General features: G+C 62.8%; 50 protein-coding genes and 2 riboswitches (1 of these 52 only partly in view). Of the genes, 27 read left to right on the top strand and 23 right to left on the bottom strand.

Translation table 11 applies throughout. The features are described 5' to 3' along the window. Together AD659_RS12280 and AD659_RS12275 are read right to left on the bottom strand one after the other, a co-directional pair. Positions 1–108, bottom strand: the 5' end (the start) of a protein-coding gene (locus AD659_RS12280) for a GNAT family N-acetyltransferase (RefSeq protein ID WP_053121552.1). Its footprint begins 327 nt before the window's first position; the window shows 108 of its 435 coding nt (coding positions 1–108); its start codon is at positions 106–108; its stop codon lies off the left edge, out of view. Between the two features lie 10 nt (positions 109–118). Further along, positions 119–877, bottom strand: a complete 759-nt coding sequence (locus AD659_RS12275; protein ID WP_053121549.1) for a carbon-nitrogen hydrolase family protein — start codon at positions 875–877, stop codon at positions 119–121. Positions 878–1,292: 415 nt separating this feature from the next. On the opposite strand from AD659_RS12275, the gene AD659_RS29965 reads away from it, so the two are divergent. Both AD659_RS29965 and AD659_RS12270 read left to right on the top strand, forming a co-directional pair. Continuing rightward, positions 1,293–1,445, top strand: coding sequence for a hypothetical protein (locus AD659_RS29965; RefSeq protein ID WP_167352868.1), 153 nt, complete (start codon positions 1,293–1,295; stop codon positions 1,443–1,445). A 48-nt stretch (positions 1,446–1,493) separates the two neighbouring features. Beyond that, complete coding sequence (locus tag AD659_RS12270; protein WP_053121547.1) at positions 1,494–2,564, top strand: 3-deoxy-7-phosphoheptulonate synthase; 1,071 nt, start codon at positions 1,494–1,496, stop codon at positions 2,562–2,564. Positions 2,565–2,721: 157 nt separating this feature from the next. Here AD659_RS12270 and AD659_RS12265 read toward each other — a convergent pair whose 3' ends face one another. Further along, the gene (locus AD659_RS12265; protein WP_053121546.1) at positions 2,722–3,696 is read right to left on the bottom strand and encodes a hypothetical protein; all 975 of its coding nucleotides are present in this window, start codon (positions 3,694–3,696) and stop codon (positions 2,722–2,724) included. Positions 3,697–4,107: 411 nt separating this feature from the next. Between AD659_RS12265 and AD659_RS12260 the strand changes: the two genes are divergently transcribed. The 10 genes from AD659_RS12260 (at position 4,108) to AD659_RS12215 (ending at position 17,346) form a co-directional block, all read left to right on the top strand. Continuing rightward, a complete protein-coding gene (locus tag AD659_RS12260) occupies positions 4,108–4,992 on the top strand; it encodes an esterase/lipase family protein (protein WP_053121544.1) in 885 nt (294 codons plus the stop codon). A gap of 96 nt (positions 4,993–5,088) precedes the next feature. Continuing rightward, positions 5,089–5,370, top strand: coding sequence for a peptidylprolyl isomerase (locus AD659_RS12255; RefSeq protein ID WP_053121542.1), 282 nt, complete (start codon positions 5,089–5,091; stop codon positions 5,368–5,370). A 242-nt stretch (positions 5,371–5,612) separates the two neighbouring features. Further along, the gene (locus AD659_RS12250) at positions 5,613–7,481 is read left to right on the top strand and encodes an extracellular solute-binding protein (RefSeq protein WP_053121540.1); all 1,869 of its coding nucleotides are present in this window, start codon (positions 5,613–5,615) and stop codon (positions 7,479–7,481) included. Next, positions 7,481–8,539, top strand: a complete 1,059-nt coding sequence (locus AD659_RS12245) for a microcin C ABC transporter permease YejB (RefSeq protein WP_053121538.1) — start codon at positions 7,481–7,483, stop codon at positions 8,537–8,539. The genes AD659_RS12250 and AD659_RS12245 overlap by 1 nt, the downstream gene beginning before the upstream one ends. Further along, complete coding sequence (locus AD659_RS12240) at positions 8,539–9,561, top strand: ABC transporter permease (RefSeq protein WP_053121536.1); 1,023 nt, start codon at positions 8,539–8,541, stop codon at positions 9,559–9,561. The genes AD659_RS12245 and AD659_RS12240 overlap by 1 nt, the downstream gene beginning before the upstream one ends. A gap of 26 nt (positions 9,562–9,587) precedes the next feature. Then, positions 9,588–11,168, top strand: coding sequence for an ABC transporter ATP-binding protein (locus AD659_RS12235; protein WP_053121584.1), 1,581 nt, complete (start codon positions 9,588–9,590; stop codon positions 11,166–11,168). Positions 11,169–11,314: 146 nt separating this feature from the next. Next, positions 11,315–12,718 carry a sigma-54 interaction domain-containing protein gene (locus tag AD659_RS12230; protein WP_053121534.1) on the top strand — a complete coding sequence of 468 codons (1,404 nt, stop codon included), beginning with the start codon at positions 11,315–11,317 and terminating at the stop codon, positions 12,716–12,718. 303 nt (positions 12,719–13,021) lie between these two features. Continuing rightward, entirely contained in the window at positions 13,022–14,413 is a 1,392-nt protein-coding gene (locus tag AD659_RS12225) for a GntP family permease (RefSeq protein WP_053121532.1), read from the top strand. 8 nt (positions 14,414–14,421) lie between these two features. Further along, positions 14,422–15,198 (top strand): 3-hydroxybutyrate dehydrogenase, encoded by a 777-nt coding sequence (locus AD659_RS12220; protein WP_053121530.1) that lies wholly within the window; start codon positions 14,422–14,424, stop codon positions 15,196–15,198. 192 nt (positions 15,199–15,390) lie between these two features. After that, positions 15,391–17,346: an acetoacetate--CoA ligase gene (locus AD659_RS12215; RefSeq protein WP_053121528.1), complete on the top strand. Its 1,956-nt coding sequence runs from the start codon at positions 15,391–15,393 to the stop codon at positions 17,344–17,346. A gap of 164 nt (positions 17,347–17,510) precedes the next feature. Here AD659_RS12215 and AD659_RS12210 read toward each other — a convergent pair whose 3' ends face one another. Continuing rightward, a complete protein-coding gene (locus AD659_RS12210) occupies positions 17,511–18,629 on the bottom strand; it encodes a PilT/PilU family type 4a pilus ATPase (RefSeq protein ID WP_053121582.1) in 1,119 nt (372 codons plus the stop codon). A 132-nt stretch (positions 18,630–18,761) separates the two neighbouring features. Between AD659_RS12210 and AD659_RS12205 the strand changes: the two genes are divergently transcribed. Together AD659_RS12205 and AD659_RS12200 are read left to right on the top strand one after the other, a co-directional pair. Beyond that, positions 18,762–21,299, top strand: a complete 2,538-nt coding sequence (locus tag AD659_RS12205; RefSeq protein ID WP_053121526.1) for a hybrid sensor histidine kinase/response regulator — start codon at positions 18,762–18,764, stop codon at positions 21,297–21,299. Positions 21,300–21,347: 48 nt separating this feature from the next. Further along, positions 21,348–21,623 (top strand): peptidylprolyl isomerase, encoded by a 276-nt coding sequence (locus AD659_RS12200; protein ID WP_019690952.1) that lies wholly within the window; start codon positions 21,348–21,350, stop codon positions 21,621–21,623. Between the two features lie 147 nt (positions 21,624–21,770). On the opposite strand, the gene AD659_RS12195 is transcribed toward AD659_RS12200, so the two are convergent. The 8 genes from AD659_RS12195 to AD659_RS12160 form a co-directional block, all read right to left on the bottom strand. Next, positions 21,771–22,688, bottom strand: a complete 918-nt coding sequence (locus AD659_RS12195; protein ID WP_053121524.1) for a sugar kinase — start codon at positions 22,686–22,688, stop codon at positions 21,771–21,773. 153 nt (positions 22,689–22,841) lie between these two features. Continuing rightward, a complete protein-coding gene (locus tag AD659_RS12190; RefSeq protein ID WP_053121522.1) occupies positions 22,842–24,059 on the bottom strand; it encodes an amino acid deaminase in 1,218 nt (405 codons plus the stop codon). 40 nt (positions 24,060–24,099) lie between these two features. After that, positions 24,100–24,864 carry an IclR family transcriptional regulator gene (locus AD659_RS12185; RefSeq protein ID WP_053121520.1) on the bottom strand — a complete coding sequence of 255 codons (765 nt, stop codon included), beginning with the start codon at positions 24,862–24,864 and terminating at the stop codon, positions 24,100–24,102. Between the two features lie 160 nt (positions 24,865–25,024). Further along, on the bottom strand, positions 25,025–25,414 hold the full coding sequence (locus AD659_RS12180; protein ID WP_053121518.1) for a RidA family protein: 390 nt from the start codon (positions 25,412–25,414) through the stop codon (positions 25,025–25,027). Positions 25,415–25,439: 25 nt separating this feature from the next. Beyond that, complete coding sequence (locus tag AD659_RS12175; RefSeq protein WP_053121516.1) at positions 25,440–26,246, bottom strand: amino acid ABC transporter ATP-binding protein; 807 nt, start codon at positions 26,244–26,246, stop codon at positions 25,440–25,442. Then, on the bottom strand, positions 26,243–26,905 hold the full coding sequence (locus AD659_RS12170) for an amino acid ABC transporter permease (RefSeq protein ID WP_053121514.1): 663 nt from the start codon (positions 26,903–26,905) through the stop codon (positions 26,243–26,245). The genes AD659_RS12175 and AD659_RS12170 overlap by 4 nt, the downstream gene beginning before the upstream one ends. Positions 26,906–26,914: 9 nt before the next feature. Continuing rightward, positions 26,915–27,577 carry an amino acid ABC transporter permease gene (locus AD659_RS12165; RefSeq protein WP_014338685.1) on the bottom strand — a complete coding sequence of 221 codons (663 nt, stop codon included), beginning with the start codon at positions 27,575–27,577 and terminating at the stop codon, positions 26,915–26,917. 53 nt (positions 27,578–27,630) lie between these two features. Beyond that, positions 27,631–28,479 carry a transporter substrate-binding protein gene (locus AD659_RS12160; protein WP_053121512.1) on the bottom strand — a complete coding sequence of 283 codons (849 nt, stop codon included), beginning with the start codon at positions 28,477–28,479 and terminating at the stop codon, positions 27,631–27,633. Between the two features lie 344 nt (positions 28,480–28,823). Here AD659_RS12160 and AD659_RS12155 point away from each other — a divergent pair, with 344 nt between their 5' ends. Further along, on the top strand, positions 28,824–29,270 hold the full coding sequence (locus tag AD659_RS12155) for a thioredoxin family protein (protein WP_053121510.1): 447 nt from the start codon (positions 28,824–28,826) through the stop codon (positions 29,268–29,270). Positions 29,271–29,283: 13 nt separating this feature from the next. Here AD659_RS12155 and AD659_RS12150 read toward each other — a convergent pair whose 3' ends face one another. The 7 genes from AD659_RS12150 to cobW all read right to left on the bottom strand — a co-directional run bounded on the left by AD659_RS12150 (position 29,284) and on the right by cobW (position 38,425). After that, on the bottom strand, positions 29,284–29,565 hold the full coding sequence (locus AD659_RS12150) for a type II toxin-antitoxin system RelE family toxin (protein WP_053121508.1): 282 nt from the start codon (positions 29,563–29,565) through the stop codon (positions 29,284–29,286). Next, complete coding sequence (locus AD659_RS12145; RefSeq protein WP_024616638.1) at positions 29,555–29,803, bottom strand: type II toxin-antitoxin system Phd/YefM family antitoxin; 249 nt, start codon at positions 29,801–29,803, stop codon at positions 29,555–29,557. Before AD659_RS12145 ends, AD659_RS12150 begins: the two co-directional genes overlap by 11 nt. Positions 29,804–29,869: 66 nt before the next feature. Further along, positions 29,870–31,516 (bottom strand): phospholipase D-like domain-containing protein, encoded by a 1,647-nt coding sequence (locus AD659_RS12140; RefSeq protein WP_053121506.1) that lies wholly within the window; start codon positions 31,514–31,516, stop codon positions 29,870–29,872. Positions 31,517–31,716: 200 nt separating this feature from the next. Continuing rightward, on the bottom strand, positions 31,717–32,280 hold the full coding sequence (locus tag AD659_RS12135) for a vWA domain-containing protein (protein ID WP_082343546.1): 564 nt from the start codon (positions 32,278–32,280) through the stop codon (positions 31,717–31,719). Between the two features lie 101 nt (positions 32,281–32,381). Beyond that, complete coding sequence (locus AD659_RS12130) at positions 32,382–33,380, bottom strand: magnesium chelatase ATPase subunit I (protein WP_053121504.1); 999 nt, start codon at positions 33,378–33,380, stop codon at positions 32,382–32,384. A 203-nt stretch (positions 33,381–33,583) separates the two neighbouring features. Then, complete coding sequence (gene cobN, locus AD659_RS12125) at positions 33,584–37,357, bottom strand: cobaltochelatase subunit CobN (RefSeq protein WP_053121501.1); 3,774 nt, start codon at positions 37,355–37,357, stop codon at positions 33,584–33,586. A gap of 3 nt (positions 37,358–37,360) precedes the next feature. Continuing rightward, a complete protein-coding gene (gene cobW / locus AD659_RS12120; RefSeq protein ID WP_053121499.1) occupies positions 37,361–38,425 on the bottom strand; it encodes a cobalamin biosynthesis protein CobW in 1,065 nt (354 codons plus the stop codon). Positions 38,426–38,523: 98 nt separating this feature from the next. Further along, positions 38,524–38,738: riboswitch (cobalamin riboswitch) on the bottom strand. Between the two features lie 199 nt (positions 38,739–38,937). Further along, positions 38,938–39,161: riboswitch (cobalamin riboswitch) on the top strand. 100 nt (positions 39,162–39,261) lie between these two features. On the opposite strand from cobW, the gene AD659_RS12115 reads away from it, so the two are divergent. The 4 genes from AD659_RS12115 (at position 39,262) to cobM (ending at position 41,382) form a co-directional block, all read left to right on the top strand. Beyond that, the gene (locus tag AD659_RS12115) at positions 39,262–39,450 is read left to right on the top strand and encodes a CbtB domain-containing protein (protein WP_053121497.1); all 189 of its coding nucleotides are present in this window, start codon (positions 39,262–39,264) and stop codon (positions 39,448–39,450) included. Between the two features lie 11 nt (positions 39,451–39,461). Further along, positions 39,462–40,157, top strand: coding sequence for a CbtA family protein (locus AD659_RS12110; protein ID WP_053121495.1), 696 nt, complete (start codon positions 39,462–39,464; stop codon positions 40,155–40,157). Beyond that, positions 40,154–40,558: a cobalamin biosynthesis protein gene (locus AD659_RS12105; protein ID WP_053121493.1), complete on the top strand. Its 405-nt coding sequence runs from the start codon at positions 40,154–40,156 to the stop codon at positions 40,556–40,558. Before AD659_RS12110 ends, AD659_RS12105 begins: the two co-directional genes overlap by 4 nt. A 77-nt stretch (positions 40,559–40,635) precedes the next feature. Then, positions 40,636–41,382 (top strand): precorrin-4 C(11)-methyltransferase, encoded by a 747-nt coding sequence (gene cobM, locus AD659_RS12100; protein ID WP_053121491.1) that lies wholly within the window; start codon positions 40,636–40,638, stop codon positions 41,380–41,382. A gap of 312 nt (positions 41,383–41,694) precedes the next feature. On the opposite strand, the gene nfuA is transcribed toward cobM, so the two are convergent. Both nfuA and AD659_RS12090 read right to left on the bottom strand, forming a co-directional pair. After that, complete coding sequence (nfuA, locus tag AD659_RS12095; protein WP_003182850.1) at positions 41,695–42,279, bottom strand: Fe-S biogenesis protein NfuA; 585 nt, start codon at positions 42,277–42,279, stop codon at positions 41,695–41,697. 115 nt (positions 42,280–42,394) lie between these two features. Next, positions 42,395–44,686: a fatty acid cis/trans isomerase gene (locus AD659_RS12090; RefSeq protein ID WP_053121489.1), complete on the bottom strand. Its 2,292-nt coding sequence runs from the start codon at positions 44,684–44,686 to the stop codon at positions 42,395–42,397. Positions 44,687–44,842: 156 nt separating this feature from the next. On the opposite strand from AD659_RS12090, the gene metH reads away from it, so the two are divergent. The 4 genes from metH (at position 44,843) to AD659_RS12070 (ending at position 51,595) form a co-directional block, all read left to right on the top strand. Beyond that, positions 44,843–48,553: a methionine synthase gene (gene metH, locus AD659_RS12085; RefSeq protein WP_053121488.1), complete on the top strand. Its 3,711-nt coding sequence runs from the start codon at positions 44,843–44,845 to the stop codon at positions 48,551–48,553. A 139-nt stretch (positions 48,554–48,692) separates the two neighbouring features. After that, the gene (locus AD659_RS12080) at positions 48,693–48,911 is read left to right on the top strand and encodes a DUF2970 domain-containing protein (protein ID WP_024781254.1); all 219 of its coding nucleotides are present in this window, start codon (positions 48,693–48,695) and stop codon (positions 48,909–48,911) included. Between the two features lie 547 nt (positions 48,912–49,458). Further along, on the top strand, positions 49,459–51,117 hold the full coding sequence (locus AD659_RS12075) for a nitrite/sulfite reductase (protein ID WP_053121486.1): 1,659 nt from the start codon (positions 49,459–49,461) through the stop codon (positions 51,115–51,117). Further along, positions 51,101–51,595, top strand: a complete 495-nt coding sequence (locus AD659_RS12070; RefSeq protein WP_053121484.1) for a DUF934 domain-containing protein — start codon at positions 51,101–51,103, stop codon at positions 51,593–51,595. The genes AD659_RS12075 and AD659_RS12070 overlap by 17 nt, the downstream gene beginning before the upstream one ends. A 207-nt stretch (positions 51,596–51,802) precedes the next feature. On the opposite strand, the gene sohB is transcribed toward AD659_RS12070, so the two are convergent. After that, complete coding sequence (gene sohB / locus AD659_RS12065) at positions 51,803–52,834, bottom strand: protease SohB (RefSeq protein ID WP_053121482.1); 1,032 nt, start codon at positions 52,832–52,834, stop codon at positions 51,803–51,805. 226 nt (positions 52,835–53,060) lie between these two features. On the opposite strand from sohB, the gene AD659_RS12060 reads away from it, so the two are divergent. The 4 genes from AD659_RS12060 (at position 53,061) to AD659_RS12045 (ending at position 57,184) form a co-directional block, all read left to right on the top strand. Beyond that, positions 53,061–53,771, top strand: coding sequence for a histidine phosphatase family protein (locus tag AD659_RS12060; RefSeq protein ID WP_053121480.1), 711 nt, complete (start codon positions 53,061–53,063; stop codon positions 53,769–53,771). A gap of 51 nt (positions 53,772–53,822) precedes the next feature. Beyond that, positions 53,823–54,137, top strand: coding sequence for an SCP2 sterol-binding domain-containing protein (locus tag AD659_RS12055; RefSeq protein ID WP_008015934.1), 315 nt, complete (start codon positions 53,823–53,825; stop codon positions 54,135–54,137). Between the two features lie 216 nt (positions 54,138–54,353). Next, a complete protein-coding gene (locus AD659_RS12050; RefSeq protein WP_053121479.1) occupies positions 54,354–56,072 on the top strand; it encodes a hydrogenase maturation protein in 1,719 nt (572 codons plus the stop codon). Positions 56,073–56,320: 248 nt separating this feature from the next. Next, positions 56,321–57,184: a LysR family transcriptional regulator gene (locus AD659_RS12045; RefSeq protein WP_053121578.1), complete on the top strand. Its 864-nt coding sequence runs from the start codon at positions 56,321–56,323 to the stop codon at positions 57,182–57,184. Between the two features lie 182 nt (positions 57,185–57,366). Here AD659_RS12045 and AD659_RS12040 read toward each other — a convergent pair whose 3' ends face one another. Beyond that, positions 57,367–57,609 (bottom strand): HP1242/YdcH family protein, encoded by a 243-nt coding sequence (locus tag AD659_RS12040; protein WP_053121478.1) that lies wholly within the window; start codon positions 57,607–57,609, stop codon positions 57,367–57,369. Positions 57,610–57,671 lie beyond the last annotated feature (62 nt).

The following is a 57,671-nucleotide window of genomic DNA, read 5'->3' as shown; positions in this document are numbered from 1 at the left end:
CTGCCAGAGCAAATCATGCCTGAGGTAATAGGCAAGCATGTTGTCGCAGGTCAGTTGCCGGGCAAAGTCAATATCCCCGTTCGTTGCGGCACGCCATTCGAAGCTCATGAATACCTCATTAAAGCACTGCTACCGGCACGACTTGCCCGGCCCAGCCGTTGACGTCGCGGCGAACAATTACCAACAGCTCGCCAGTGCCCGGTGCTGCCGCGAGCAGCGAACCGTCCGGGCCCCAAATGGCACTGCGGCCCGCCGACTCCCAACCTCCGGTGGCGCCGCCATGATTAGCCATCAGCACGGTCATGGCGTGCTGCCGGGCATAACCTTGCAATAACGTTGTATCGGGTAAATAGCCGCCCTCGGTGATCAACACCCCTGCGGCATAGTGCGTAGCGCCCTGCCCGGCTGCCGCGGCAGCATGGCCGGCGTGGGAAAAATCCGCACACACCGCCAGCGCGATGCGAGCCTGCCCCATCGTCAGCATGGAGCCGCCGTGGCCCGGGGCAAAGGCAATTTCTTCCCCTGGGTGCAGGTGCTGCTTGCTGTACACCCCGAGGGAGCCATCAGCACAGAGGACCAACGCGCCGATCAACACCGGGCCGTCTGCCGTCAGCCGAATCGGCATACCCACCACGGCAGTCAAGCCGAGCGCTTGCGCCAAGTCACGCAGCGGTTGCAGTACGACATCCTCCGGCAGGATCGCCAGCTCCGCCGCCAGGCCACGTTCGTAACCGGTGAGCGACAATTCCGGAAAGACCAGCAATTGCACGCCTTGTCCAGCGGCAGCCCGCATGAAGCGCTGATGGTGCGAGAGGTTGGCGCGAACGTCCCCCGCAATGGAAATCGACTGGGCGGCGGCGAAGACTGAAACGGTCATGGTTCATCCCTGGAAGTCGGTGCAAACCTGAAGTGTGTCATAAAGCCCTGCGGACTCAAGCCAGGGCGAACACTTGCATGGCCTCGATAGAATTTTCTGATTGAACCGGCGCCCCGCCCTCTAGTAAGCTCAGGCCATTCATCGGAGACAGACCATGCTCAACGCCCTCTCACCGCTTAATACCGTCAGCGCCCCGCGCTCGGTTGCGGCTGCCTGGGCGAACAGTGTTCAAACTCCGGTCAGCTTTTATTTTGGGTATTGGTTTAGCCACTGGCGCGCCTGATACCCAACCGGCGCCCACTTTAAACGGGTCGCCTTCCAGAGTTTTCCAAAACCCCCGGTCGGCCTCCCGACCGGGGGTTTTGTTTTTCCGGCCCCAAACATTTGCAGCACCCGACAACTTGAGGATCGAGCCATGAACTACGCCACTTATTACCGTTACGACAGTTTTACCGCCTGGCGATTTACCAGCCACCGCTCGGGACAGCCTGCCGCCTCCGATCGGTCACCTACCGGTGGCAAGCCTCAATTGCGGGCCCATCCGGCCAATTGTCGAACACCCCACTAGGACCGGCGCGCGGGAACGAACCCGCCGCCCGTCCAGGAAGCCAAAATCATGAATTCGTCCGTTTCCGCTTTGCCGCTGTCCACGCTCAACCCTGCCAACGAAGCCCTGACCCTGCGTCTGCCGAGCTCGTTGCAACTCAAGCACCAATTGCCGCTCAGTACCGCGCTGAGCCACCAAGTGGACGCCCATCGTCAGGCCATCCGCGCGATCCTCGACGGTAAAGACTCCCGCCTGCTGGTCATCGTCGGCCCCTGCTCGATCCATGACCCGAAATCCGCCCTCGAATACGCCGCCAACCTGGCTCGTGTGGCCCATGACGTGAGCGACAGCATGCTGCTGGTCATGCGCGCCTACGTGGAAAAGCCCCGCACGACCGTGGGTTGGAAAGGCCTGGCCTACGATCCTGGCCTGGATGGCAGCGATGACATGGCCGCCGGCCTGACCTTGTCCCGGGAGCTGATGCGCGAAATGCTGCAGTTGGGCCTGCCCGTCGCCACCGAGCTGCTGCAACCCATGGCCGCCAATTACTTCGATGACCTGCTCAGCTGGGTCGCCATTGGCGCTCGCACCACCGAATCGCAGATCCACCGGGAAATGGCCAGCGGCCTGGGCATGCCGGTAGGGTTCAAGAACGGCACGGACGGCGGGGTCGGCATTGCCTGCGACGCCATGCGCTCTGCCGCCCACCCCCATCGGCATTTCGGCGTCGACAGCCAGGGGCATCCGGCGATCATCCAGACGCCGGGCAACCCCGACACCCACCTGGTGCTGCGCGGCGGCCATCGTGGGCCGAACTATGACCGCCAGAGCATCACACAGATACACGACGACCTGACCCGCCTCAAGATACCGGCCCGGATCATGGTGGACTGCAGCCACGCCAACAGCGGCAAAGACCCGTTGCGCCAGCCGCAGGTGTTCAATGATGTGCTGGAACAACGGCTGCAAGGGAACCGTTCCCTGATCGGCATGATGCTCGAAAGCCATCTGTTCGAAGGCTGCCAACCGCTGGGCCCGTCGATGCGCTACGGCGTCTCGGTCACCGACGGTTGCCTGGGCTGGGAGTCTACCGAGCAATTGTTGCGCGAGGCTCATCGCAGGCTGCGATTGCCAGCCTGAGTCCCTAGCCCACCGCCTCCTGGAACCCGGGCTCGGCGTGGCCCCCTTGTGGGAGCGAGCTTGCTCGCGATAGCGGTGTACCAGTCAATATTGATGCTGGCTGACCTGACGCCATCGCGAGCAAGCTCGCTCCCACAAGGGCTGCGCACGCCTTGGATCAGTCCGGCGTCCTGGAACGAACCTGGACCGTCACCCACTCGGAACGCTGGCTGACGTCATCCAGGCGCTCGACCTGATAGAACATCCTCACCGATCTGTCGCGCTGCTCCTGCCAGTACCGAGCAGGCACCACGAAAACCAGCGGTTGGCCTGCCGTGGCCTCGGTGATTTCACGCTCGAGGACATAGGCCGAGTTGCCATTGCACTGCAGCCAGACCAACTCACCCGCCTCAAGCCCGGGCTCGTCGATGACAATCGTCACGCCCTCTTGCAGGTCATCGACATCCAGCCATCCATCATTCATCCCCCGAACCTGAAGCGCCTTCAGCGCAGGTCGCTGCAGCGGACCGATGGGCAACGACAAGGGCTCGGCACGACGCACCGAATGTCCACGCCTGACGACATAGGCCAAGGCCAGCTCGTGCCCCACATGGGGAGCGATCAGTGCATGATCGATCCAGAGCGACACCTCGCGGCCCACCGCATGAGCTTCTATGTCCAGTACATCGCGCCACAGTGCCTCTGAATCCTTACTGGCCGTCAGGATCAGCCGATCGCCGACCGCCATCCTGGCGTAGGGCCGAATGCTCACCCACGTTCCTTCAGGCACCCGGTTTGGATCAAGGCTGCCACCGATCGCATCGCGGGCAATGGCGGGCAGCAGACGCGGCGATACATCGCCGATGTCCAGTTGCAGGAGCTCCGAAAGCAGGGTGGCCGGCAGTCGTTTGCCCGTCACCTGGTAGGAGATCTCCAGCGAACCGCCGTCCAGCTCGGCGATATGCGGTTCGCGTATAACGAACACAACGTCTCGTCCTACATGCCGCTCGGTGACGAACCCGGCCACTTCGTGTCGGTAGGGTTCGCCATCATTGTTGAGGCCGTGCCAACGCAGCAGCACCTCATCCCCACACGTCATCATCGGGTACGGTTTGACGGCAATCACGGTCTTGGGCCAGGCGGGGTTGATCACCCCTTTCCTGGCTGCGGCCAGTACCGGTGGCGGCAGCCTTGTTCCTGAGGGTGAACGGGATCGTTGAATGGGTGGGTAGTTGATCATGTATAGACTCCAGTCCTTGGATAAAGGCAGCGTTCGCATAACGGCGCCCGGGTGGTGCCATTAAAACCCGCTCGCGCCAAATCCTCAGCCAGACAAGACGACAGCGAGAGTGGTCCTTGGCATTCGAACCTGTAGCTGCAAACGACAACGCTTATAGGAGACCTCCTACATACTTAAGCACCGCCGGGTCATATTTCATTCTTCCCACTTTTTCTATTCCGGTTTCCTTGGCTCAGGGCGGTTTCTTCCTACACCGCCCACGACAAGCCTGCATTAGAGTGAGGTCGCAAATTCAAGGTGAACCTCTTCGAAAAGGGTACGAACATGCAAAGGAATGCAACCACTCAATTTCCCATCCTGCTGGTCCATGGGTTGTTCGGGTTTGACAGGATCGGCGGCTTCGAACTTTTCCATGACATCAAACAGGCTCTACGCAAAGGCGGGGCCCGGGTGTTCATCCCGTACTTGTCGGCCACCCACTCCAACGAGGCCAGGGGTGAACAACTGCTGGCCCAGATCGATCGGGTCCTGGCCGGCACCGGTACCGCCCGGGTCAACCTGATCGGCCATAGCCAAGGTGCGCTAGCCGCCCGGTATGCCGCCGCGCTCGCACCTGAGAGGGTCGCCTCGGTCACGTCGATCAGCGGCCCCAACCATGGTTCCGAACTGGCCGACTTCCTGGCCAAGGCCTTTACGCCCGGACGGCTGCCTGGGCATGTGGCAAGGAATGTCGCCACGCTGTTTGCCAACTTCATCTCATTGCTGAGCGGCCAGCCAGCATTACCTTCGGCCGCCGTCGCTGCTCTGGCGACGCTGACCACTGAAGGCGTGGGCGCCTTCAATGACAAATACCCCCAGGGCCTGCCGAAGAATTGGGGCGGGAGCGGCCCGGGCAGGGTCAATGGCGTGCGCTACTACTCATGGAGCGGCACCGTGCGAGAGACGAACGGGGAAGCATTGGAGCCCTTGCAGGTTTTCTGCCGCGCCTTTTCCGAATACTTCATCACCGAAGCCGGGCAGAACGACGGCCTGGTCGGGCGCTTCAGTTCGCACCTGGGCAAGGTCATTCGCTCCGACTATCCAATGGACCATATGGAGGCCATCAACCCTGGGGGCGGCAGGGCATGCAAGGGCACAGACCCCACGATGCCTTATCCCATAGAGCTTTACTTGCGCCACGCCGAGCGCCTGCGCAAAGCCGGCCTTTGATCGCCGGGCCCAAGGTTTTGACGCAATTTTGACAACACCCCGTCAATGAATCCGGTAGGCTCAACGCTTTTAAATACATCGAAAGGAATTTACCCCATGGCCAAAGCCACTGCCCGTCACATCCTGGTTGCCACCGAAGACAAGTGCAACGAACTCAAGGCCCAGATCGAAGCCGGTGCCGATTTCGCCGAAATCGCCAAGGCCAACTCGTCCTGCCCGTCCAGCCGCCAGGGCGGCGACCTGGGTTCGTTCGGCCCGGGCCAGATGGTCAAGGAATTCGACACCGTGGTATTCAGCGCACCGATCAATGTGGTCCAGGGCCCGGTCAAGACCCAGTTCGGCTACCACCTGCTGGAAGTCACCAGCCGTCAGGATTGATCCAAGCCCAGAGACCACTCACTCAAGGGTGATGTGATCCAAGTGTGGCGAGGGAGCTTGCTCCCGCTGGGCTGCGAAGCTGTCCCCAGGCAATTCACGCATCCATAACGGAGAATGCGCCGGTTGCCTTGCGATTGCTTCGCAATCGAGCGGGAGCAAGCTCCCTCGCCACAAGGGCTGGCGATTCAGGCGCAGCTCGCGTACAAATCGTGTCATCGATCACCCGGCTTTTAAGGCTGACAATGCGACTGGCGTTTCCCTCACTGCTATTGACTGCCATGGTCCTGCTCACAGGCACCTCCGGCGTCGAGGCAGCACCGCAACATGCCCTGACCGTCTATGGCGAACCCGCCAAATATGCCGAAGGCTTCGGCCACTTCGCCTACGCCAATCCCCAGGCCCCAAAAGGTGGGACCATGCGCCGCTCGGCCGTGGAAATTGGCCACTTCGACCACATCCTGCCCTACATCGACAAAGGCATCGGCGTCAGTCAGATCGACGGGATGCTGTATTCGCCGCTGGCCCAGCGCTCACTGGATGAGCCCTATACCGTCTATGGCCTGGTGGCGCAGAAGATGGAGCGGGCCGACGATGGCCTCTCCCTGCGTTTCTACCTGAACCCCAAGGCCCGTTTCGCCGATGGCAAGCCCATCACCGCCCAGGACGTGCGCTACAGCTTCGAGCTATTGATGACCCAAGGCAGCCTGCGCTATCGCACTCAGTTCGCGGCAGTCAAGGACGTCGTGGTGGAGGACGAGCGCATCGTTCGCTTCAACTTCAAGAACAACGAAAGCCGCACCCTGCCCCTGGACATCGCCACCCTGCCGGTTTTTCCCGAACATTGGTGGAAGACCCGCGACTTTGCCAACGGCGGCGGCTACGAAGCGCCACTGGGCAGTGGCCCGTACCGGGTGAGCAAGGTCGATTCCGGGCGCAGCATCACCTTCGAACGCAATGCCGATTGGTGGGGCAAGGACTTGCCGGTCAGTCGCGGGCTCTACAATTTCGACCATTTCAGCATCGAGTATTTTGGCGACACCGACGTCGCCCGCCAGGTGCTGCGCGGCGGCGCCTATGACTACAACCGCGAGTTCTCCGCCACGGGCTATTCCATCGGCTATGACGGCCCGGCGCTGCAGGACGGGCGCCTGCAAAAGGCCCACCTGGCCAAAGAGGCGCCCCAGACCGCCCAGGGCTTTGTCTTCAACCTGCAAAAACCGCAGTTCCAGGACCGCCGCGTGCGCCAGGCCCTGGCCATGCTCTGGGATTTCGAATGGAGCAACCGCCAGATGATGCGCAACCTCTATGTGCGTCAGCAGAGTTTCTTTTCCAATACTGACCTCGCCGCCCGCCAGCTACCGGATGCCGGCGAGCTGGCGATTCTCGAGCCGTTGCGCGGGCAGATTCCCGACGAAGTCTTCACCCAGGTTTTCCAGGCGCCGAAAACCGATGGCAGCGGCGTGATCCGCGACAAACAACTGCAAGCCCTGGCCTTGCTGGAACAGGCCGGCTGGAAACCTGACGGCGATCGCCTGGTGAATGCCGAGGGCGAACCGCTGAGTTTCACGTTCTTGAACAGCCAGAACGGCATCGACCGCCTGCTGCTGCCCTACAAGCGAACCCTGGCGCAAATCGGCATCGACATGAACATCCGCCGCATCGACGCGTCCCAGTACGTCAATCGCCTGATGAGTCGCGACTACGACATGATCATCACCGGCTACCCCGTCAGCACCTCGCCGGGCATGGAACTCTACAATTACTTCGGTTCGGCGGCCGCCAACGATCCGGGGGCCAACAACTACATGGTCTTGAAGAACCCGGCGGTGGACGCGCTGATCGACGGGCTGGTCAAGGCCAGCACCCAGGCCGATATGCTGCGCCATGCCCATGCCCTGGATCGGGTGCTGCAATGGAATTACTACTGGATCCCCAACTATTACCCGCCGGGCAGCTCGACCGTGTGGTGGAACCGCTTCGGCATTCCGAAGGTCCAGGCCAGCAATGACGAAGCCATCGAAAGCTGGTGGGAAGTGAGCACCACTCCGTTGACCAACGAGCAGATGCGCGCCGAACGCCTCAAGCGCGGCACACCCGGAGGACCGCACTGATGTGGGCATATATCGCGCGGCGCCTGCTGCTGATCATTCCCACGCTGGTGATCATCCTGCTGGTGAATTTCGTCATCGTGCAGGCCGCACCCGGCGGGCCGGTGGAACAGGCCATCGCCCACCTGCAAGGCATCGGCGGAGGCAGTGTCGGCAGCTCGGGCGGCGAGATGACCGGCAGCTCCCGCGCCAGTCGCGGCCTCGACCCACAGTTGATCAAGGATATCGAAAAACAATACGGCTTCGATAAACCGGCCCATGAGCGCCTGTGGCTGATGCTCAGCAGCTACGCCCGCCTCGACTTCGGCAAGAGCTTCTTTCGCGGCGCCACGGTCACCGACCTGATCCTGGAAAAAATGCCGGTGACCATCTCCCTCGGGCTCTGGGCGACCTTGATCACCTACCTGGTGTCGATCCCCCTGGGCATTCGCAAGGCCGTGCGTCACGGTTCGGCATTCGACGTGTGGAGCAGCACCGCGATCATCATCGGCTACGCCATGCCGGCGTTTCTTTTCGCGATGTTCCTGATCGTGGTGTTCGCCGGCGGCACCTCGCTGAACTGGTTCCCGGTGCGCGGGCTGGTGTCGGACAACTTCGAGTCGCTGTCGACGCTGGGCAAGATCGCCGATTATTTCTGGCACCTGGTGCTGCCGGTCACCTCGCTGGTGATCGGCGGCTTCGCCACCCTGACGATCCTGACCAAGAACTCGTTCCTCAATGAAATCACCCGCCAGTACGTGGTCACCGCGCGGGCCAAGGGCATGAGCGAACGCCGGGTGCTGTATGGCCACGTGTTCCGCAATGCGATGCTGCTGGTGGTCTCGGGCATTCCCCAGGCGTTCATCAGCGTGTTTTTTGCCGGTTCCCTGCTGATCGAGGTGATTTTCTCCCTCGACGGCCTGGGACGCATGAGCTATGAGGCCGCCGTTTCGCGGGATTATCCGGTGGTGTTCGGCTCGCTGTTCATCTTCACGCTGTTCGGCCTGCTGATCAAACTCATCGGTGACCTCTGCTACACCCTGGTGGACCCGCGCATCGACTTCGCCGCGAGGAACGCCTGATGTTCAAGCTTTCCCCGTTGGGCCGTCGACGCTTCGAGCGTTTCAAGAAAAACCGCCGGGGCTGGTGGTCGTTGTGGCTGTTCATCGGTCTGTTCGTCCTGAGCCTCGGTGGCGAGTTGATCGCCAATGACAAGCCGCTGGTGGTCAGCTACCAGGGCTCGCTGTATTTCCCGGTGTTCAAGCGCTACACCGAGCAGGAATTTGGCGGGCAGCTACCGTTCCAGGCCGACTACCGCAGCAACTACGTGCAGAACCTGATCCACAAGGACGGCGGCTGGTTGTGGTTTCCACCGATCCCGTTCAGCGACGACACGCCCAACTACGACCTCAACCAGCCGGCCCCGAGCCCGCCCTCGGCGGTGAACTGGCTGGGCACCGATGACCAGTCCCGGGACGTGCTGGCCCGGGTAATCTTCGGCGCACGGGTGTCGATCCTGTTCGCCCTGGCCCTGACCGCCATCAGCGCGCTGATCGGCATCGCCGCCGGCGCGTTGCAGGGCTATTACGGCGGCTGGGTGGACTTGCTCGGGCAGCGCTTGCTGGAAGTCTGGTCGGGGCTGCCGGTGCTCTACCTGTTGATCATCCTGTCCGGCTTCGTCGAGCCGAATTTCTGGTGGCTGCTGGGGATCATGGCGCTGTTTTCCTGGCTGGCCCTGGTGGACGTGGTCCGCGCCGAGTTCCTGCGCGGACGCAACCTCGAATACGTAAAAGCGGCCAGGGCCCTGGGCCTGTCCGACCGCAAGGTGATCGTGCGGCATATCCTGCCCAACGCGATGAACGCCACCCTGAGCTACCTGCCCTTCATCCTCACTGGGGCGATCTCCACCCTCACCGCCCTGGACTTCCTCGGTTTCGGCATGCCGGCCGGCAGCGCATCGCTCGGCGAGTTGATCGCCCAAGGCAAACAGAACCTGCAAGCGCCGTGGCTGGGGTTGACGGCGTTTTTCACCTTGGCGCTGATTCTTTCCCTGCTGGTATTCATCGGCGAGGCGTTGCGCGACGCCTTTGATCCACGGTCTTGAAAACAGCCATGAAGCGGAACCTTGAGATGAGCGACAACCTGATCGAAATCCGCGACCTGAGCGTGGCCTTCAACGACCAGACGGTGGTGCGCAACCTGTGCCTGGATATCCGCCCCGGCGAATGCCTGGCCCTGGTAGGCGAATCAGGCTCCGGCAAGTCGGTGACGGCCCATTCGATCCTGCAATTGCTGCCCGAGACCGGCACTCGCACCACCGGCAGCATTCGCTATCGCGGCCAGGAACTGCTGGGGGCCGAGGCCAAGACCCTGCGGGAGTTGCGCGGCAACCGCATCGCCATGATCTTCCAGGAACCGATGACCTCTCTGAACCCGCTGCACAGCGTCGAGAAGCAGATCGGTGAAACCCTGATGCTGCACCGGGGCCTGGGCGGCAAAGCGGCGCGCCAGCGCATCCTGGAACTGCTGGCCCTGGTGGGCATCCAGAAACCCGCCGAGCGGCTCAAGGCCTACCCTCATCAACTCTCCGGCGGCCAGCGGCAACGGGTGATGATCGCCATGGCCCTGGCCTGCGAGCCGGAGCTGTTGATTGCCGACGAACCGACCACGGCGCTGGACGTGACCGTGCAACGCAAGATCCTGCTGCTGCTCAAATCCTTGCAGCAACGGCTCGGCATGTCCTTGTTGCTGATCAGCCACGACCTCAACCTGGTGCGCAGCATCGCCCAGCGGGTGTGCGTGATGAAAGCCGGGGAAATTGTCGAGCAGGCACCTTGCGAAACCCTGTTCAGCGCACCGAAACATCCCTATAGCTGCGAACTGCTGCACGCCGAGCCGGAAGGCGAAGCCTTGCCCCGGGACGAACGCGAAGACGTCTTGCAGGTGCGCGACCTGCGCGTGAGTTTCGCCCTCGGCGGCGGATTGTTCCGGCGCAAGGAATACTTGCGCGCCGTGGACGGCATCAGCCTGAGTGTCCAGCGCGGCAAGACCCTGGGCATCGTCGGCGAATCCGGTTCCGGCAAGTCCACCCTCGGCCAGGCGATCCTGCGGCTGATCGAATCCGAAGGCAGCATCCACTTTCAGGGCCAGGCCCTCGAACAGTTATCCCACAAGGCACTGCGGCCGTGGCGCAAGCAGATGCAGGTGGTGTTCCAAGACCCGTTCGGCAGCCTCAGCCCGCGGATGTCGGTGCAGCAGATCATCAGCGAGGGCCTCGAAGTCCACAGTCGGTCCAGCGCCGGGGAGTGTGAAGCGCAGGTGATCCAGGCCCTCAAGGAAGTCGGCCTCGACCCGCGGAGCCGCCACCGCTACCCCCATGAGTTTTCCGGTGGCCAGCGCCAACGCATCGCCATCGCCCGGGCCCTGGTGCTCAAGCCAGCCCTGATCCTGCTGGACGAACCGACCTCGGCCCTGGACCGCACCGTGCAGAAACAAGTGGTCGCATTGCTGCGCCAGCTCCAGGAAAAGCATGGCCTGACCTACCTGTTCATCAGCCATGACCTGGCGGTGGTCCGCGCCCTGGCCCACGACATGATCGTGATCAAGGACGGCAAAGTGGTCGAGCAAGGCGCCAGCCACGACGTGTTCGACGCGCCCCAGCATCCCTATACCAAGGAGTTGTTGGCGGCGGCGCATCCGGGGTGGGCATAATCCTGCACAAGACTTGGTTCCGCGTCGCGTCCATCGCGAGCAGGCTCGCTCCCACAGTGGGTCTTCAGCACACCGAAGATCCCATGTGGGAGCGAGCCTGCTCGCGATGACGGCGGCACTGACATCACCTATTCGGGACGATATTGATGAACCCCACCGAAAGCCTCAAGGATTACAAGCGCGTGCGCACGCTGGCGATCCGTTCGTTGTTCGAGATCATCGAGCAGTCCAGCGAAGGCACGGTGATTGTCGACCGTGACGCGAACATCGTCTGGATGAACGAACGCTACGCCCGTCGTTTCGGCCTGAATTCGGCGCAGGAAGCGATTGGCCGGGCCTGCGAAAGCGTGATTCCCGGCAGTCTGTTGCGGGAAGTGGTGCGCACCGGGCGGCCGATCCTGCTGGACATGCAGGACACACCCAAGGAACCGTTGGTGGTGATGCGCCTGCCGATCCACGACAACGCCGGCGCGGTGATCGGTGCCATCGGTTTTGCCTTGTTCGATGAATTGCGCAGCCTGTCGCCGATGCTCAAGCGCTACCTGAGCATGCAGGAAGAACTGGCCTCCACCCGCTCACTGCTGCGGGCGCGGCAGACCAAGTACAATTTTGCTCACTTCATTGGCACCAGCAACGCCGGCCTTGAGGTCAAGCGCCGTGCCCGGCGCAGCGCCAGCGCCGAATCGCCGGTGCTGCTGCTCGGCGAAACCGGCACCGGCAAGGAGCTGCTGGCCCAGGCCATCCACAGCGCTTCGCCGCGGGCGCACAAGGCATTCGTCAGCATCAACAGCGCGGCGATTCCTGAATCGCTGCTGGAAGCCGAGTTCTTCGGTACCGCGCCGGGGGCTTTTACCGGGGCCGACCGCAAGGGCCGCGCCGGCAAGTTGCAGATTGCCCAGGGCGGCACGCTGTTCCTCGACGAGATCGGCGACATGCCATTGCCGCTGCAAAGCAAACTGCTGCGTGTGCTCCAGGAAAAGGAATACGAGCCGGTGGGCTCCAACGAGGTGCTGCAAAGCGACGTGCGGGTGATCGCCGCAACGTCCATGGACCTGGAAGCGGCAATCAAGCGCGGCGAGTTCCGCGCTGACCTGTATTACCGCCTCAACGTGCTGCCGATCCAGGTGCCGCCGTTGCGCGAGCGCCTGGAGGATCTGGCGGCCTTGAGCGAAGCGATCCTGGAAGAGCTGCGCAGCCAGCACGAACTGAACCCCGCCGCCCTCAACCTGCTGCGACAACACGCCTGGCCGGGCAACATCCGTGAACTGCGCAATGTGCTGGAGCGGGCCGCGCTGCTCAGCGATGACCTGGTGCTCACGGCGGCGGACATCCGCGCGGCCATCGGGACGTTCGCGCCGGTGGACGTGAACGTCGAACCCCTGCCCCACGAAACCTTCAGCCAGGCCCGGGCGCGCTTCGACCGGCAATTGATCGAAACCACCCTCGCGCAATGCGGGGGCAAGGTGGTCGAGGCAGCGGAGCGATTGGGGCTGGGGAGGTCGACGTTGTACAAGAAGATGGTGGCGTTGGGGATTGCCGAATCTCAATAAAGAGACTTAATTTCTCTAAAAGTAGACTGCTGCTTTGGAGCGCTTTGCGCTCATCGCGAGCAAGCTCGCTCCCACAGGGAACGGGGGCTCTCCTGGAATACACGATCAACCTGTGGGAGCGAGCTTGCTCGCGATGAGGTCAGCTCAGCCCCTAAAAATCTCCAATCAGAGACAAATCTTTCAACCCACCCCTACAAACTCAAATAAACCCCTTATATTTCAGCCTGTTACACATCTGGCACAAAACTCGCTATAGCCCCCTCCAAGCTTCACCACAACAATAACAATCCCAGGAGACACACCATGAGTGTGATCATTGCCTTGGCAGCCCTCACGCTGCTGATGGTCGCCGCCTACCGTGGCTACAGCGTTATCCTCTTCGCCCCGATCGCCGCCCTCGGTGCCGTCCTGCTCACCGACCCGTCCGCCGTCGCCCCTGCCTTCACCGGGGTGTTCATGGAGAAAATGGTCGGCTTCATCAAACTGTATTTCCCGGTTTTCCTGCTCGGCGCGGTATTCGGCAAGCTGATCGAGCTGTCGGGGTTCTCCCGCTCCATCGTCGCCGCGGCGATTCGCTTGCTGGGGACGCGCCAGGCCATGCTGGTGATCGTGCTGGTCTGCGCCGTGCTGACCTATGGCGGCGTGTCGCTGTTCGTCGTGGTGTTCGCGGTGTACCCGTTCGCTGCCGAGATGTTCCGCCAGAGTAATATTCCCAAGCGGCTGATCCCGGCCACCATCGCCCTCGGTGCGTTCTCGTTCACCATGGACGCCCTGCCCGGCACGCCGCAGATCCAGAACATCATCCCCAGCACGTTCTTCAACACCACCGCCTGGGCCGCACCGTGGCTGGGGGTGATCGGTACGATCTTCGTGTTCAGCCTCGGCATGCTGTTCCTGCAACGCCAGCGCAACAAGGCCCAGCGTGTGGGTGAAGGCTACGGCACCGAGTTGCGCAACGAGCCGGAAACCGCCGAAGACATCAAGCTGCCGAACCCGTGGATCGCCGTTTCGCCGCTGCTGGCGGTGGGGCTCATGAACCTGCTGTTCACCCAGTGGATCCCGCAATGGTATGGCAAGACCCACAGCCTGGCGCTGCCGGGCATGGCGACACCAGTGACCAGCGACATCGCCAAGCTCACCGCGATCTGGGCGGTACAGGCGGCGTTGCTGGTGGGCATCATCATGGTCCTGCTGTTCGGCTTCCGGGCCATTCGCAGCAAACTGGCCGAAGGCAGCAAGAGCGCCGTGGGCGGTGCGTTGCTGGCGGCGATGAACACCGCGTCGGAATACGGCTTCGGCGCCGTCATCGCATCCTTGCCGGGCTTCCTGGTGCTGGCCGACTGGCTCAAGAACATTCCCAACCCGTTGGTCAACGAAGCCGTGACCGTCACGCTGCTGGCGGGCATCACCGGTTCCGCCTCGGGTGGCATGAGCATCGCCTTGGCGGCGATGTCCGAAACCTTCATCAGCGCCGCCCACGCCGCCAACATTCCCCTGGAAGTGCTGCACCGGGTGGCCGCCATGGCTAGCGGCGGCATGGACACCCTGCCCCACAACGGCGCGGTGATTACCCTGTTGGCGGTGACCGGCCTGACCCACCGCGAAGCCTATAAAGACATTTTCTGCATTACGCTGATCAAGACCCTCGCGGTGTTCTTCGTGATCGGTGTGTTCTACGCCACTGGCATTGTGTGAGGTTCCCCATGACAACCCCTCTTTCGGGCAAGACCGCCCTGGTCACCGGTTCTACCAGCGGCATCGGCCTGGGCATTGCCCTGAGCCTGGCCAAGGCCGGGGCCAACCTGATCCTCAACGGCTTCGGCGACGCCTCGACGGTGATCGCCGAGGTGAAACAGTTCGGCGGCAAGGTCGGCCATCATCCGGCCGATGTCAGCGACCCGACGCAGATCGCCGACATGCTCGCCTACGCCGAGCGCGAGTTCGGTGGCGTGGATATCCTGGTGAATAACGCCGGGATCCAGCACGTGGCCGCCGTGGAAGAGTTCCCGGTGGAGCGTTGGGATTCGATCATTGCCATCAACCTGTCCTCGGTGTTTCACGCCACCCGCCTGAGCCTGCCAGGCATGCGGGCCAAGGGCTGGGGACGGATCGTCAATATCGCCTCGGTGCATGGTCAGGTGGGTTCGGTGGGCAAGGCGGCGTATGTCGCGGCCAAGCATGGGGTGATCGGCCTGACCAAGGTGGTTGGGCTGGAGACTGCCACCAGCAACGTGACCTGCAACGCCATCTGCCCGGGCTGGGTGCTGACGCCGCTGGTGCAAAAACAGATCGACGACCGCATTGCCAGCGGCGTCGACCCGCAACAGGCCCAGCATGACCTGCTGGCCGAGAAACAACCGTCCCTGGAATTCGTCACCCCGCCGCAACTGGGGGAACTGGTGCTGTTCCTGTGCAGCGAGGCCGGGAGCCAGGTGCGGGGGGCGGCGTGGAATATCGATGGTGGGTGGTTGGCCCAGTAACGCCGCGAGCTCTGTGGCGAGCACGCTCTTTGTGGCGAGGGAGCTTGCTCCCGCTGGACTGCGCAGCAGGCCCGACAGGCGGCCGCTACGCAGCCGAGCGGGAGCAAGCTCCCTCGCCACAGAAGCGGTTCTCGCCATAAATAACGCCTTGTGCTGCAATGCTTATAAGCCCGAAAAAACAAGAGGCACCCCATGTCCGACATTCTCTGGCAACCCAGCCCCAAACGCATCGCCCAGTCGCGCATGAACGCCTTTCGCCGGTTCGTCAACGCGCGGCATCACCTGCCACTGAACGACTACCCCGCCCTGCACGCCTGGAGCATCGACCAGCGCGAAGCGTTCTGGCAGGCCATCGTCGATTTCTTCGAGATTCGCTTTCACCAAGCGCCCGACGCGGTGCTGGTGGAGGGTGCGCAAATGCCCAGCGCCCAGTGGTTCCCGGGCGCCACGCTGAACTTCGCCGAACACCTGCTGCGCCGCCGCGATGACGCCATCGCGGTGGTGGCGCTGGACGAAAACGGCGGCGAAGAACAACTGACCTGGGCCGAACTCGCCGCCCATGTGGCCGGCCTGCAAAAAAGCCTGCAAGGCGCCGGCGTCACCCAGGGTGACCGGGTCGCCGCCTGCATGCCCAACACCTGGCAGACGTTGGTGGCGATGCTCGCCGCCACCAGCCTCGGGGCGATCTGGTCGTGCTCATCGCCGGATTTCGGCACCCAGGGCGTCATCGACCGCTTCGGCCAGATCGAGCCCAAGGTGTTGATCACCTGCGCGGGTTATCGCTATGCCGGGAAAACCATCGACCAGCGGCCCAAAGTCAATGAAATCCTTGAACGGTTGCCGTCATTGCAGCAATTGATCGTGCTGCCCTATGCCCAGCCTGAGGCCCATGTCGAGGACTTCAAGACCTCGGCCGCCGTCGCGTTGTGGAACGACTTTTACCAAAGCGGTGGCGAGCCTGAATTCGTCAGCGTTCCTTTCGACCACCCGCTGTACATCCTGTACTCCAGTGGCACCACCGGCGTGCCGAAGTGCATCGTCCATGGCACCGGCGGCGTGCTGCTGCAACACGTCAAGGAACATGGCCTGCACGTCGACCTCGGCCCCGAGGATCGGTTGTTCTACTACACGACCTGCGGCTGGATGATGTGGAACTGGCTGGTGTCGGCCCTCGCCGTGGGCAGCGCGGTGGTGCTCTACGATGGCTCGCCGTTCCATCCTGGTCCCCAGCGCTTGCTGGACCTGATCGATCAGCAGCGCATCAGCGTCTTCGGCACCAGCCCAAAATTCCTCGCGGCCCTGGAAAGCGAGGGCCTCAAGCCGCGGCATACGCACCGTTTGGACAGCCTGAAAACCCTCCTGTCCACCGGTTCGGCGCTGGCGCCCCATAGCTACGATTACGTGTACCGTGACCTCAAGTCCGACGTCTGCCTGGCCTCGATGTCCGGCGGCACCGACATTGTGTCGTGCTTCGTCAACGGCAACCCGCTGTCAGCGGTCCGCCGGGGCGAGATGCAGGGCAAGAGCCTGGGGATGGCCGTGCAGGTCTGGAACGAGGCCGGTACGCCGGTCATCGGTGAAAAAGGTGAGTTGGTGTGTACCCGGCATTTCCCGGCGATGCCCATTGGTTTGTGGAACGACCCTCGGCAGGAAAAACTCCGCGCGTCCTACTTCGCCCAGTTCCCCGGGGTCTGGGCCCAAGGTGACTATGCAGAGGAACTGCCCCACGGCGGTCTGTTGATCCACGGGCGCTCCGACGCCGTGCTCAACCCCGGCGGCGTGCGCATCGGCACGGCGGAAATCTACCGGCAGGTGGAAAAGGTCGAGCAGGTACTGGACAGCGTCGCCATCGGCCAGCAATGGCAAGGTGATGTGCGGGTGGTGCTGTTCGTGCGCCTGCGTGATGGCATGACGCTGGATGAAGCCTTGGAACAACGAATCCGCCAGGTCATCCGGGCCAACACTACGCCTCGGCATGTGCCGGCGAAGATCCTCGCGGTCAGTGATATTCCACGAACGATCAGCGGCAAAGTGGTGGAGCTGGCGGTGCGCAACGTAGTGCATGGCGAGGCGGTGAAGAACACCGATGCCCTGGCCAACCCCGGGGCTTTGGAGCAATTTCGGGATCGACCGGAGCTTGCTACTTGAGCACAATAGCTCCTGTGGCGAGGGGATTTATCCCCGCTGGGCTGCGCAGCAGTCCTACACTCAGTCAACTCACTCTGTCTGACACACCGAGATAGCAGGTTTTAGGGCTGCTTCGCAGCCCAACGGGGATAAATCCCCTCGCCACAAGGCCGTGCCCGACCCGATCAATCCATCAACCCCCACTCACCCGCCGCCGGATCAGACGGTGGCGCCGCCGCCCCCGACTCGGTATGCAGCTTCAAACGCAATCGCAGGTTGTTCGCCGAGTCGGCATTTTTCAGCGCTTCTTCTTCATCGATGGCGCCTTCGACCACCAGGTCGAACAGCGCCTGGTCAAAGGTTTGCATCCCCAGTTCCTCCGACTTCTCCATGATGGACTTGAGCTCACCGAGTTCGTTGCGCCGGATCAGGTCGGCCACCGTCGGTGAACCCAGCATGACCTCCACCGCCGCCCGCCGCTGACCCGCGCGGGTACGCACCAGGCGCTGGGAAACGAAGGCCTTGAGGTTGTTGCCCAGGTCGTTCAGCAACTGCGGCCGGCGCTCTTCCGGGAAAAAATTGATCACCCGGTCCAGGGCCTGGTTGGCGTTATGGGCATGCAAGGTGGAAATCACCAGGTGCCCGGTGTCGGCGAACGCCAGGGCATGCTCCATGGTTTCCCGGTCGCGGATCTCGCCGATCAGCACCACATCCGGCGCCTGGCGCAGGGTGTTTTTCAGCGCCGCGTGGAAACTGCGGGTGTCGACACCGACTTCCCGTTGGTTGATGATGGATTTCTTGTGCCGATGGATATACTCCACCGGGTCCTCGATGGTGATGATGTGGCCGCTGCTGTTGCGATTGCGGTAATCGATCAGCGCCGCCAGGGAGGTCGACTTGCCCGAGCCAGTCGCGCCGACGAACAGCATCAGCCCCTGTTTCTGCATGATGGTGTCCAACAACACCCGGGGCAGTTTCAGGTCTTCGAAGCGCGGGATGTCCAGCTTGACGTTGCGGATCACCATGGACACGTCGTTACGCTGCTTGAAGATATTGACCCGGAACCGCCCGACGCCCGCCAGGGAGATCGCCAGGTTCATTTCCAGTTCCCGATCGAACTCAAGGCGCTGTTCGGCGTCCATCAAAGACTCGGCGAGCCGGGCAATGTCGCCGACTTTGAAGGCCTCGTTAGCCAAGGGTTTGAGCACCCCCTCGAAACGCGCGCACGGCGGTGCGCCCGTGGACATGTAGAGGTCGGAACCATTCTGGCTCGCCAGGATTCGCAACAACGGATCGATTTCCATGGACTGAAACTTCCGCGAGACATCAATGAAACAAGCTGAGCCGAACATGAAATCTTTCAGCCCCTCTCGCATTTACCTTCCTCAAAGGATAGTAGACGCCGTGGTACAGACACGACAGCCAGGGGCCACGTGATGAACGCGACACCCGCCGGCAGCGATACACAGCGCCTGGTCAACCAGGTGGATTGGGCCCAGACCCCACTGGGCAGCGCCCGAAACTGGCCCCAGAGCCTGCGCAGCGCCGTGGACATCGTGCTCCATTCGCCCATGCCCATGGCCTTGCTGTGGGGCGAGCAACTGTCCCACCTCTACAACGACGCCTTCGGCCGACTGGCCGGTGACAAACACCCCCGGGCGTTTGGCCAGCCGACCCATGCGGCATGGCCCGAACTCAAAGGCACGACCGAAGGGATTTATCAGCGCGTGTTGCAGGGCCAGACCCACACCTGCCGCGACCAGCAATGGCGCGTGCCCTTCTCCGGCCGCCTCTGCGATGTCTGGCTGGACCTGACCTACAGCCCGGTGCGTGACGAAAGCGGTAGCGTCGCCGGCATCCTGGTCACCGCCATCGAGACCAGCGAACGGCGCCGCCTGGCCATGGAGTTCGAACGGCGCTCCGAGGCCAGTCTCAAGGCCCAGCACGAAAGCGAAGAACGCCTGCAGTTGGCCCTGGCCGCCGCCGACGCGCTGGGCACCTGGGATTGGGACATCAGCGAAGACCGTTTCATTGCCGACGCGCATTTCGCTTTGCTGCACGGCGTCGATCCGAACCTGTCGCGCCAACTGCCCATCAGCGCCTACCTCGAAGGCGTGCACCCCGAGGACCGGGCAATGGTTGCCCGCAGCATCAAGCACTGCATCACCCACGGCACCGAGTACGCCGAGGAATACCGGCTGCTGCAACCCGACAACGAGTTGCGCTGGGTGTACGTGCGCGGCCGGTGCTACAAGGACCGCCACGGCCGGCCCAAGCGTTTTCTGGGTGCGGCCCTGGACCTGACCGAACGCAAGCGCACCGAGCAAGCCTTGCGCCAGAGCCAGACCGAGCTGCAGCTGATCATCAACGCCATGCCGATCCTCATCAGCTACGTGGACCGCGAAGAGCGTTTCCGGCTGAACAACAGTGCCTACCTGGACTGGTACGGCATGACCCCGCAGGAGCTCTACGGCAAAACCATCCGCGAAGTGCTCGGCGAAGAGGCCTATGCCGCCCGCGCCCAGCAGATCGCCGACGCCCTGGCCGGCAAGCCGTGCAGTTTCACCGTGCAGATGGACCATCGCGACGGTCGCCCACGCCATTCGCTGATCAACTACCTGCCCCGCCACGGCGCGGACGGTGCCGTGAACGGCTTCTACATCTTCGTGATCGACGAAACCGAGAGCCGCAAGACCGAGGAAGCCCTGCGCAACCTCAACGAAACGCTGGAGGAACGGGTCATCGCCCGGACCCAGCAGTTGGCCGAGGCCAATCACCGGCTGCAAGGCGAGATGTTCGAACGCGAGCGCGCCGAAGAAGCCCTGCGCCATGCGCAGAAAATGGAAGCCGTGGGCCAGCTCACCGGGGGCATTGCCCATGACTTCAACAACATGCTGACCGGCATCCTCGGCAGCCTGGACCTGATGCAACGCTATATCGCCGCTGGCCGTGCCGCCGAGATCGGCCGTTTCACCGAAGCGGCGGTGTCCTCGGCCAACCGCGCCGCGGCCTTGACCCATCGGTTGCTGGCGTTTTCCCGCCGCCAGTCCCTGGACCGCAAACCGCTGGACGCCAACGAGTTGGTGCGCTCGCTCGAAGACCTGCTGAGCCGGACCACCGGCGATCACATCGTGCTGCGGCTGCAACTGGCCAACGAGCTATGGCCGGTCAGCACCGATGCGAGTCAGTTGGAAAATGCCCTGCTCAACCTGGTGATCAACGCCCGGGACGCCATGCCCGACGGCGGCGAATTGATCGTCGAAACCGCCAATGTCTATCTCGACGGTACCGACATCAACACCCTGGAACCGGTCAAGGCCGGCGACTACGTGATGATCGCCGTCAGCGACAACGGCAGCGGCATGACCCCCGCCGTGCTGGCCAAGGCCTTCGACCCGTTCTTCACCACCAAGCCCATCGGCCAGGGCACCGGCCTGGGCTTGTCGATGATCTACGGGTTCGCCCAACAGTCCGGTGGGCACCTCAACCTGGACAGTGTGCCGGGCCAGGGCACGCGGGTGCAGCTGTACTTGCCGCGCTTGCACGTTTCGCCCGCTCAACAATCGACGACGCCCGAGTCGGTCGAGGTACCGCCGGCCATCGCCGGAGAAACCGTGTTGCTGGTGGAAGACGAACCCGCGGTGCGCATGCTGGTGCTCGACCTGCTGCAGACGCTGGGCTACACCGCCCTCGAGGCCCGGGACGCCATGACGGCCCTGCCCACGCTTGAGTCGGACCAGCGCATCGACCTGTTGGTGACTGACGTCGGGCTACCGGGCATGAATGGCCGGCAACTGGCGGAAATCGCCCGGCAGCACCGCCCAGGGCTAAAAGTGCTGTTCATGACCGGTTACGCGCAGAAGGCCGCCGAACGCCAGGGGTTCCTCGAACAAGGCATGGACATGGTCGCCAAGCCCTTCACCCTCGATCTGCTGGCCAACAAGATTCGGACGATGATCAACCATGGCAACTGACATGAGGCATAATCGCCACCCCGTCGCACCGTTCAGGTCACCGCAGCAATGAAAGCCCAAGCCCGCCATATCCTGGTGAAAACCGCCGAAGAAGCCGAACAGCTCAAGCAACGCATCGCCAAGGGCGAAGCGTTCGATGTGCTGGCCAAGAAATACTCCACCTGCCCCTCGGGCAAGCGCGGCGGCGACCTCGGCGAAGTACGGCCGGGGCAGATGGTCGGCGCGATCGATGCGGTGATTTTCAAGAAGCCGCTGCGGGTGGTGCATGGGCCGATCAAGAGCAAGTTCGGCTATCACCTGGTGCAGGTGTTCTACCGGGATTGAAGCGGTTCCGGCCCGTGAACCGACCCCTTGTGGCGAGGGAGCTTGCTCCCGCTGGCCTGCGCAGCAGGCCCATTTTTGCGACTGCTACGCAGCCGAGCGGGAGCAAGCTCCCTCGCCACAAAGGCATCGCCTGATTTCCAGGGGATGTCAGTCCTTGGGAATCAACGCCCCCGGCACCTGGATCACCCGGCTCGCCAACCGATGCCCCGCCTCTGCCGCCTCCACCGGGCTGCCGCCCAGCAAGCGGCTCGCCAGGTACGCGGCGCTGAATGAATCTCCCGCCGCCGTGGTGTCAACGACGTGCTCAACCCGCACGGCTGGCACCTCATACGACTGCCCATCGCAACGAATCAAACAGGCCTCGGCACCCCGCTTGAGCACCACCTCGGGCGTGCCGAGCTGCGCATAGGCGGCGAACACCGCCTCGCTGTCGGCATGACCGAACAACGCCTGCTCGTCTTCCACGGTCAACAGCGCCAGCTCCACGTAAGGCAATACGCTGCGATACGCCACTCGCGCCGCCTCGATCGAAGCCCAGAGTCTCGGCCGGAAATTATTGTCGAACACCACCTGGGCCCCGCGTCGGCGCGCCTCAACCAGGGTTTCCAGAAGCTTGCCACGTCCTTGCTCACCGAGCACCGCCAGGGTGACGCCGCTGAAATACAGCACATCGTAATCCGGCAATGCGGCCAGGATCGGTCCGGCGGCCGGGGTAGTAAAACACTCACGCACCGCCGCTTCGTTACGCCAGTAGAGGAATCGCCGCTCACCCGCCGCATCGGTCTGGATGCAATACAGGCCCGGCAGGCGTCCAGGCAAGCGTTGGACCCTTTGCAGCCCGATGTTTTCTTCGGCCCAGCGCTCACACATGGCATCGCTGAAACTGTCGTCGCCCAGGGCGGTGACATAATCCACCGCGCCGCTGTCGCCCAAGGCCCGGGACAGGTACACCGCGGTGTTCAGGGTGTCGCCGCCGAAGCTTTGCAGCAGGCTGCCGTCGGCGCGTTGTTGCAGTTCGATCATGCATTCGCCGATCAGGGCGATGCGGGGTTTGGGGTTGCTCATGGATGTTCCTGATGGTTCGGTGGTGTCTGGCAGGCCGCTATCGCGAGCAGGCTCGCTCCCACAGGGGGATCGTGGTGATCACAAATGTTGTATTCACAACAATCCACTGTGGGAGCGAGCTTGCTCGCGATAGCCGCGACTCGGTCTCAAGCCTTAGAAACAAGTCTCCATGCTCTCGACTACCCGCAACTGCTCATCCACCAGGCACCCCACCCGCCACTTGTCGAACGTCAAACACGGATGTGAAGTACCAAACGAAACAATGTCGCCCACGCGCAGCTCAACCCCCGCCGCCACGTTCATGAACGCATGCTGGTCCATTACCGCCGTCACCTTGCAAGCGCTGACATCGTCACCCGCCACCGCGTCCGATCCGGGCTGGTAGCGCTTGAGCGGCACCGGCAATCCGGCGTCGTAGGCGACGTCGCGCTTGCCCAGGGCGATCACCGCGAAGCCCGGCTCCGGCAGCGATTGCACGTGGGCCCAGACTTCCAGGGCCGGGCGCAGGCCTTCGTGCAGGTCACTGCGGCGCTCCAGTACGCAGCACTGGGCCTCTTTGTAAATGCCATGGTCGTGAGCCACGTAACTGCCGGGGCGCAGCACGCTGAGGAAGCGCCCGTGGGCATTCTGGGCTTCGAAGGATTCGGCGATCAGGTCGTACCAGGCCGACCCCGAGGCGGTGATGATCGGTTTGTCGATGGCAAAGGCACCGCTGTCCTGCAACTGCACCGCCAGCCGTACCAGCGAGGCCGCGAATGTGCGAATGCCGCTGATGGCGTGGTCGCCGTGAATCACCCCTTCGTAGCCTTCGATACCCGTCAACGCCAGCGCCGGTTGCGCCCGAATCGCCTCGGCCAGGGCCAGCACCTCGGCCTCGGTCCGGCAGCCACACCGACCACCGACCACGCCGTACTCGATCATCACATTGAGCCGCACACCGCGCGAGGCGAAGTAAGCGCCCAGGTCAGCGACGCTGTCGGGATGATCCACCAGGCAATGGAATTCGAACGCCGGGTCGACCAGCAGATCGGCGATCAGCGCCATGTTAGGTCTGCCGACCAGTTGATTGGCCATCAACACCCGGCGCACACCGTGGGCGTAAGCGGCACGGGTCTGCACGGCGGTGGCGAGGGTCAGGCCCCAGGCACCGGCCTCCAGTTGCCGGCGAAACAGCGCGGGGGTCATGCTGGTCTTGCCATGGGGCGCCAGTTCGGCACCGCTGCGGGTGACAAAATCTTGCATCCAACGGATGTTGTGCTCCAGCGCCGCGCGGTGCAGCACCAGCGCCGGCAGGCTGACGTCCCTTAGCAGGTGGGCGCCGACGGTGGCGGCGCCCTTCTCGACGCCGGCATTAAGGATGGCAGATGACATATTCGAACTCCTCGCGCACGGCCGCTAGTGCCGTTGCTGTCTATTCATTGATGCGACGGGCCAGGTTGTTGGCGCTTTCGATCAGCACCCGGCGGTAGTCGGCGTAATTGTTCTTGGCGTCAGCCCGTGGCGCGACGATGCACAGGGTGGCAATGGCCACGCCGCCAGGGTCTTTGACCGGTGCGGCGAAACAGTGGGTGAAGGTGTCGGCGACGCTGTCGAAGGAGAAAAATCCATCGAGGCCGGCCTGGCGGATTTCCTTGAGAAATCGCTCCACAGGAAGGCGCTCGCCGTCCGGCAAAATGAAGTCGTCGGGGTCGATCAGGTCGACGATCTGCTGGTCACTCAGGTGCGCCAGCAACAAGCGCCCCGACGCGGTCCAGGGGATCGGCGCGTTTTCACCGATGTCCGAGGAAATGCGGAAATGCCGCTCGCCTTCCTTCATCAGCGCGACGGTGTATTTGCGCCCGTTGAGCAGACACATCTGCGCCGTTTCCCGGGTCTGGCGCACGATTTCCTGCAAGGCCTGGTCAGCCTCACGGCTCAGGTCGAAATGCCGCAGGTGCGCCTGCCCGAGGAAATACAACTGGCGGCCCAGGTAGACGTGACCGTCCTTGCCCACCGGTTCGAGGATGCGCCGCTCCAGCAGCGACGCCACCAGTTCATAGACCGTGGACTTGGGGCTGCCGATGCCGCTGGCAATATCGTTCGGACGCAGCGGCTGGCCGATTTCCTTGAGGAAATCGAGGATATCGAACGCCCGATCCAATCCTCGGGCCCGGCGTTTGATGGTGTCTTCGGTCATGTCTTCGATTCCTGAAATTTCACTCATAGTCGCATTTATTGTGGCGAGGGAGCTTGCTCCCGCTCGGCTGCGCAGCAGTCGCAAAAAAGATGGGCCTGCTGCGCAGGCCAGCGGGAGCAAGCTCCCTCGCCACAGAAGCGAATTTGCCAGAATATCGTGTTCAGCTTTTTTTCTTGTAGGCGATGCAATCGATCTCGACCTTGCAATCGACCATCATGCTCGCCTGTACGCAGGCCCTGGCCGGGGCGTGTTCGGGGCTGAAGTATTCGCCGAACACCTTGTTGAAACTCCAGAAGTCCCGTGGATCCTCCAGCCACACGCCGCAGCGCACCACATCTTCGAGGCCGTAGCCGGCCTCTTCGAGGATTGCGACCAGGTTCTTCATGGTCTGGTGGGTCTGCTCGACGATCCCGCCGACGATGATCTCGCCGTTCACCGCCGGCACCTGGCCGGACACGTGCAGCCAGCCATCGGCCTCCACGGCGCGGGCGAAGGGCCGTGGCTGGCCGCCGCCTGCGGTGCTGCCGGTGCCGTAGCGCGTAATGCTCATGGGTATCTCCTTATTGAATAGAAAGTTAAAAACGCGTGTTCTTGAGGAATTCCGCCAGGCGCGGCGATTGCGGTCGCTCGAACAGTTCTTTGGGTGGCCCTTGCTCTTCGATGCGCCCCTGGTTCATGAACACGATCTTGTCGGAGACCTCGAAGGCGAAGCGCATTTCGTGGGTCACCAGCAGCATGGTCATGCCGTCTTCGGCCAGGCCCTTGATCACGTTCAGCACCTCGCCGACCAGCTCCGGGTCCAGGGCCGAAGTGACTTCGTCGAACAGCATCAGGCTGGGGTTCATCGCAATCGCACGGGCAATCGCCACGCGCTGTTGCTGGCCGCCGGACAGTTGGCCGGGAAAATGGTCGCGTCGTTCCAGCAGGCCGACCCGCTCCAGCCATTTCTCGGCCAGGGACACCGCCTCGTCCTTCGGCAGCTTTTTCACCTTGAGCAGGCCCAGGGTGACGTTCTGCAATGCAGTCAGGTGCGGGAACAGGTTGAATTGCTGGAAGGCCATGCCGGTCATGGCCCGGTGCCGGGCGATGACCTTCTCGGGGTGGCGCACACGCTTGCCGCCCACCTCGTCGTAGCCGATGGACTCGCCGTCGAGCACGATCTGGCCGCCCTGGAATTCTTCCAGCATGTTCACGCAACGCAGCAATGTGGTCTTGCCCGAACCGCTGGAGCCGATCAGCGTGACCACATTGCCGCGCTGCATGCTCAGGTCAACGCCCTTGAGCACTTCCAGCGGACCGTATTGTTTGCGCAGGCCGCGAATGTCCAGCAACGGCTGGGTGTTGGAGGGCTTTGTATGGGAGAGTTTCGAAACGTCAGTCATGGCAACGCCACCCGCTTTTCAATGTGCCGCCCGAGCAATTCGATGGCGTAATTGATGATGAAAAAGAGAAACCCGGCGAACAGGTAAAATTCCAACGTCATGAAGGTCCGGGCGATGATCTGCTGGGTGCTGAGCAGCAATTCGGCGACGCCGATCACCGACAACAAGGTCGAGGCCTTGACGATCTCGGTGGAGGAATTGACCCAGGTCGGCAGGATCTGCCGCAACGCCTGGGGCAACAGCACATAACCCAGCGCCTGGTAGAACGTCAGGCCGATGGCCTGGCTCGCTTCCATCTGGCCGCGGGGCAACGCCTGCAAGGCACCGCGCACGATCTCGGCCACGTGTGAGCCGCAGAACAGCGTCAGGCCCAGCACGCCGGCCTGGAACGCGCCGATCTGCCAACCCAGGGCCGGGGCCATGTAAAAGCAGGCCAGCACCAGCACGAACACCGGCGTGCCACGAATCAGATCGACGTAGAAACGAAACGGCGCGCGCATCCAGACACGGCCGTACGTCAACGCCAATCCGGCGACGACACCGATCAAGGTGCCCAACACAATCGCCAGCAGCGAACACTGCACGCTGGTGAGGAAACCGGCCCACAGGGTGTCCCGGGCGACCCACAACTCATGCAACCAACTAGGGGATTCGTACATGGGAGGCTCCTAACGGCGGATCGCCAGGCGCTGCTCGAAATACCGCAGCAGCATGGCAATGAGGTAACAGGCCGCGACATACAGAGCCGTGGTCACCAGCCAGGTTTCGATCACCCGGTAGCTCTCCACGTTGATCTTGCGGGCGTAGTAGGTCAGCTCCGGTACGGCGATCGCCGCCGCCAGGGAGGTGTCCTTGAACAGCGAAATGAAGTTGTTCGACAAGGCCGGCAACACGTTGCGCAGCATCACCGGCACGGTGACATAAGCTTTCACTTGCCACTCGCCCAAGCCAATGGCCAATCCTGCTTCACGCTGTCCCTTGTGAATGCTCAACAGTCCGCCGCGAAACACCTCGGTCAGGTAGGCCCCGGCGTACAGCGAAAGCGTGATAACGAACGACGGCAGCTTGTCCAGGCGAATGCCCAGGCTCGGCAAGGCGAAATAGATCAACAGGATCAGCACCAGGATCGGCGTATTGCGGATCACCGTGACATACACCGACGCCAGCACCCGCAGTACCCGATGTTTGCTGAGCAGCGCGAACGCCATCGCCAGGCCGATCACGCAACCGATGGCGATCGACACCAGCGCCAGGGAAAGCCCCAGGCCGAGCCCCGCCAGCAAGGTGTCGAAATCGCGCCAGACGGCGGCAAAGTTCAACTGATAATTCATGGTCGGCAATACCTTCGACGGAGCGCCGCAAGGGGCGCCCCGGGCTCACGGGGTCATTTGAATTCAACGGGGAAACCGATCGCCGGCGACGGCAGCTCGACGCCGAACCACTGCTTGAAGGAGGCGGCATAGGTGGGGAATTCCACGCCGGTCATGGCTTCATGCAAGGTGGTGTTGACGAAGTTCAGCCAGTCCTGGTCGCCGCGCTTGACCGCACAGGCGTAGGTTTGCGGGCTCCAGGCGTAGGCCGGGCTGCGGTAGCGCCCTGGGTTCTGCACCATCAGGTATTTGACCGAGGACTGGTCGGTGGCGGCGGCATCGGCACGGCCGGAATTCACGGCCTGGTACATCAGGTCGACGCTGTCGTACTGGTCGACCTTGGCCTTGGGCAATGCCTGGTGCACCAGTTCTTCGGCGTAGACGTTCTGCAGCACCGCCACGGTGACATCATCGCCCGCTGCCTTGAGGTCTTCGATTTCCTTGTACTTGCTGTTGGCCGGCAGCAGCAGGCCCACCCCTTCGCGGTAGTACGGCAGGGTGAACGCCACTTGCTGGGCGCGACTGGCGGTGACGGTGATGAACTGGCAGCTCATGTCGACCTTGTCGGTCAGCAGGTTGGGAATCCGCGCATCGGACGACTGCACCACGAACTCGACTTTCTCCGGGTCATTGAACAGGCCCTTGGCGACCATCCGTGCGATATCGATATCGAAGCCCTGCAACTTGCCATCCGCTCCCTGGAAGTGCCACGGCGCATTGGTACTGCCCGTGCCCACGATCAATTTCCCCCGCTGCAGCACGCTGTCCAGCTTGCTGTCGGCCGCCTGAGCGACCCCCATGGCAGCCGTCGTGGCCACGAAGAGAAAAACACACGCTTTGAACAAGGAAGGTCGGCATTGCATGGCAAGCACTCCAGGGTGAGTTTATTCCGCTATACCGGAACATGGTATGTAACAACGGAATAGACAGCAGAAAGTGTGCCACAGGTTCGCAATGCCCGGGTGAGAAAAATGGAAAGTGAATGAAATCAGTGGGATGGCAAAACCGCCGTAGCCAGGAGCGTTCATCGATCTCACGCACGCTTGCTACCGTTGGCTACGGCGCGCGGGTACCAAGGCCCCAAACGGAGTGCGTCCGATCTGTTTCGCACCGAAACAGAGCCGGTCACCTGTCAACCCTGACAGTAGCGATCCCTGGTCAGGTTCCTTATCGTTCCTGTCACCGTCTAGGTACAAGGGAGCCGGCCATGAGTTCACTCATCACTCACGTCGCGTCACAAAAGGACTACCGCAAGGCCCTCAGGACCTGGCGCCCGGTGGTCTTCTATTTCGGCCATCCACACTGCTACGCCTGCGGCTGGGCCGAACCGGTGTTCTGCAAGGTGGCCGAGGCATTTCAGGATCGAGCCATCATCTACAAATTGAGCACCCACGAATCGCCCCGGCACCCGGAAGTCAGCGGGACACCGACCGTGCTGTTCTATAAGGATGGAAAGTTGTGCCGCAAGCTCAAGGGCATCGGTGACCAGCCCTCGCTGATGCGCAACTTTGCCGAACACATCGGCCGGACCAAGCCCCGGCGCTCGCTTCGCCCGACACGCCATGACGTGAATTGGCTGCGGCAGCGGCTCCAGACTTTATGCACCGCAGGTCGAGGGCGAGCGCTTGTCAGGTTACGCGCAGCGCTTCGATAACGGTGGGAATGGCTTATCGCTTAGCCGCCTCGTCATACACCTGACCACGCTCTCGCTTACCTACTGCGATTACCGTAACAACCAACAAATCATCTACTACCCGATAAACCAATCGATAACCGGCGCTACGTAACTTGATTTTATAGGCGTTGCCCAATCCATGCAGTCGGTCAGCCTGGACGTGCGGATTTACCAGTCGCTCTTCAAGCTTTTTCTTGAATTGCTCCTTGAGTGTTGCTCCCAGCTTTTGCCATTCCTTCCATGCTTTATCGGAAAACTCCAGCTCATAGGTCATCAAGAGAAACCTTGATCGTTGGATCATTTTCACGCTCGCGGCAAAGAGCGACCAACTCCATGTCTTCAAGCCGGTCCATCATGGCTTCATACTCCCGAGCAGGGACGCAATAAAAAGCCGGCTCATTGCGGTTGAGGATCGCTACGGACAATCCTCCACCAGCAGCAACGGTGCCCATCGGATTTTTCTTGAGCTCGGAGATGCTGGCTACCACTTGGGAAAGCACGATGTGTGTCATGGGATGAGTCCTTGAGTACTCTTAATGGCGCTAAAAATAGCACCCTAAAACATCTCTTGCCACTGCTCAGCGCCCGCAAAACCTCACCCTGGACAACATCCGCAAATCCCCCTCGCGGTAATAGTCATCGCTCCAACTGTCATCCACCGCCAGTGGCTTGACCTGCTTGAGAGCGAGCTTTTTCGCGAAATAGCGAAAGCGGTAATGCTCATAGAAACGCAGCAGTTCCAGCCCGTAGCGGTCGGCCAGGTCGGTGTCGCCCTGGATGATCAGGTAATTCTCGTCGTTGCCGCTGCTGGCCGCGGCGCTCAGGTTGTGGCTGCCGCTGAGGATGGTCGGCGTGTCGCTGGTGAAGTCGGTGACGATGGCCTTGGTGTGTACCAGCAGGTTGCCCTTCTGGCCCTTCATGTTTTCCCGCAGCCAGCCTTCCAGGCCAGTGTTGAGCAACGCGGTGGCGGCGAATTCGGCGGTGCGGTCGGCATGAAAGCCGGTGATGCGGCTCCGGGTGTTTTGCAGGCCGTAACGCAGCACATCGTCATTGGGTGCGCCGAGCAAGGCGTCGAGGATGCGGTCGGGCAGCACGAAGGCGGTGACGAACAACAGGTCCTTCCGCGCCCCCTTGATGATGTCGACGAAGCGATCCAGATCACCCTCCCCGGTGCGCGGCGAGAACCCGGCGAACAACGCCTCTTGCGGCGCCATGGCATTGTTCTGGGTCAACCACTGGCGAGTGGCATCGACGTCCTGGGGCGTCGCCCAGATTTGCTCGAATACCTTGAGGTAGCTGCTGCTCATCCGAGGGTCGTCCAGCACATGCACGACGTTGGCCTGGCGGTAGACACCGTTGGCGGTGAAGTTGGTGCTGCCGCACAGCACGGCTTCGGGTTGCAATGAGCCGCTGGCCTCCACCTTGCTCAGCACAATGAACTTGTTGTGGAAAATATTGTGGGTGACCCGCCCACGTTTGTTGGCCGCGGGCATGTTCTCGAGGCTGGCTTCGTTGCGCGCCGTGGTGTCGTCCCCGGGCTCGGCGTGGTACAGCACTCGCACCCGAGCGCCGCGAGCATGAGCGGCAGTCACCGCGTCGACGATCACCGGCAGTTCGTATTCATAGATGGCGACATCCAACGCCCAGCTGGCATCCAGCGCCCGGTCGATGAAACCGGTCAAGCGCCCCAGCAAACCGTTTTCCAGCCAGCGACGCGGGGCGTCGGGCCAGTCATCGATGGACAGGTTCTTGTTGGCGTCGATCAGCGCGTCCAGTTCGGGAAACTTGCGTTGGAACGCCTGGCTGGCGGCCACGGCACGGTTGAAGATGACCCGCTGATCGGCCGGCTGTCCGTCGTCGCTGGTGACGGTAACTTCCAGGAACTCGCCCAACTGCGGTGCATCGGGGCTGCCATAGGCCAGGTGCACACGGTAGTGGATCGTCACACCGGGGTTGACGGCGTAGTCGGCCCAGCGAAATTTCTGCAGGGGCGCCTTGTCGCTAGGGGTGGCGTGGAACTGGGGAAAGGTATGGGCCTTGTCGGGGAACGTCAGGCTGTTGAACAGGAATAGCCAGGGCTTGTCACCCTGCTGCTTCTCGATGGCAAAGCCCAGCAAACCCTTACGCCGGGGTTCAGCCAGGTCCATGGCGAGCAACACGCCGTTGGTGCCGGCATAGGCCTTGACCCGAAAATCGTCCTGGGCGTTGGTGACGAGTACGCGCATGGTTCACTCCTGTGGGGGGCTGGCTGAGCATAGTGCAGTGATGCGGGTTAGAGCGGGCATATCCGAAGACCGAGGTGATGCCTTCGCGAGCAGGCTCGCTCCCACAGGAAGAGCTGTGGTGTCCATTGGCTGTGTGTTCACAACAGACCAATGTGGGAGCGAGCCTGCTCGCGATGAGGCCAGATAGACCACCGCAAATCTCAGCTAGAACCCCCTTCATCAATATGCCAATACTCAGCCCCTAACCGCCCCGCCAACTGCCGGGCCCGACCCAGGCGAACCGGGCCTCTTTCGATGTCGATCAACAGGCACGGGCAATCGAGAAACGGCAGTGAAAGCCCCTCCTTGACGCGTCCGTCGGTCATCACCAACACCCGCTGCTGCTCCGCCGGATAGCGCTTGCGCCGCGCCACCAACCAGTGCCCGGCCTCATTCAGCGCCGCCAGCAATGGCGTTCCGCCACCCGCGCCCAGGCCATCGAGCCAGTCGCGCAGGCCCGCCGAGGCCTTGAGCCCTTGCACCTGCCAGTTCGGCTGCGTGCCGCTGGCCGTCAACAGCGCCAGGCGGGCCCGTTGTCGGTAGGCGTCGTCGAACAGTTGCGCCAACAGGCCTTTGCCGTCACTCAAGGCGCGATGACGACGGGTCGAGGCCGACGCATCGACGATCACCAGCCACAGCTCATGGGGTGAGCGATGGCGAGCGTGCCAGTGCAAGTCTTCATGCCGGCGTGGCCGGCCATTGAGCAACGTCCCCAGCCAGTTCACCGCACCGCTGGCCGCCGCTTTGCTCCGGCCCTGGCGGCCCTGGTCGAGTCGCCCGGCACGGGGTCTGGCATTCGCCCCCGCCGGCGAACGGGGGCGAATGCCTAGGGCTTTTTTGGCCAGCTCGGCACATCGCGCCGGGCCCCGGTCGGCAACGCCCGGGCAGGCAGGTCGCCCCACTGGCCCTGGCCTTCGTTGGGCTCAGCAGTTTTTTCCGCGCCCGTCGGCGCCTGGGACGGCGCCGGTGCCGAATGCCCACGCCGCCGGTGCCGCAAGGCAAACTCGGCGACCGCATCGATGTCTTCGTTGGCAATCGCAGCGGCGCCGCGCCAGGCCGCATGGGCCCGAGCCGCCCGCAGCCAGACCAGGTCGGCGCGCAAGCCATCGACACCGGCGGCAAAACAACGCTCGGTGATCTGCGCCAGCGCCGCATCGTCGAGGGCGATCCCGGCCAAGCGCTCGCGTGCCTGTTGGCAACGTTCGCGCAACTGCTGCTGGGCCGTCTCCCACTCGCTGCAGAACACCAGTGGATCGCTGTCGAAATCCAACCGCCGGCGGATGATCTGGCCACGTTCAGTGGGTGCGGTGTGACCGTCGAGGGCGACGTTCAGGCCAAACCGGTCGAGCAGTTGCGGGCGCAACTCGCCCTCTTCCGGGTTCATGGTGCCGATCAGCACAAAGCGCGCCGGATGCCGATGGGAGATGCCATCGCGCTCGATCAGGTTGGTGCCGCTGGCGGCCACATCCAGCAACAGATCCACCAGGTGATCGGGCAGCAGGTTCACTTCATCCACGTAGAGCACACCACCGTCGGCCTTGGCCAGCACACCGGGAGAAAACTGCGCGCGCCCTTCCCCCAGAGCCGCGTCCAGGTCCAGGGTGCCCACCAGCCGCTCTTCGGTCGCACCGAGGGGCAAGGTGACGAACTGACCGCTGGCCAGCAGGTCCGCCAGGCCCCGGGCCAACGTGGACTTGGCCATGCCCCGCGGGCCTTCGATCAGCACACCGCCGATTTTCGGATCGATCGCGGCCAGGCACAGGGCAAGTTTCAGGTCATCGGCGCCGACCACGGCAGAGAGTGGGAAATGGGGGGTGTGGGTCATGTTGAATGTCTCATGAGTGTTCGATAGTCCCCTGTGGCGAGGGAGCTTGCTCCCGCTGGTCTGTGTAGGAGCTGTCGAGTGCAACGAGGCTGCGATCTTTCCCCTGCCATTTGAGTCTCAAGCAAAAGATCAAAAGATCGCAGCCTTCGGCAGCTCCTACAGCGCAACCCAGCGGGAGCAAGCTCCCTCGCCACACAGGTACCTCAGCCATCTTCTTCAATGTCCAACAACAAATTCTCCAGCGCCTCGCGATACTCGCCCGGCGCCTGCCACATCCCCCGCTGCTGCGCCTCAAGCATGCGCTCGGTCATGTCCCGCAGGGCGTCGGGGTTGTGCTGGCGGACGAAATCGCGGGTGTCCGGGTCGAGCAGGTAGGCATCGGCCAGCAAGGCGTACTGGTGATCATCGATCAACTGCGTAGTGGCGTCGAAGGCAAACAGGTTGTCCATCGTCGCCGCCAGTTCGAACGCGCCTTTATAGCCGTGCCGCTTCACGCCGTCGATCCACTTCGGATTGGCCGCGCGCGAACGGATGACGCGGTTGAGCTCTTCCTTCAGGGTACGAATCCTGGGCAGGTCCGGCTGGCTGTGATCGCCATGGTAACTGGCCGCCGCATCACCACTGAGGGTCTCGACCGCCGCCAGCATGCCGCCCTGGAACTGGTAGTAATCGTTGGAGTCGAGCAAGTCGTGCTCGCGGTTGTCCTGGTTCTGCAACACCGCCTGGACCTGGCTCAAGCGCCGGGAGAACTGCTCCCGGGCGGCGGTGCCTTCATCGCTGGCGCCGTAGGCGTAGCCGCCCCAGTTCAGGTACACCTCGGCCAGGTCCTCGCGACTCTGCCACAGGCGACCGTCAATCGCGCCCTGCACGCCCGCGCCGTAGGCACCGGGCTTGGCACCGAAGATCCGCCAGCCAGCCTGGCGCGCTGCGGTATCCGGCTCAAGGCCCGACGCCAGCAAGGCTTCGCATTCGCTGCGGACCTTGGCTGCCAAGGGGTTCATGTCGTCCGGTTCATCGAGGGCGGCGACGGCCTGTACGGCGGCGTCGAACAAGCGGATCAGGTTGGCAAAGGCGTCCCGGAAGAACCCGGACACGCGCAACGTGACATCGACCCGAGGCCGGTCCAGCAGGCTCAGCGGCAGGATCTCGAAGTCGTCGACCCGCTGGCTGCCGGTGGCCCACACCGGACGCACGCCCATCAATGCCATGGCCTGGGCGATGTCATCGCCACCGGTGCGCATGGTGGCCGTGCCCCACACCGACAGGCCGAGCTGGCGCAGGTGGTCGCCGTGGTCTTGGAGGTGCCGCTCAAGGATCAGGTTCGCCGACTGGAAACCGATGCGCCACGCCGTGGTAGTGGGCAGGTTGCGCACGTCCACCGAGAAGAAGTTGCGCCCGGTGGGCAGCACATCGAGGCGGCCGCGGCTCGGCGCGCCGCTTGGGCCGGCCGGCACGAAGCGCCCGCCCAAGGCATCGAGCAGGCCACGTATTTCCGCCGGGCCGCAGGCGTCCAGACGCGGGGCGACGACGGAGCGCAGATTTTCAATGATATCGCAGACCGTTTCCCAGCCCGCCCCCGCCAATGGTTCGAACGCGCCGTCCAGTGCCTGCCCGATCAACTGCGCCGCGAACAGCTCCAGGCGCTCGCGGGTATCGCCGGCAGTACGCCAAGGCTCGGCGCTGACCTGACGCAACGCCTCGGGACACTCGCCCGTCCAGGGCTCGGCCAAGACACAGTCCAGCGGATCGAAACCCAGCCCGAACGCCTTGGCCAGCGCCCGTAGCAGGCTCGACTGCGCGCCTTTGCCGTCGCCCCGGGGAATGCGCAGCAACGCCAGCAACGTGTCGATGCGCAGCCGCCCGCTGGGTGATTCTCCAAAAATGTGCAGGCCGTCGCGGATCTGCGATTCCTTCAAGTCGCACAGGTAAGTGTCGAGGCGTGGCAGCCAGATCGCCGCGTCGGCATCGCTGTCGAGGCCGGCATCCAGTTGCAGTTCGCGATCGATGTGCGTCTCGCGTACCAGGTTGAGGATGTCCCGTTGCAGTTCCCGGGCGCGGCGCGGATCGAGCAATTGCGCCTCGTAGTATTCGTCGGCCAGCAGCTCGAGGTTACGCAGCGGCCCATAGGTTTCGGCCCGGGTCAGCGGCGGCATCAGGTGGTCGATGATCACCGCCTGGGTGCGCCGCTTGGCCTGGGCGCCCTCGCCCGGGTCGTTGACGATGAACGGATAGATATTCGGCAGCGGCCCCAGCAGCACATCCGGCCAGCAGTTTTCCGAGAGCCCGACGCCCTTGCCCGGCAGCCATTCGAGGTTGCCGTGCTTGCCGACGTGGATCACTGCGTGGACGCCGTAGGTGTGGCGCAACCAGAAATAAAACGCCAGATAGCCGTGGGGCGGCACCAGGTCCGGGTCGTGGTACACCGCACTCGGATCGACCTGATAACCCCGCGCCGGCTGGATGCCGACGAACGTCAGGCCCAGGCGCAGGCCGGCGACCATCAGGCGCCCGTCGCGGAACATCGGGTCCTGCTCGGGCGAGCCCCTGCGCGCCAGCACCGCTTGGCGATTGGCCTCGGGCAGCGCGGCGAACAAGGCCTGGTAGGCATCGAGGGCCAGGCTCTGGTGACACGGACGCAGGTCGAGGCTGTCCAGGTCGTTACTGACCCCGCCGAGCAACTGTTGGATCAACGCAGTACCGCTCGCTGGCAGCTCGGCCGGCAGCGGATAGCCCTCCGCCTGCAGGGCCCGCAGGATATTCAAGGCTGCCGCCGGGGTGTCCAGGCCGACGCCATTGCCGATGCGCCCGTCCCGGGTCGGGTAGTTGGCAAGGATCAGCGCCACACGCTTTTGCCCATTGGGCAGGCGTGCCAGGGTGGTCCAGCGCTGGGCCAGTTCGGCGACAAAATCCATGCGCTCGGGCGCGGCCCGGTAGCAGACCACGTCGCTCTGGCTGCGCTCGCTGCGCCAGGCCAGGTCCTTGAAACTGATCGGGCGGCTGATGATCCGCCCGTCCAGTTCCGGCAAGGCAATGTGCATCGCCAGGTCCCGCGGTCCCAAGCCCTGCTCGCTGGCACGCCAGCCGGGTTCGTTGTCCTGGGCGCAAATGGCCTGGATCACCGGGATATTACGGCGAAACGGCCGTAAATGCGGGGCTTCGGGACTGGATTGAGCGAAGCCGGTGGTGTTGAGGATCACCGCCGCTTCGACCTCGTCCAGCCAGTCCTCGACCCGCGCAAGGCAAGCCGGCTCCTTGAGGCTGGCCACGGCAATCGGCAGCGGATTGAGCCCCGCCGCTTGAAGGCGCTGGCAAAACACGTCGATGAATGCGGTGTTCGCCGCTTGCAGGTGGGAGCGATAAAACAGCACTGCCGCCACCGGTGTGTCGGCCTGCCAGTCGGCTTGCCAATCGCCGAGGCTGGCGCTGGTTTTTAGCGGGTGATAGATCGCCGTGCGTGGCAGGGCCTGCGGCTCGGCCCATGGATAATCACGGCCGAACCATTGATTGCCGAGGTTGTGGAACAGGTCCAAGGCATTGCCCAGGCCGCCCTGGCGCAAAAACTGCCAGAGCCGGTCGCGGTCCTCGACGGCCACGTTGCTCAGGTCACTGAGCTCCGGGTCCGGTCGATCATCCCCCGGCACCAGGATCAGCTTCACCCCGCGCCCGGCCAATTCCATCAGGCGCTCGATGCCGTAGCGCCAATAGCCAATGCCGCCGTGCAGCGACAACAGGATGACCTTGGCGTATTGCAGCACGTCCTCGAAATACAGATCCACCGAGGCGTGGTTCTGCACCTGCATCGGGTTGGCGAGGCGAAACTGCGGATAATCACCCGGCAACTGCTTCGCCGCTTCGGCCAGCAGCGCCAGGCTGGAGTCGCCGCTGCACAGGATCACCAGTTCGGCGGGGGTTTGCCCCAAATCGGCAATGTTGTCATCCGACACGAAACCGCCGGGCTGGGTCCTGAGCAGGTGCATGGCTTAGGCGCTGAGGGCGGCGCGCAACTGCGCTTCGAGCAGCGCGGCATCGAGCGCCTGGCCAATCAGCACCAGACGGGTGACCCGCGCTTCGTCGGCGCCCCACTGGCGGTCAAAATGTTTGTCGAAACGCGTGCCGACACCCTGGATCAACAGGCGCATCGGTTTGTTCGGGATCGCCGCGAAACCCTTGACCCGCAGCACGCCGTGCTGGACCACCAGTTGCGTCAGCGCGTCCAGCAACAGGCTTTCGTCGGCCTGGGGCAGTTCGATGGAAATGGAGTCGAAGGCGTCATGATCGTGGTCGTCATCGTCGCCATCGTGATGATGGTCGTGATGGCTGTGGCGGCCATCGATGTGCTCTTCGGAACCGGCGCCCAGGCCGATCAACACGTCCAGCGGCAGGCGACCGCTGCTGGCTTCGATGACCTTGACCGCCGGTGGCAGTTCTTCGGCGACTTCCAGGCGCACCTTGGCCAGGTCTTCAGGGCTGATCAGATCAGCCTTGTTGAGGATCACCAGGTCGGCGCTGGCCAGTTGGTCGGCAAACAGTTCGTGCAGCGGCGATTCGTGATCCAGGTTCGGGTCGAGTTTGCGCTGGGCGTCGACCTGGTCGGGGAAGGCAGCGAAGGTACCGGCGGCCACGGCCGGGCTGTCGACCACGGTGATGACCGCGTCGACGGTGCAGGCGCTGCGGATTTCCGGCCACTGGAAGGCCTGGACCAGCGGCTTGGGCAGGGCCAGGCCGGAGGTTTCGATCAGGATATGGTCAAGGTCGCCACGCCGGGCGACCAGTTCACGCATCACCGGGAAGAACTCTTCCTGCACCGTGCAGCACAGGCAACCGTTGGCCAGTTCGTAGACGCGGCCGCTGGCTTCTTCTTCGGTGCAACCGATGGTGCACTGCTTGAGGATCTCACCGTCGATGCCCAGCTCGCCGAACTCGTTGACGATCACGGCGATGCGCCGGCCCTGGGCGTTGTCGAGCATGTGCCGCAGCAAGGTGGTTTTACCCGAGCCGAGGAAGCCGGTGACGATGGTGACGGGGAGTTTGGCCAGTGTTTTCATCGGATGCCCTTTGGCAAGGTGGCGGGCAAACGGGACGACAACCGCTGGCACAGGCGCGCGCGGAAGATTTCGCCACCGGATCACCCCGCCCGGTTGTAGTGAGAATCTGTTTCGAGGCAGGTCTCCTGGCTGACGGCGGGCCGGTCTTCAGACTGGCAATTGCTGCGCCTTCCCGTGCGCCTTTGATAAAAGGACATGCACAGTGGCCTTGCAGAAACCTCACCGTTCACAGTTGCGGGGGCAGCCGCGGCTTTGACCGCGTTCCCTTCTTAGCTTCGGCGCATGCCGAAGAACCTCGAAGGCGCAAGGCTACGCAGGGTGTGGAGGCGGGTCAATCTCCGCAAGTAATATGCCGGACGCTGTTGTGGCGAGGGAGCTTGCTCCCGCTCGGTTGCGCAGCGACCGTAAAGAGCCGGGGCCGCTGCGCTGCCCAGCGGGAGCAAGCTCCCTCGCCACAACAGCCCGCTCGCCGCGGCCCTTGTGCATTGACGCCCTCCCCCTGCCCATGCTCTCCTGTGCGCCTTGTAATGGGTGCCCTTCACAGGGTGAAACGGGAAACCGGTGAATCGTGTGCTTTACTCCAAAGCCACGTCAGTCCGGTGCTGCCCCCGCAACGGTAAGCGAGCGAAGCGTCTGAACCACTGTGTCCACGGACATGGGAAGGGTGACGCTTGCAGGCCAGGCACAAGCCCGGCCCCTCGTGAGCCCGGAGACCGGCCCATGACTCATGCATCAACAAACCCGCGGTGGGCGGGCGCTGTTCGAACCTTGGCGGGCTTTCGCCCGGGTCTCATCGCGCTCGCATCTCCCACGGAACCAAAACAGAGGGAAGCGCCATGTCGACCATCAGCAGCACCGCCCGCTCCGCCAGCAGCACCACCACCTTGAGCCAACGCCTGAGCGCCGCGATCCTGGCTTCGATCCTGGGTGCGGGGCTGGTCTATTTCGCCGGCTTCTCCCACATCGAAGCGGTGCATAACGCCGCCCACGACACCCGCCACAGCGCCGCCTTTCCGTGCCATTGAGAACCGACGACATGATCAAGCGTATCGCCCAGACCGCCGGTTTCAGCGGCTTGCTGGCCGCCCTGCTGCTGACCCTGTTGCAAAGCTTCTGGGTGTCGCCGCTGATTCTCCAGGCCGAAACCTTCGAGAAGGCCCCGGCGACCGAAGTCCATGAACACGCCGCCGGGGCCGCGCATACCCATGACGCCGAAGCCTGGGAACCGGAAGACGGCTGGCAGCGGGTACTGTCCACCACCGGCGGCAACCTGGTGGTGGCCGTGGGTTTTGCCCTGATGCTGGCCGGCTTGTACACCTTGCGCGCACCGACTCGCACTTCCCAAGGCCTGCTCTGGGGCTTGGCCGGTTATGCCACGTTCGTCCTGGCACCGACCCTCGGCCTGCCCCCGGAATTGCCCGGCACCGCGGCGGCCGACCTGGCCCAGCGGCAGATGTGGTGGATTGGCACCGCGGCGTCCACGGCGGTGGGTATTGCCTTGGTCGTCTTCGGCCGGCATTGGCTGCTCAAGGTGCTGGGCGCGGCGACGTTGCTGGTGCCCCACGTCATCGGTGCGCCACAGCCCGACGTCCATTCGATGCTGGCGCCCGAAGCGCTTGAGAGCCAATTCAAGATTGCCTCGCAGGTGACCAACGTCGCGTTCTGGCTGGCCCTGGGCCTGATCAGCGCCTGGCTGTTTCGCCGTGACGGCCAGGCCCACCACGACGCATGAGCGCCGCGCCGATCCTGGTGATCGGCCTGGGCTGCCAGCGCGGTTGCCCGGCCAGCACGCTGCGGGCCCTGCTCGAACAGACGTTGCTGGCCCACGGCATCGGGCTGCACCAGGTACGGGCCCTGGCCAGTATCGACTTCAAGCGTGACGAGCCCGGACTGTTGGAACTGGCCGGGCAACTGGCCCTGCCGCTGACCTGCTTCAGCGTCGAACAATTGGCCGAGTACGAGCAGCGGCTCAGTCACCGCTCCGCGATCGCCTTCGAGCGAACCGGTTGCTACGGCATCGCCGAAAGCGCCGCCCTGGCCTTGGCCGACCAGCTGGGCACCACGCCGTCAACATTGCTGATCCCCCGACAGAAAGGCCCCCAAAGCACGTTGGCATTGGCGGTCGTCGCGTAAATCCCGATAATCGGCGCCCAGGATCATGAGCGATTTTCATCTGGGCGACGCTCACCCACCTTCCACAGGAGCCGGTCATGACCGTGTACTTCATCGGCGCCGGCCCCGGCGACCCGGACCTCATCACCGTCAAGGGCCAGCGACTGATCCGCCAGTGCGCCGTGATCATCTATGCCGGCTCGCTGGTGCCGACCGCCGTCCTTGAGGGCCACCGTGCCGAACAGGTGATCAACAGTGCCGAGCTGCACCTGGAACAGATCATCGAATTGATCAGAAACGCCCATCTCAAGGGCCAGGACGTGGCCCGGGTGCATTCCGGCGACCCGAGCCTTTACGGTGCCATCGGCGAGCAGATTCGTTGTTTGCGGGAACTGGACATCCCGTTCGAAATCATCCCGGGCGTGACCGCGACCTCAGCCTGCGCCGCTCTCCTGGGCGCCGAACTGACCTTGCCGGACATCTCCCAAAGCCTGATCCTCACCCGTTACGCCGACAAATCCCCGATGCCCGCCGGGGAGGAACTGGGCAGCCTGGCGCAGCACGGCGCGACCATGGCGATTCACCTGGGGGTCAATCATCTGGAAAAGATCGTCGACGAACTGCTGCCCCACTACGGCGCCGATTGTCCGATTGCGGTGATCCACCGGGCGACCTGGCCAGACCAGGATTGGGTGATAGGGACGTTGGACGATATCGCGGCAAAGGTGCAAGCCAAGGGCTTTCGCCGCACGGCGCTGATTCTGGTGGGACGGGTGCTGGGCAACGATGTGTTCAGCGAATCTTCGCTGTACCGCGCCGGGCATGCGCATCTCTATCGCCCCTGACTCATCACTGTCCCTTGTGGGAGCGAGCTTGCTCGCGATGACAAAGGCACATTCAACATCATCGCAAGCTGACCCACCGCTATCGCGAGCAAGCTCGCTCCCACAGAAGTCGACGAGTTACGAGCCGATCACTGAAGCTTTTGTGGCGAGGGAGCTTGCTCCCGCTGGACCGCGAAGCGGTCCCCAGGCAACCCCTGCATCATCACGAGAATGCATCGATTACCTGGCGATTGCTTCGCAATCGAGCGGGAGCAAGCTCCCTCGCCACAGCAAGCGCCCTTGCCACAGTGTTTTGTGCGCAGCGAACACCTATCAGTAGTAGGCGTTTTCTTTCTGCGTATGGTCGGTCACGTCGCGCACGCCCTTGAGCTCCGGAATGCGCTCGAGCAAGGTGCGCTCGATGCCTTCCTTCAAGGTCACGTCGGCCTGGCCGCAGCCCTGGCAACCGCCGCCGAACTGGAGCACGGCGATGCCGTCTTCCACCACGTCGATCAGCGAAACCTGGCCGCCGTGGCTGGCCAGCCCCGGGTTGATTTCGGTTTGCAGGTAATAATTGATGCGCTCGTTGACCGGGCTGTCGGCATTGACCATCGGCACTTTGGCGTTCGGCGCCTTGATGGTCAGTTGGCCGCCCATGCGGTCGGTGGCGTAGTCGACGACCGCATCGTCCAGGAAAGCTTCGCTGAACGAATCGATGTACGCGGTGAAGCTCTTGAGCCCCAGCGCGGTGTCTTCGGGTTTTTCTTCTCCCGGCTTGCAGTAGGCAATGCACGTCTCTGCGTACTGGGTGCCGGGCTGGGTGATGAAGATGCGGATCCCGATACCTGGGGTGTTCTGCTTGGACAGCAGGTCGGCCAGGTAATCGTGGGCGGCATCGGTAATGGTAATGGCGGTCATGGAAACTCCTCGCAGGCTTGCCGGCAGTTTACGCCAATCATCGCGCCGGACAAAGTCCCAGTATTTTTGTCAGGAAAGCGCCCGGCGGCACGGGGTTTGCCGCCGGCGCTGTCGATCAGAGGTTCTGGTAGCGATTCATGTCCAGTACACCGCTTTCAACGGGCTCCGTCTCCTGGATGTATTGGCTCAGGTCATGGAAGTAGTCCCAGAACTGCGGGTGGCTGCGGCGAACCCCCCAGCGCTCGATAATCCGCTCGAACGCCGACACATCCTGGGCGCCTTGCATGGCTTCGACGAAGGCCGGCACTTGCACGGCCGGGATGTTGAACATGAAGTTCGGATAGCTGCTGAGCACCCCTGGGTAGACCGTCAGCGTGTCCAGCCCTGGCTGGTAGCGCCGCTCCTCGCCCAACAGGAACGCGACGTTGCTGTGGGCACGATTGCGCAGCAGGCTATAGATCTCCCGATGACCGCTGGTGGTTTCGATGCGCAGCAAGGTCGCTTCCGGCAGTTGGTCGATCACCTTGAGCCCCGCCGCCGGGCGCGACACCAGCCGGCTGAGGGCCTGCTCGGCGTTTTGCAGCGCCGGGTCGATGTTCGGGCGCGAGCAGTAGGCACCGTCGCAGCGGTTGATGGGATCCGGATGCGCGTTCAGCTCCCCATAACGGGCGAGCAGTTGCTGGGCGAAATCGCGCTTGGGGTCGTGTTCGTCAAGCTTGAGGGCGGTCGGTTTGTCATCGTCGATAGCCTCGTAATCGAGCCACATCTTGACCTTGCCGCCGTCCTGGTACCAATCGTCCAGGTAGCCTTCACGGGAATCAGCCGGCATCAGGCGCAGGAAGTTCTGCTCCGCACCGTTGCGGATCAAGTCGAAATACAGCCGGGTCTGGGCCTGGTGGGAGACGTTGCCGAACACGTCGAAATTCACCGCCAGCTGGTAATAGGTACGCTCCAGCAACGGGAAGTCGAACAGCCACATCGTCTGTGGCACCTCGCCGATCAACCCCTTGGTGACCGAAGCACTGTCGAAATGCCGGAAAATGCTCAGCAGCGCGTTGTCGTTGCCGGCCCACAGCGTCGACCAGCTCGGCGCTGGCAGCTCGGCATAGTTGTCACGGCGCAAGGCTTCGTACTCGTTGCGCTTGTCACGGTAGTCGAGCCACAGGCTGACGACGCTGCCCACGTCGTCGTTCTGGCCCGGCATCGCCAGCAACGGCGTGGCCTGGCCGCGGTAGTTCGGATCGGTGATGTACAGGTCGTGCTCGGGGGCCTGGAACAGCGCCCAGAAATTGTCGCGGATCACGTCCGTGGCGATCTGGCCCCGGCACACCGGCCCGCGAATGAACGTACGCACGAAGTACTCGGCGTTATCGAGCATGAACTGGTAGCGGGCCTGGGCCGGGATCGCTTCGAAGGTGGAGAACGGGTTGGCCCGGCGCTCCGGACCGTAGCCCGGCAACGCGGTGACCTGCCACTTGCCGCTGTAGAACAGGCTCTTGATGCGCGCCATCTTCGCCGCACTCAAGCCGTAGGTGATGTGGGTCTTGTGCACGATCACCCCTTGCACCGGCCAGAGCCGATAGTAGACGCGGGTGCCGGGATCATCGTTCGGGCGGCGGGTGTTGATCAGGTCGATGGGCTGGCCGGTGGGCGTGCGCGAACGGACCCATTGGAAGAAATGCCCCGGCTCGCCGCCCTTGAAATAAATGTGCGCCAGGAACCAATGTTCGAACAACCAGCGGGCCACCAGGCTTTCCCGGGCGCCCGGGGCATTGAGCAGGTTTTCCCATTGCACCACCTGCAAGGCTTCAGCAGCGCTTGGGGCCAGGGCTTGCTGATCGATCGGGGCGCCTGCGGCCAACCAGCGCTGCAGGGTCTGGTATTGCTGGTCGGTCAGACCGGTGACGGCCAGGGGCATGCCTTCCCTGGGATGGGCACCTGCGTATTCGTCGAATTGACCCGGCATCGCGCAACTGTTGTCACGATCGAGGCCCAGGACGATCTCTTCCGGCAGCTTGGCGTTGGGCTGCAACGGCGTGCGGTGGCCCAACTCCAGCATGCGCGCCATCAACGCAGCCTGGCTGCCCTGGGCGTCAAGCACTGAATAGAAGCCCTTGCGCTGCCAGGCGCGCGGGCCCCAGGCGTCATAGAACAAGCGGGTCGGGTCGGCCGCCTGGCGCCGCTCGCCGTCATACACCGACACCTTGCTCGCGCCCCGTGCCGCGCCTTCGCCACTGCCCAGGTTCAACTGGCAGGCGGAGTCGTAGCAGGCATGACAGGCCACGCATTTTTCCGTGAAGATCGGCTGGATGTCGCGGCTGTAGGAGATCGCGGGAGTGGAATTCCCGGCGGCTGCGCTAAAAGACAACAGCAGCAACAGACTGCCGAATAAGACGCGGTACGGCATGTCTCGGGGCCCTAAGAGATAATCGGGCGATTCTACCGGGCCAGCACCGCCTTGCAAACATGAGCGATATTCATGCAAAAGCCCCTCATGATCAAATCCTGCGCAGGTTTGCTATCATCCCGGCCTTCGTAATGGTCTTTTTTTCCAGGTAGTCCTATGTCTGATCGCAGCGCTCGCCTTTATCTTCTCCAGCAAGCCCTCAAGGAACGTATCCTGATCCTCGACGGCGGCATGGGCACGATGATCCAGAGCTACAAGCTGGAAGAGCAGGACTACCGCGGCAAGCGTTTTGCTGATTGGCCGAGCGACGTCAAGGGCAACAACGATTTGCTGGTGCTCAGCCGTCCCGACGTGATCGGCGCCATTGAAAAAGCCTACCTGGATGCCGGTGCCGACATCCTGGAGACCAACACCTTCAACGCCACCCAGGTGTCCCAGGCCGACTACGGCATGCAGGGCCTGGCCTACGAGCTGAACCTGGAAGGTGCGCGCCTGGCCCGCAAAGTGGCCGACGCCAAGACCCTGGAAACCCCGGACAAGCCGCGCTTCGTCGCCGGCGTGCTCGGCCCGACCAGCCGCACCTGCTCGCTGTCGCCGGACGTGAACAACCCCGGCTACCGCAACGTGACCTTCGACGAACTGGTGGAGAACTACACCGAGGCCACCAAGGGCCTGATCGAAGGCGGCGCCGACCTGATCCTGATCGAAACCATCTTCGACACGCTGAACGCCAAGGCGGCGATCTTTGCCGTGCAAGGCGTCTACGAAGAGCTGGGTGTCGAACTGCCAATCATGATTTCCGGCACCATCACCGATGCCTCCGGCCGCACCCTCTCCGGCCAGACTACCGAAGCCTTCTGGAACTCGGTGGCCCACGCCAAGCCGATCTCGGTCGGCCTGAACTGCGCCCTCGGCGCCAGCGAACTGCGCCCATACCTGGAAGAACTGTCGAACAAGGCCAGCACCCACGTATCGGCCCACCCCAACGCCGGCCTGCCCAACGAATTCGGCGAATACGATGAACTGCCGGCCGAGACGGCCAAGGTCATCGAAGAATTTGCCCAGAGTGGTTTCCTGAACATTGTCGGCGGCTGCTGCGGCACCACCCCGGCCCACATCGAAGCCATCGCCAAGGCCGTGGCCGGCTACGCGCCGCGGCAGATTCCGGAGATTCCCCGGGCGTGCCGCCTGTCGGGCCTGGAACCGTTCACCATCGATCGCAGTTCCTTGTTCGTCAACGTTGGCGAGCGGACCAACATCACCGGCTCCGCCAAGTTCGCCCGGCTGATCCGCGAGGACAACTACACCGAAGCCCTGGAAGTGGCCCTTCAACAGGTCGAGGCCGGCGCCCAGGTGATCGACATCAACATGGACGAGGGCATGCTCGATTCGAAGAAGGCCATGGTGACCTTCCTCAATCTGATTGCCGGCGAACCGGACATTTCCCGGGTGCCGATCATGATCGACTCCTCCAAGTGGGAAGTGATCGAGGCGGGCCTCAAGTGCATCCAGGGCAAGGGCATCGTCAACTCCATCAGCATGAAGGAAGGTGTCGAGCAGTTCATCCACCACGCCAAGCTGTGCAAGCGCTACGGCGCCGCCGTGGTGGTGATGGCCTTCGACGAAGCCGGCCAGGCCGACACCGAAGCGCGCAAGAAGGAAATCTGCAAGCGCTCCTACGACATCCTGGTCAATGAAGTCGGCTTCCCGCCGGAAGACATCATCTTCGACCCGAACATCTTCGCCGTCGCCACCGGTATCGAAGAACACAACAACTATGCCGTGGACTTCATCAACGCCTGCGCCTACATCCGCGACGAACTGCCGTACGCGCTGACATCGGGCGGCGTGTCCAACGTGTCGTTCTCGTTCCGCGGCAACAACCCGGTACGCGAGGCGATCCACTCGGTGTTCCTGCTATACGCGATCCGCGCGGGCCTGACCATGGGCATCGTCAACGCCGGCCAACTGGAGATCTACGACCAGATCCCGGTGGAGCTGCGTGATGCCGTGGAAGACGTGATTCTCAACCGCACCCCCGAAGGCACCGACGCCCTGCTCGCCATCGCCGACAAGTACAAGGGCGACGGCAGCGTCAAGGAAGCGGAAACCGAGGAATGGCGCGGCTGGGAAGTGAACAAGCGCCTGGAACATGCGCTGGTCAAGGGCATCACCACCCACATCGTTGAAGACACCGAGGAATCGCGACTGTCTTTCGCCCGGCCGATCGAGGTCATCGAAGGCCCGCTGATGGCTGGCATGAACATCGTTGGCGACCTGTTTGGCGCCGGCAAAATGTTCCTGCCCCAAGTGGTCAAGTCCGCTCGCGTGATGAAGCAGGCCGTGGCCCACCTGATCCCGTTCATCGAAGCGGAAAAAGGCGACAAGCCGGAGGCCAAGGGCAAGATCCTGATGGCCACGGTCAAGGGCGACGTGCATGACATCGGCAAGAACATCGTTGGCGTGGTGCTCGGCTGCAACGGCTATGACATCGTCGACCTGGGCGTGATGGTGCCTGCGGAGAAGATCCTGCAGGTGGCCAAGGAACAGAAATGCGACATCATCGGCCTGTCCGGCCTGATCACTCCGTCCCTGGATGAGATGGTGCATGTGGCCCGCGAGATGCAGCGCCAGGACTTCCATCTGCCGCTGATGATTGGTGGCGCCACCACCTCCAAGGCCCACACGGCGGTGAAGATCGAGCCCAAGTACAGCAACGACGCGGTGATCTACGTCACTGACGCTTCCCGCGCCGTGGGCGTGGCAACCCAGTTGCTGTCCAAGGAACTCAAGCCGGCGTTCGTCGAGAAAACCCGCCAGGACTACATCGACGTGCGCGAACGCACCTCCAACCGCAGCGCCCGCACCGAGCGCCTGAGCTACCCCGCCGCCGTGGCCAAGAAGCCACAGTTCGACTGGAGCAGCTATCAGCCGGTCAAGCCGACCTTCACCGGCGCCAAGGTCCTGGACGACATCGACTTGAACGTCCTGGCCGAATACATCGACTGGACCCCGTTCTTCATCTCCTGGGACCTGGCCGGCAAATACCCGCGCATCCTCACCGACGAAGTGGTCGGCGAAGCGGCCACGGCGCTGTACGCCGATGCCCGGGCGATGCTGCGCAAGCTGATCGATGAGAAACTGATCAGCGCCCGCGCCGCGTTCGGCTTCTGGCCGGCCAACCAGGTGCATGACGATGACCTGGAAGTCTATGGCGAGGATGGCAAGCCACTGGCGCGCCTGCATCACTTGCGCCAGCAGATCATCAAGACCGACGGCAAGCCGAACTTCTCCCTGGCCGACTTCGTCGCGCCGAAGGACAGCGGCGTGACCGACTACGTCGGCGGCTTCATCACCACCGCTGGCATCGGTGCCGAAGAAGTCGCCAAGACCTACCAGGAGGCCGGCGACGACTACAACTCGATCATGGTCAAGGCCCTGGCCGACCGCTTGGCCGAGGCCTGCGCCGAATGGCTGCACCAGCAGGTGCGCAAGGAGCATTGGGGTTATGCCAAGGACGAAAGCCTGGACAACGACGCCTTGATCAAGGAGCAATACACCGGTATCCGCCCTGCCCCCGGCTATCCGGCCTGCCCGGATCACACCGAGAAGAGCACCCTGTTCCGCCTGCTCGATCCCGAGGCCAGTGAAATGAAAGCGGGCCGCAGCGGCGTGTTTCTCACCGAACACTACGCCATGTTCCCGGCGGCGGCGGTCAGCGGCTGGTACTTCGCCCATCCCCAGGCGCAATACTTCGCCGTGGGCAAGATCGACAAGGATCAGGTCCAGAGCTACACCGCGCGCAAGGGCCAGGACTTGAGTGTGACGGAGCGCTGGTTGGCGCCGAATCTGGGTTACGACAACTAAGGGTCTTCACCTCAAAAAGATCGCAGGCTTCGTCAGCTCCTACAGGATTTTGTGGATTCTTGTAGGAGCTGGCGAAGCCTGCGATCTTTTTCCATGGGTTGTCTATGCTTGTCCCAAACCCATGGCAGACGAGGGATTTATGGACGATCCAGTCGACAACAAACCGCCGACCCTGCTGCAGATGATGCACAGCGTGCTGGCCGCCGCTTTCGGCGTGCAGAGCGGCAAGAACCGCGCCCGGGATTTTACCCACGGCAAGCCGAGTCACTTCGTGATATTAGGGATCGCGTTCACGGTGATCTTCGCTTTGACGCTGTTTGGCATCGTCAAGCTGGTGGTGCATCTGGCAGGGCTTTAACGCTCACCAAACCACCACATGACCCTGTGGGAGCGAGCTTGCTCGCGATAGCGGCCTGTCAGTCGACCTCATCATCGACTGAACCACCGTCATCGCGAGCAAGCTCGCTCCCACAGGTTTTTTTATCGCCAGGGGTAACCGTCTATTGGTGACTGACCCAGAACACTGCAGTACCCACCACCAGAATAATCAGAAACAAAATGGCCCAGGCATCAACAGTACTGTCGCTTTTCCTTGCTTTGGTCGGATTGCTCATTGCATCGCCTCTTGTCGGTTTTGTAGGTGATTGCATAGGGACTCGACCACAGTTAAGACGATGATTGCCCGTACGACAAATGTGGGTTAGGCAATAATCAGTCTCATTAGTCGATTTGGTTCTTTACATATACTCAAACATCACTTTTGCGCATAACTCAAAACAGGTATCTTGCACCGGCTCCCCTAGGAGTGCGCGGCCGTGCGCGCAGAATTGCCGAGGCAGAACCCGATTCCAGCGAGCCAACATGCAGCTGTTTCTGATCGGCCCAAGCCTGAGACCGAGACTTATATGTACGTATATGACGAGTACGATCAGCGAATCATCGAGGACCGCGTCAAGCAGTTCCGTGATCAGACCCGACGCTATCTGGCAGGCGAGCTGAGCGAAGAAGAATTCCGCCCTCTGCGCTTGCAGAATGGCCTGTATATCCAGCGCTTCGCCCCGATGCTGCGCGTGGCTGTGCCTTATGGCCAGCTGACCTCGCGCCAGGTGCGCAAGCTGGCGCAGATTGCCCGCGACTACGACAAGGGCTATGCCCACATCAGTACCCGGCAGAACGTCCAGTACAACTGGCCCGCCCTGGAAGATGTGCCCGAGATCCTGGCCGAACTGGCCACCGTGCAGATGCACGCGATCCAGACCAGCGGCAACTGCCTGCGCAACGTCACCACCGACCAGTTCGCCGGTGTCGCGGCCGACGAGTTGATCGACCCGCGGCCGTGGTGCGAAATCGTTCGCCAGTGGACGACGTTCCACCCGGAATTCGCCTACCTGCCGCGCAAGTTCAAGATCGCCATCAACGGCTCGACCTCGGACCGTGCGGCCATCGAAGTCCACGACATCGGCCTGGAGACGGTCTACAACGCCGCCGGCGAGCTGGGCTTCCGTGTATTGGTGGGCGGCGGCCTGGGGCGTACCCCGGTGGTCGGCGCGTTCATCAACGAGTTCCTCCCATGGCAGGATCTGCTGAGCTACCTCGACGCCATCCTGCGGGTGTACAACCGCTATGGCCGTCGTGACAACAAGTACAAGGCGCGGATCAAGATCCTGGTCAAGGCCCTGACGCCTGAAGTGTTCGCCGAGAAGGTCGAAGCCGAGATGGCTCACCTGCGTGGCGGCCAGACCACCCTGACCGAAGCCGAAGTGCATCGCGTCGCCAAGCACTTCGTCGACCCACAGTACAAGGCGCTGGACAACCAGGACGCCGAGCTGGCAGCCCTCGACAAGGAACATCCGGGTTTCGCCCGCTGGCGCACCCGCAATACCCTGGCCCACAAGAAGCCGGGCTACGTCGCGGTGACCCTGTCCCTGAAACCGACCGGCGTCGCGCCGGGCGACATCACCGACAAGCAACTGGACGCCGTGGCCGACCTGGCCGAGCGCTACAGCTTCGGCCAACTGCGCACTTCCCACGAGCAGAACATCATCCTGGCGGACGTTGAACAGCGCCAGTTGTTCACCCTGTGGGGCGAACTGCGCGAGCAAGGTTTCGCCACCCCGAACATCGGCCTGCTGACCGACATGATCTGCTGCCCGGGCGGCGATTTCTGCTCCCTGGCCAACGCCAAGTCGATCCCTATCGCCGAATCGATCCAGCGTCGTTTCGACGACCTGGACTACCTGTTCGACATCGGCGAGCTGGACCTGAACATTTCCGGCTGCATGAACGCCTGTGGCCACCACCACGTCGGCCACATCGGCATCCTGGGCGTGGACAAGAAAGGCGAAGAGTTCTACCAGGTCTCCCTGGGCGGCAGCGGTAGCCGCGACGCCAGCCTGGGCAAGATCCTCGGCCCGTCGTTTGCCCAGGATGACATGCCTGACGTGATCGAGAAGCTAATCGACGTGTACATCGAACAACGTACCCCGGAAGAGCGCTTCATCGACACTTACCAACGTATTGGCATCGACCTCTTCAAGGAACGCGTCTATGCAGCGAATCATTAAGAACAACGAGGTCATCGACGAAACCTGGCACCTGTTGCCCAAGGACGCGACCTTCGATGGCATCTCCAACTGCGACGACCTGATCGTGCCCCTGGCCCTGTGGCGCGATCACGCCCACGCCCTCAAGGCTCGCGACGGCGGCCTGGGGGTTTGGCTGGACGCCGACGAGGAAGCCGAGGAAATCGGTGATGACGCCAACCAGTTGCAGGTCATCGCCCTGAACTTCCCGGCCTTCACCGACGGGCGCAGCTACTCCAACGCCCGCCTGCTGCGTGACCGTTATGGTTTCAAGGGTGAATTGCGGGCGATTGGCGACGTGCTGCGCGACCAGTTGTTCTACATGCGCCGCTGCGGTTTCGACGCCTTTGCGTTGCGCGCCGACAAAGACCCCTATGAAGCCCTCGAAAGCCTCAAGGACTTCTCGGTGACCTACCAGGCTGCCACTGACGAACCGCTGCCGCTGTTCCGTCGTCGCTGAAACCTGATACACAAAAAGCCCTGATCCGGGTGTGCCGGTTCAGGGCTTTTGTGTTTTCGGCGTCTTGAATCCACTTCGGGCCTACTGTGGGAGCGAGCCTGCCCGCGATAGCGGTGGGTCAGCTTGCCTCGATGCCAGATGGACGGCCGTCATCGCGAGCAAGCTCGCTCCCACAAAGGGGTTGGCGGTGACTCTGCGGCCTTCGGATTACCAGAACCGCTGCTGGGTCAGGCGGCTCCACCAATTGAGCAGCACACGATCCACCGAACTGCTGGCCGCCATGCCGATGCGTTCCTGCAGGCTTTTGCGTTCGGCGTAGTGCAGGTGGTACAGATCGGCGCCCTTGGCCCGTTCGGCCAAGTACTCGTCGCTGGTTTTCAGCTCATCCACCAAGCGCTTGTCCAGCGCCGCGACACCCAGCCAGACTTCACCGGTCGCCACTTCATCGATTGCCAATTGCGGGCGATAGTTGGACACGAAGTTCTTGAACAGTTCGTGGGTGATGTCCAGGTCCTCCTGGAATTTCTCCCGGCCCTTCTCGGTATTTTCGCCGAACACCGTCAACGTGCGTTTGTATTCACCAGCCGTCAATACTTCGAAATCGATGTCGTGTTTCTTCAGCAGCCGGTTGACGTTGGGCAATTGCGCGACGACGCCAATGGAGCCCAGGATCGCGAAGGGCGCGCTGATGATCTTCTCGCCGATGCACGCCATCATGTAGCCACCACTGGCCGCCACCTTGTCGATGCAGACAGTCAGCGGCACGCCGGCCTGACGGATCCGCGCCAGTTGCGACGAGGCCAGGCCATAGCTATGGACCATGCCGCCGCCACTTTCCAGGCGCAGCACCACTTCATCCTTCGGCGTCGCCAGGGTCAGCAACGCGGTGATTTCATGACGCAGGCTCTCGGTGGCCGAGGCCTTGATGTCACCGTCGAAGTCCAGCACGAACACCCGGGGCTTGGCCGCCGGCTTGTCCTTGTTTTTCTTCCCGGCCTTTTCAGCCTTGCCTTCGGCCTTGCGCAAGGCCTTGAGCTGATCCTTGTCCAGCAGCGTCTGTTCCAGGCGCTCGCGCAAGCCCTTGTAGAAATCGTTGAGTTTGCTCACCTGCAACTGGCCGGCCGACTTGCGCCGCCCTTTGCTGCGCAGCGCAGCAAAACTGGCCAGCACCACCAGGATGGCGATCACCAGCGTCACAGTCTTGGCCAGGAAACCGGCGTACTCGATGAAAAACTCCACAGCAACTCCTTAAATGCAATGCGCCACTGAACGCAGGCGCGTAACGGCCCCAGCATACCCATGCGCCTGCGTCGCGACCAGCCAAGAAACCTATGGTTACCTTGACGCGAGCGAGACAGGACAAGGCTATAACGGACATTTCAAACAAGCGTATGTTTTTTCATTGACAGCTCACCGCCATCCCCATAACCTCGCCAAACCTTCAACGTACCGGGATGACGCGGACGTGGGCAGTATCTATCTGATTCGACATGGCCAGGCCTCCTTTGGTGCGGACGACTACGATGTCCTCTCGCCCAATGGCGTCCGCCAGGCACAAGTGCTTGGCGGCCACCTCGCCGAGCTCGGAGTCGTATTCGATCGCTGCCTCTCGGGTGACTTGCGTCGCCAGCAGGATACCGCCACCGGTGCGCTGGGCCAGATGTCCGCCGCCGGAATGCCGGTTCCCGAGCTGGAAATCGACGCTGCGTTCAACGAGTTCGACGCCGATGCAGTCATTCGTGCCCTGCTGCCGGACATGCTCCCCCAGGAACCCGAGGCCCTGCATGTCCTGCGCAACGCCGCGCAGAACCGCGCCGAATTCCAGCGTATCTTTGCGCTGATCGTCGAGCGCTGGCTCAGCGGCCGGTATGATCCGCCCGGTCTCGAAAGCTGGCTGGGGTTCGTCGAGCGGGTCCAGGCGGGCCTGCAGCGCATCCTGGAACAAGCTGATAACAGCCATAAGATCGCCGTCTTCACTTCCGGCGGCACCATCACCGCCCTGCTCCACCTGATCACCCAGATACCCGCCCGACAGGCCTTCGAACTGAACTGGCAAATCGTCAACACCTCGCTCAACCACCTGAAATTCAGGGGTCGCGAGGTGGCCCTGGCTTCCTTCAACAGCCATGCCCACCTGCAACTGTTGAAGGCCCCGGACCTCATCACCTTTCGCTGAGTCCGGATTACTGTAGACCCTTGCTGTACCACCCAAATAAGGATCGAAACCATGACCTCCGTAGCCGACGCCGTACAAGCCATGAAAGCCAAGTTCAACCCAGCCGCCGCTGCCGGCCTGGACCTGGTATTCGGTTTCCGCATCGACGATACCAAGAATTTCTCGCTGATCGTCAAGGACAGCACCTGCGAACTGCAGGAAGGTGAAAACCCGGACGCCCAGGTGACCCTGGTGATGGACGGCGAGACCCTCGAAGGCATCGTCGATGGCAGCACCGACGGCATGCAAGCGTTCATGGGCGGCAAGCTGCGCGCCGAAGGCGACATGATGCTGGCCATGAAACTGTCCGAGCTGTTCCCAAGCTGAGACTGCGCTCGCGTGCTTCGCGAGCCTTTCGATTGCAAACGAATCCCGCCCCCGTGGCGGGATTCGTGTTTTTGCCTCTTCTTGATTTCGCACCGCACACAACCTTGACCCCTGTCAGTTCCCGCTCGTCCTCCAACCGCTAACGTAGCGCTTCCATCAAGGCCAGGGACGGCTCATCGGGAGCCTGTGCCTGCTCATCTCAAGGAAGAGAGGCTCATGCCCCCACTGAAAATCGTTCTGCTGTCCAGCGCATTCAACGGCCTGACCCAACGCACCTGGCTGGACCTGCGCGAGGCCGGCTACCGCCCCAGCGTGGTGCTGTTCACCGACGCGGCGTCGGTCTGCCGACAAATCGAAGAAAGCGGCGCCGACCTGGTGATCTGCCCATTTCTCAAGGACCGCGTACCCGAGCAGCTGTGGCGCAACCCACGGCGCCCGGTGGTGATCATTCATCCCGGGATTGTCGGCGATCGCGGTGCCAGTGCCCTGGACTGGGCGATCACCCGGCAGCCCGAGCGCTGGGGCGTCACCGCCTTGCAGGCGGTGGAGGAAATGGATGCCGGGCCCATCTGGGCCACGTGCGAATTCGACCTGCCCAAGGGCCTGCGCAAATCGGAGCTGTATAACGGCCTGGTCAGCGACGCGGCCATTCGTTGCATTCGCGAGGTCGTGGAAAAACACGGCGACGGTTTCGTCCCGGCGCCGCTGGACTATGATCGCCCTGACGTGATCGGACGCCTGCAACCGAACATGACCCAGGATGATCGCAGCTTCAGTTGGCACGACAGCAGCGGTTTCATCCAGCGCTGCATCGACGCCGCGGACGGTCAACCCGGCGCGCTCGCCAGCCTGGCCGGCGAACAGTTTTACCTGTACGACGCCCATCCGGACGTTCGCCACGGCCTGCCCGGCGAACTGCTGGCCGTGCGGGACGATGCGGTGCTGGTGGCAACCGGGGACGCAAGCCTGTGGATTGGCGCCCTGCGCCGCAAGCCGAAACCCGGCGAACAGACCTTCAAGCGCCCGGCGCGCCATGTCCTGTCGAACCGCCTCGAAGGCGTCCCGGTGCTCGACAGTTGCCTGGCTCGGCAGCCATTCAGCAACGAGCCCTATCAACCCATCCGCTACCGCGAATGTGGCCATGTCGGGGAACTGACGTTCGAGTTCTATAACGGGGCGATGAGCACTGAACAATGCCAGCGCCTGGTGGCGGCATTGCGCTGGGCCAAATCCCGGGATACCCAGGTGCTATTGATCCGTGGTGGGCGCGGCAGCTTTTCCAACGGCGTGCACCTGAACGTGATCCAGGCCGCCGCCGAACCCGGCCTGGAAGCCTGGGCCAACATACAGGCGATCGACGATGTCTGCCTGGAGTTGTTCAGCGCCCGGCAACTGGTGGTCAGCGGCCTGACGGGGAACGCCGGGGCCGGTGGTGTGATGCTGGCCCTGGCCGCCGATATCGTGCTGGCGCGCCGCGACATCGTGCTCAACCCCCACTACGCGACCATGGGCCTGTACGGCTCTGAATACTGGACCTACAGCCTGCCCCGGGCGGTCGGTCCGGACATGGCCTGGAAACTCACCCAGGACTGCCTGCCCATCAGCGCCCTCCAGGCGTTGCGCTACGGCATGGTCCGGGAGATCGGCCCGCGCTGCCCCGACGAGTTCGGTCTGTGGCTGCTGCAACGGGCCAACCGCGCGTTGCTCGAGCCGACCTATGAAAGCATCCGGGTGCGCAAGGCCGAACGGAGCCTGTCGGCGATCCAGGCGTGTCGCGAAGACGAACTCGCACAGATGCGCCGCGACATGGTGGACAATCGCCACGGCTTCGCCGACAAGTGCCATCGTTTCGTCTTCAAGCACAAGGCCTGCCGTACGCCGGAACGCCTGGTTGCGCCTTGGGCGCGGGCAGCCCAGGCCCAAGCCGTCCAATAACAGCCGGCATCGAGACGATACTGTTTACTCAAGAAGAAGATGGCCCTGTGGCGAGGGAGCTTGCTCCCGCTGGGCTGCGAAGCGGCCCCTAAGTCAGCCAACTCGGTGTGCCAGGAAGAATGAGTTCACTGCCTTAGGGCTGCTGCGCAGCCCAGCGGGAGCAAGCTCCCTCGCCACGGAACAGCATGACGGTATCAGGGAGGCGCGGCAGCTCTTACAATGCCCGCTTCCCCCGCATCGGCCTGAACATGGACATCGACCTCGCCCGCACCTTCCTGGAAATCGTCCGCCACGGCAGCCTCGCCGCAGCGGCCGAAAAGCTGCACGTGACCCAGACGGCGATCACCGCCCGGGTCCAGAAGCTCGAAAGCCAGCTCGGCTGCGCGCTGTTCGTGCGCAACCGTGCCGGCGCGCGCCTGACCGCCGACGGCGAGGCCTTTGTGGTCTACGCCAACCAGCTCGTGCAGACCTGGGAAGCGGCCCGCCGGGACCTGCCGCTGCCCGAGGGCTATCGCAACGTCTTGCACCTGGGGGGCGAGGTCAGCCTGTGCAACCCCTTGATGCTCGCCTGGGCCGGCGAACTGCGCCAGAAGATCCCCGGCCATGCCCTGCGCATGGACATCCGCGACGGCGAGAAACTGCTGCAACAGTTGGAACTGGGCCTGCTGGACGCGGCGGTGGTCTATCAGCCCGAATACTGGCCGCGCCTGCAAGTGGAACAATTGCTGGAAGAAAAGCTCATCCTGGTACGCCTGGCCACCCGTCCCGAGCCCTACGTGTACATCGACTGGAGTGCCGACTTCCGGCGCCAGCATGACACCGCGCTGCCAGATAAAGCCAAGGCCGCCGTGACCTTCAACCTCGGCCCCCTGGCCCTGCAATACATCCTGGAAAACGGCGGCAGCGGTTACTTCCGCACGCGGGTCGTGCAGAGCTACCTGGACAGCGGCATCCTGGAACGGGTGCCCAAGGCGCCGGAGTTCAACTACCCGACCTATCTGGTGTATTCCAGGGACCGGGATTCGGCGGCATTGCAGCAAGCGTTCGAAGTGCTGCGAGAAATCGTCAGGACCGGTAGCGACTGGTCGCAGCGTTGGGATCCCTTGACCTGACGGTTTGTGTTGCTGGCCTGCCTGGTATGACGCCTCTCGTGGCCAGGGATTGCTCCCGCTTTGTAGGAGCTGGCGAAGCCTGCGATCAGTTGATCTTTCTCTAGACTCAATCGCCATCGGATAGATCGCAGCCCAGCGGGAGCAAGCTCCCTCGCCACAAGAGTCCTCACTAGCAGTCGGTTCTATGGCTTGCTCTGCATGTGCGCCATGATCTCGTCCTTGATCAGCAATCGCTTCTTCTTGAGCGTCTCCAGGACTTCATCGGGCAACGCGCTGGAGGACGGCTTCTCGGCGTCGACCACCTCGGCATCAAGTTGGGAGTATTTTTGAAGTAACGAGTCGAGCCTTGGATTCTCGCTGCGTTTTTGCTGGATTTGATCTTTTGTGTATTTGAGATCCTGGCACAAATCGTGGGACACCGGCATGGAACACCTCCTTTGGTGGATCAATGGCAGACGCTCTTGCAGCGCCCGTCGATTATCAGGAT

The sequence above is a fragment of the Pseudomonas thivervalensis genome, from assembly GCF_001269655.1.
In the GTDB taxonomy this organism is placed as follows: Bacteria; Pseudomonadota; Gammaproteobacteria; order Pseudomonadales; family Pseudomonadaceae; genus Aquipseudomonas; species Aquipseudomonas thivervalensis.
Note: the sequence above shows the minus strand (reverse complement) of the source record. Positions and strands in the feature narration are given on the sequence as shown.

Excerpts from the sequence above, each read along its gene's own strand:
- AD659_RS12275 (WP_053121549.1), bottom strand. The coding sequence starts at position 877 with ATGACCGTTTCAGTCTTCGCCGCCGCCCAGTCGATTTCCATTGCGGGG.
- AD659_RS29965 (WP_167352868.1), top strand. The coding sequence starts at position 1,293 with ATGAACTACGCCACTTATTACCGTTACGACAGTTTTACCGCCTGGCGA.
- AD659_RS12270 (WP_053121547.1), top strand. The coding sequence starts at position 1,494 with ATGAATTCGTCCGTTTCCGCTTTGCCGCTGTCCACGCTCAACCCTGCC.
- AD659_RS12260 (WP_053121544.1), top strand. The coding sequence starts at position 4,108 with ATGCAAAGGAATGCAACCACTCAATTTCCCATCCTGCTGGTCCATGGG.
- AD659_RS12255 (WP_053121542.1), top strand. The coding sequence starts at position 5,089 with ATGGCCAAAGCCACTGCCCGTCACATCCTGGTTGCCACCGAAGACAAG.
- AD659_RS12250 (WP_053121540.1), top strand. The coding sequence starts at position 5,613 with ATGCGACTGGCGTTTCCCTCACTGCTATTGACTGCCATGGTCCTGCTC.
- AD659_RS12245 (WP_053121538.1), top strand. The coding sequence starts at position 7,481 with ATGTGGGCATATATCGCGCGGCGCCTGCTGCTGATCATTCCCACGCTG.
- AD659_RS12240 (WP_053121536.1), top strand. The coding sequence starts at position 8,539 with ATGTTCAAGCTTTCCCCGTTGGGCCGTCGACGCTTCGAGCGTTTCAAG.
- AD659_RS12235 (WP_053121584.1), top strand. The coding sequence starts at position 9,588 with ATGAGCGACAACCTGATCGAAATCCGCGACCTGAGCGTGGCCTTCAAC.
- AD659_RS12230 (WP_053121534.1), top strand. The coding sequence starts at position 11,315 with ATGAACCCCACCGAAAGCCTCAAGGATTACAAGCGCGTGCGCACGCTG.
- AD659_RS12225 (WP_053121532.1), top strand. The coding sequence starts at position 13,022 with ATGAGTGTGATCATTGCCTTGGCAGCCCTCACGCTGCTGATGGTCGCC.
- AD659_RS12220 (WP_053121530.1), top strand. The coding sequence starts at position 14,422 with ATGACAACCCCTCTTTCGGGCAAGACCGCCCTGGTCACCGGTTCTACC.
- AD659_RS12215 (WP_053121528.1), top strand. The coding sequence starts at position 15,391 with ATGTCCGACATTCTCTGGCAACCCAGCCCCAAACGCATCGCCCAGTCG.
- AD659_RS12210 (WP_053121582.1), bottom strand. The coding sequence starts at position 18,629 with ATGGAAATCGATCCGTTGTTGCGAATCCTGGCGAGCCAGAATGGTTCC.
- AD659_RS12205 (WP_053121526.1), top strand. The coding sequence starts at position 18,762 with ATGAACGCGACACCCGCCGGCAGCGATACACAGCGCCTGGTCAACCAG.
- AD659_RS12200 (WP_019690952.1), top strand. The coding sequence starts at position 21,348 with ATGAAAGCCCAAGCCCGCCATATCCTGGTGAAAACCGCCGAAGAAGCC.
- AD659_RS12195 (WP_053121524.1), bottom strand. The coding sequence starts at position 22,688 with ATGAGCAACCCCAAACCCCGCATCGCCCTGATCGGCGAATGCATGATC.
- AD659_RS12190 (WP_053121522.1), bottom strand. The coding sequence starts at position 24,059 with ATGTCATCTGCCATCCTTAATGCCGGCGTCGAGAAGGGCGCCGCCACC.
- AD659_RS12185 (WP_053121520.1), bottom strand. The coding sequence starts at position 24,864 with ATGACCGAAGACACCATCAAACGCCGGGCCCGAGGATTGGATCGGGCG.
- AD659_RS12180 (WP_053121518.1), bottom strand. The coding sequence starts at position 25,414 with ATGAGCATTACGCGCTACGGCACCGGCAGCACCGCAGGCGGCGGCCAG.
- AD659_RS12175 (WP_053121516.1), bottom strand. The coding sequence starts at position 26,246 with ATGACTGACGTTTCGAAACTCTCCCATACAAAGCCCTCCAACACCCAG.
- AD659_RS12170 (WP_053121514.1), bottom strand. The coding sequence starts at position 26,905 with ATGTACGAATCCCCTAGTTGGTTGCATGAGTTGTGGGTCGCCCGGGAC.
- AD659_RS12165 (WP_014338685.1), bottom strand. The coding sequence starts at position 27,577 with ATGAATTATCAGTTGAACTTTGCCGCCGTCTGGCGCGATTTCGACACC.
- AD659_RS12160 (WP_053121512.1), bottom strand. The coding sequence starts at position 28,479 with ATGCAATGCCGACCTTCCTTGTTCAAAGCGTGTGTTTTTCTCTTCGTG.
- AD659_RS12155 (WP_053121510.1), top strand. The coding sequence starts at position 28,824 with ATGAGTTCACTCATCACTCACGTCGCGTCACAAAAGGACTACCGCAAG.
- AD659_RS12150 (WP_053121508.1), bottom strand. The coding sequence starts at position 29,565 with ATGACCTATGAGCTGGAGTTTTCCGATAAAGCATGGAAGGAATGGCAA.
- AD659_RS12145 (WP_024616638.1), bottom strand. The coding sequence starts at position 29,803 with ATGACACACATCGTGCTTTCCCAAGTGGTAGCCAGCATCTCCGAGCTC.
- AD659_RS12140 (WP_053121506.1), bottom strand. The coding sequence starts at position 31,516 with ATGCGCGTACTCGTCACCAACGCCCAGGACGATTTTCGGGTCAAGGCC.
- AD659_RS12130 (WP_053121504.1), bottom strand. The coding sequence starts at position 33,380 with ATGACCCACACCCCCCATTTCCCACTCTCTGCCGTGGTCGGCGCCGAT.
- cobN (WP_053121501.1), bottom strand. The coding sequence starts at position 37,357 with ATGCACCTGCTCAGGACCCAGCCCGGCGGTTTCGTGTCGGATGACAAC.
- cobW (WP_053121499.1), bottom strand. The coding sequence starts at position 38,425 with ATGAAAACACTGGCCAAACTCCCCGTCACCATCGTCACCGGCTTCCTC.
- AD659_RS12115 (WP_053121497.1), top strand. The coding sequence starts at position 39,262 with ATGTCGACCATCAGCAGCACCGCCCGCTCCGCCAGCAGCACCACCACC.
- AD659_RS12110 (WP_053121495.1), top strand. The coding sequence starts at position 39,462 with ATGATCAAGCGTATCGCCCAGACCGCCGGTTTCAGCGGCTTGCTGGCC.
- AD659_RS12105 (WP_053121493.1), top strand. The coding sequence starts at position 40,154 with ATGAGCGCCGCGCCGATCCTGGTGATCGGCCTGGGCTGCCAGCGCGGT.
- cobM (WP_053121491.1), top strand. The coding sequence starts at position 40,636 with ATGACCGTGTACTTCATCGGCGCCGGCCCCGGCGACCCGGACCTCATC.
- nfuA (WP_003182850.1), bottom strand. The coding sequence starts at position 42,279 with ATGACCGCCATTACCATTACCGATGCCGCCCACGATTACCTGGCCGAC.
- AD659_RS12090 (WP_053121489.1), bottom strand. The coding sequence starts at position 44,686 with ATGCCGTACCGCGTCTTATTCGGCAGTCTGTTGCTGCTGTTGTCTTTT.
- metH (WP_053121488.1), top strand. The coding sequence starts at position 44,843 with ATGTCTGATCGCAGCGCTCGCCTTTATCTTCTCCAGCAAGCCCTCAAG.
- AD659_RS12080 (WP_024781254.1), top strand. The coding sequence starts at position 48,693 with ATGGACGATCCAGTCGACAACAAACCGCCGACCCTGCTGCAGATGATG.
- AD659_RS12075 (WP_053121486.1), top strand. The coding sequence starts at position 49,459 with ATGTACGTATATGACGAGTACGATCAGCGAATCATCGAGGACCGCGTC.
- AD659_RS12070 (WP_053121484.1), top strand. The coding sequence starts at position 51,101 with ATGCAGCGAATCATTAAGAACAACGAGGTCATCGACGAAACCTGGCAC.
- AD659_RS12055 (WP_008015934.1), top strand. The coding sequence starts at position 53,823 with ATGACCTCCGTAGCCGACGCCGTACAAGCCATGAAAGCCAAGTTCAAC.
- AD659_RS12050 (WP_053121479.1), top strand. The coding sequence starts at position 54,354 with ATGCCCCCACTGAAAATCGTTCTGCTGTCCAGCGCATTCAACGGCCTG.
- AD659_RS12045 (WP_053121578.1), top strand. The coding sequence starts at position 56,321 with ATGGACATCGACCTCGCCCGCACCTTCCTGGAAATCGTCCGCCACGGC.
- AD659_RS12040 (WP_053121478.1), bottom strand. The coding sequence starts at position 57,609 with ATGCCGGTGTCCCACGATTTGTGCCAGGATCTCAAATACACAAAAGAT.